Source organism: Enterobacter sp. RCC_40 (assembly GCF_041360735.1).
Lineage (GTDB): Bacteria > Pseudomonadota > Gammaproteobacteria > Enterobacterales > Enterobacteriaceae > Enterobacter > Enterobacter ludwigii.
Genome location: NZ_JBFUPR010000004.1, coordinates 115343 through 171669, shown reverse-complemented (window position 1 = coordinate 171669; position 56327 = coordinate 115343). Strand labels below are relative to the sequence as shown.

Genomic DNA, 56327 nt, shown 5'->3' with positions numbered 1-56327 from the left:
CTGCGAGGTGAATGACGCGCAGGCGCGGCTGTTCCTGCGCCAGCTGCTGCAGCACCTCTGCGGTGTTGTCAGAAGAACCATCGTTGATCGCGATAACTTCGATATGGGGGTAGCGCTGATCCAGCGCGGCGCTAATGGTCTCCCGGGCATTTCTTTCCTCGTTGAAACACGGGATCAGGATTGAAATTAACGGATCGCCGGCTAACGTGGGAGCAGGCGTCTGCTTATCCCATGACCAGTGCCGTTCAAGCTGAAACCAGAAATAGAGCCCCCCGGTTATCCAGAGCACGGACATGAACAGTGGCCAGAAGAAGACAAAATCCAGAATCAGTTCTCCGGTAAAAAGGGCAGCCACGCCCAGAGGCAACCCGAATACCAGGCATAAAATAGAGAATGCGATAATGCGATCAGTCATTGTCAGGGTACCAGTACGAAGAGAATTCAGGCCTGATGCGTGAAATATCAGGTTGGTTGTTGATGAAATCGTCGGGGTAGTAACCATAATTTTTGATGCCGTTCAGCTGGAGTATGCGCATCCACTGCGCCAGACGCGTGTCTGGCACGGCACGTTGAGGTTTCTGCTCCCAGTCCCGGGCCTGTAGCTCGAAAAGGGTTTTATTGAGCGCACTGGGCCGTGCGGCAACGGCGGCGATCAACCGCGTGAGCCAGGCATCGCTTTCCTCTGCCGGAACGGATTCCATCAGCGGCATAGCCATCGGAACCGTCCAGTCGTAGGTCATCAGAAAATCATCCAGATTTTGTGCAAACCACGCTTCGCTCTCGGGCTGCAGGATGGGCAGGGCGAACATATTCCGCGCAGTTTTAATCTGCGGGCCGCGTATGTTTTTTACCGCCTGGCTAAGGCTGCGGGTAAAGCCGATGAGCGTCTGACTTTTAAAGCGACTCCAGGCATGAAGGGCGGCCGGATCGTGTTGCATTGCGGCGATGCTGCGGTTATTCCAGGCGCGCAGGGCATCCGGGCCGGCATCTTCAAAGTCTGTCAGTACCGCATCGTCGTGAAATAAGATCCCATTGAAGCTGGCGTAGCGGGCAAGATCTTCATAGATTTCCGTGACCTGCTGACGAACCTCGGGGTTCCACGGGGAGAGGCGGATGTAGGGGTCGGTAGCCTCGTGCAATTGGCCCGTTTGACGATCCCAGCGCTGTACCCGCGGGAGTGCGGGGGAGAGATCGAAAGAGAGCACCGGCATCCACGCATAGACTTTTACGCCTGCACGGGTTTGCAGCTGCCAGGCGACAAAATTAAACAGATCGGCGCGCACCGGAAGCCGGCTGTTAGGGAAGTAGAGCGCTTTGATCGTGCCATCGCCCAGCGGATCGGAAAACGCCTGCAGGAAAACATGACTGATTTTCATGTCGTAAACCCGCTGGACAAGTTTATTGATGTTGTTGGTTTGCTGGGCCGGATCGGGATCGTAGACATAATCGAGATCGACATGCATGACGCGCACGGGATCGGCCTCCTGAATCTGGCTGACCGTGCTGGCAAAGGATTTGAGCGAGGGATTTCCGGAAATCAAAAGACGCGGAATATTGCCGAGATCGCGCACATCTGCCAGCCCGTCTTCAAGGGTAAAGGCCAGTTGATAACCCTGCTTTCTGGCGATGGCGAGCGATGTGCCGTTCGCGGCGCCATAGGGCCAGACCCAGGCGCGGGGCGCTTTTCCTGTCACCCGGGTAATTTTGTCGGTAACTTTGCGCACGTCATCAGCGATCCGCTGGTTGAACTGCCGATCGGTTTCATAACGCCCCGTCGCTTTATCGTAAAAGCGGTTGGCGATGGCGGGTTCACGGCTTCCCTGTGGGTTAGCCGGTATGCCGTAATGCGAAGCCCAGGTATGCGAGCCAATCTCAACCAGCGGAGACTGGCTTAGCTCCCGCACCATATCCCAGGTTGCAAAGCGCTCGCGGGGCGTCATCAGTCCGCCGAAATTGACCTGCTGATTCGCTGGCGTATCTACCCAACTGCCCACCGGTGCCCACAGCGCAGGGACGTTCCAGGCTTGAAGGAGTGGCCAGACGCGGGTGTAGAAACTGCTGTAGCCATCATCAAAACTGAGTAAATAGGCTCTGGGCGGCAGCGTTTTTTTGCCCTCATGCGCATCCAGAATATCCTGCACGCTAATAGCGTGATAACCGTGATGCACAAGCCAGCCGATCTGCTCGTTTAGGGCGCTGGTACGAACGGACAGGTAGCGCTGATCGGCTGCATCATCTTCAACGTCATGGTAGGCCAGAACCAGAAAATGGTTCTTTGGCCAGGGTTTACTCGCCTCAGGCTGTGGCCGTTCCTGGGGGGACATAAACGAGAGGGCCTGAGCGCAGACGCTCGCGCTGAGGCATAACCAGCCGATAATTATCAGGCTCACAGAAAAACGTTTGTTCAGCATATTCATCCTTAAAAGCGTAAATTCGCATCAAACGTGACGGAGAGATTGCTTTCTCGTTTACCGTCGAAAGGGCGCTTGTCCCAGTTCAGCATCACGCCGCTATCAATGACGTTGTTCCATTGAATGCGCTGCCCGTAACCCAGCAGGGCGATGGCACCAGCAGGCTGATTTTTCTGCCAGTATTCCCCGCCGCCGAGAACGACCTGCTGGCTCCAGAGCGTGTCGTAATGGCGGTACATCTGATGATCGACGGACAGGGCTGCCGTTACGGAGAGATCCCGCTCCGGGTTGTAATAGAGCGTGTCCCGCAGGGTGTTGGTACTCGCTGATATACCCGGTTCGAGATCCAGCGTCAGGGTGGGTGTCTGCCACAGCCGCTCTTTACCCGTAAGGGCGAACTCCTGGCGGCGGTTATGGTCGGAAAAGTGGCTGGCAGAGGCGTTAAACTGGTACTCACGGCGTTCGTTTTGATACCAGCGGACCCAGCCTTCTCCCCGGTTTGCGCTGACGCCATTACGCAGTGCCCGTAAAGGCGTCGTGCGTGAAAGACGTTCGAGGTTTCCACCCACCTGCCAGCTATCGTTCAGGCTGTACGCCGCCGAGAGGCGAGCACCGGGCTTGTTTGCACCGTGATAATGGTTACCGGAGAGTTCTGCTTCGACCAGAAGGTCGCGAGGCCGCCATTCGATGCCGGCAAACAGGTGGCGGCTGCTGCCTTTGCCTTCGTCGAAATTGCCCTGCGCAAATCGGGTTCCACCAAACAGCCGCCAGTTATCCGCGACGGGCGGACCGTAGATCGTGGCATCCCAGCTCAGATCGTGTGTGCCGCTGACGGGGTTATCAGAGTGCAGTCCTTTGCCCGCGTTCAGACGCAGTTCGGACAGATGATGGACGTTTCTGAGCCTGTCCAGACGTCGGGCGCTCCCGTCGACAGGCGCGCGGGCGATAACGTCATCGGCCAGTAAATCCATCTGTCGCCACTCCTGCAGATCCATTGCGACGTAGGCCTGCTGCCGTTCCAGCTCGATATTGGATGGCTCCAGCGTCTCGGCCATTTTGAGCTTTTGCTCCGCCGCCCGCGGCAGACCCCGCGCCTGAAGTAAGGTGGCGTAATCAATCTGTAATCCCTGATTTCCCGGTGCTGACGCAGCCAGACGTTGCGCCAGCTTTTCGGCTTGCGGAAGGGCATTGGTCATCAGCAAATAGTTAAAGGTGAGCGACTGCCCGATGAGCCATTGATCGTTGGGTTGCGGGGTTGGCGAACCGAAATCGTAGCGGGTCCAGGGCGTGTTACGGGTTATCTTCTCAACATACTGGCGAGCGGCCTGATACTGCCCGGTATCCAGCCAGGCGTAGAAAAGCGCATGATCGTCGTCCTGCGGATCCGGCGCATAGTCTGGATAACGTTTGAGAAGCGAGAGGGCGGCATCGGCATTTTTCTCCTCCAGATACGCGGAGATAACCCAGCCAATTGCCCAGGTCGGCACGGGATGCTGAGCCGACGTTAACGCCTGATATTCCCTGATGACCTGTGGATAATCACCGTGGGCGTGAAGCGCGCCAAGCCGATCGACACGGGCCCGGATAACGTCCTCCGCTGCCTGAGGTTCGTTTTGCCAGCGGGACAGCAGCTCGTCATAGCGGTTCAGCGCCGCTTGCGCGAGCTGCAAACGCTCTGTTTCAGTACGGGCAGGCACATCGGCGAGGCGTACCATTTCGGCGGCGGCGTTGAGTGCCAGGCGGCGACGTTGCGCGGGGGGCAGCGTCACCGTTTGTGAAAGCCGCAGGGCAGGCGTGTCGGCCCGGTTGTCTGTTAACGCATCAATCAACTCAGTACGAAGGGCGTCATCCGCTGGCGCACTATTCAACGCGCGGATGTCTGCTAAAAGCCGCTCCTGGTTTTTCCCCAGGCGTGAATAGACATAAGAGAGCATCTGGAGGTGAGCCAGAGAGGGCTTTTCCGCCACCCGTTGCCGGGCTTCCTGCAGAGCCAGTGTATCCATGCGGGCGTCGGCGAGGGTTTTGATGTAGCCGATGCGATAATCGTCGTTATCCGGTGCAAGGTTACACGCCTCCTTCCAGAGCATTAACGCAGGTTGCCACGCCTTTTGGTTTCGCCTTGCCTGAGCAGCAGCAGCCACGCCACGGGCAGGAAGAGGCATATAGACCTTATAACGCAGCCAGACCTGAATAACGTCGTCATCACGACCCGCCCAGGACGCCACCTGCAACCAGTCCGCAACCTGCTCAGGCGTCAGGGCATGTTGCTGCTGATAACGCTGAAGATATTGCAGAAAAGGTGCGTAATTACCGTTACGCGCCTGCTGAATCTGTTGTTCATATACTGATTCTGCTGCCTGAACCAGAAAGGGGAAAAGTAATAACAGAAACAATAAAGCGGGAGTGCGGTAAAAGAATAACGTATTGAAGCGAAGTGATCTTTCCATATCTATTTGCCATTTGTTTATCATAAATCCATTGCATAACACGGCCGCCTTTAAGCACGGGGTTAAAGGCCATAAATGAGAACGTTTAATCTGAATGCAGTTACGTTATGGGGTACTTACTTAAAGGTAATTATGGGTCCTTATGGTCAGGGCTAAGTGGCTGGTAATGTACACCCGATATGTTGGCAGATAAATATGTTGAAAAGCAGGGTGGTTGTTTTGAGATAATTCTGTAATGAGCTGTCCTAAACGATTATTTTGAAATGAGTTTATATTTGTAACTTTATGATTTTATTGGTTTTTATTTATATTGTGACAAATTTGTTTATATTTTTAATGTGCCTTATTGGTGTGAATTAAAGTACTTTCCGGTGCATGTTTGGGAAGTTTCATGACAAAAATTCTTAATATCCATAAAAGTGACTTTTCTGAGATTGTTTTTTACTTATAATTAATGGCAGCCATTGAATGATAGTCTATGGGAAGACGTATCAATGAATGTGCGAATTGAGGGTCAATCAAAGCTAGAATACATTTATCGTTAATATAAAAGCGCTATAAAACGAAGGCGGACTTCTTTCCGAAGGGTCGTTCTTGCTTTAATCTAAAAGGGATGGTTAGTGGCAACTTCAATAGTGTTAGTGACACAGGATCGCTACCTTGTCAGGGGGATGAGGATATTTTTTCCGGATATAATCCTGCTGGACTCCATTGACAGAAAGATATTTGATAACGGCGCAGATGAATATTCTGTATTGATTGATAGCCGTGCACCGCTGCGTTTATATGATTACCTGATACGCCATCCGGCCAGAACGAAAAAAACAATCTGCTGCGTTATGCTCGATATGCGGCATCGCGAGGAGAATCTGCTCAGCATGAAGTTGTTTATGAACACGTCGCTCACGGCACCCGATATGGCGTCGTTATTCAACCTGGTGCTCAACATGAAGGGCAAACGTCTGACAACAAAGTGGCTGCTGAACTTACGGCTGAGCACGCATGAAGCCATTATGCTGCGGTTGCTCAGGGCTGGCATGGCGATGGAAGAGGTGGCACAGGAACTGAATACGTCGATTAAAAGCCTCTACCGTAAACGGACCGCGCTTTCAGAACGGCTGGGGGCAGAGAACTTCAACGAGGCTTGTTTGTTTATCTTTAAAAATAAACTGCTGGATTCGGATGGGAACGATCCCTAGCTTTGCTTTACCCCAAAAGCAAAAACCCGCCACGAGGGCGGGTTTTCTGAAGAGTGGTGCCCGGACTCGGAATCGAACCAAGGACACGGGGATTTTCAATCCCCTGCTCTACCGACTGAGCTATCCGGGCAACGGGGCGCATTAAACCTGATATGCCCTCTGCCGTCAACGAAATTTGTTGTTTTCGTAACGGACTGCACACTCTCTCACCAGTTCGCCGTAAACTTAAGCAAAAAAGTGCGTCCAGAGCGCGGATAGCGGCATTGCAATCAACAACGCGGGCAGCATATTCACCACCGCAAACATCTTTATTCCGCATATCCGCAGCCCTGTCGCCAGCAGCAGCAGGCCACCGACGGCGGTGAAGTCGGCCATCATTGCCGGCGTGGTGAGAGGAAGGATCAGTGTGGCGCAGGTAGCGAGGGCCAGCTGGATAAGCAGCATGGGCACGCAAATCGCGGCGACGGCGATGCCGAGGGTCGTGGCAAAAATGGTGGCCGTGAAGAAATCAAGAAACGCCTTCGCAATCAATATGCTGGGGTCGCCAGTCATGCCTTCCTGCATTGAACCGAAAATGCCTGTGCCGCTGGCGCAAAAAAGAATAATTATCGCGACGTAGTTCTGAATAAACGACTCGTGAGTGCCGTTTTTCGCCTTGCCCGGGTGGGCAATCAGGTTTTTGGCTTTGCTGACCGCATTGTTAATACCCTTTTCCAGATAGCAGAACTCGCCAATGAGCGCGCCGAGCAGGGTAGCAAGCACCATCACCGGCAGGTTGGCGCACTTAATCACCAGCAAAATGCCGATACCTAACGAGGCCAGGCCGAATATTGAGGGCATGGAAGAGCGAATACGCTCCGGCAACCGCTGACTTAATACGGCGCCAAGTACGCCGCCCAGCAATACGGCACCGGCATTGATAAAGGGTCCGATAACCACCGTGAACTCCTGGTAGTTAATCATGGGTATTGCAGGATTATGACACGCCAGGGGCCTGTTAAGCTTAGGTTTAGGCGGGTTAACGCATACTGATTGCTTCTTGCACCTCAAAATAAAAGGTGACATGATTGCGCGAAATTTCTCCTTCCTGTGTACGGAGCCGCCAATGATGATGTTGTCTGTCGCTGCGCGAACGCTCACCCGTATCGATATTATCTACTCCTGTCTCACCGTTCGGTGAGGGTAACTGCACTTATGAAAACCATGAAAATCGCCGTCAGCCGCGAGCTGGTCTCTACTGTGTCTACGCACCGCGAAAAGGTGACGCTGGATAACACTGATTTTACGGATGTGGCGGCAGTCGTCATTACCCCCGCGGAAAGTTGCAGCGGCGTTCTGGCATTGCTTAAACGCACGGGCTTTCAGCTTCCGGTGTTTATTTACTCGCAAGAGCCGTCAGACGTTCCTGATGGCGCAACGGCAGTGATATCAGGTAAAGCTCAGGAGTTTCTGGAACTGGAGACGGCGGCCAGTCGGTATGAAGAGAATCTGTTGCCGCCATTTTTTGACACCCTGAGCCAGTACGTGGCGATGGGCAACAGTACTTTTGCCTGTCCGGGACACCAGCACGGTGCATTTTTTAAAAAACACCCTGCGGGACGGCAGTTCTATGAATTCTTCGGTGAGAACGTATTTCGCGCCGATATGTGCAATGCCGATGTGAAACTGGGCGATCTGCTGATCCACGAAGGCTCCGCCAAGCATGCCCAGAAGTTCGCGGCAAAAGTCTTTAATGCTGATAAAACCTACTTTGTGCTGAACGGCACCTCCGCTGCAAATAAGGTGGTCACCAATGCGCTGCTGACCCGCGGTGACCTGGTGCTGTTCGATCGCAACAACCATAAGTCCAACCACCACGGTGCGCTGATCCAGGCGGGTGCCACGCCGGTTTATCTTGAAGCGGCGCGTAACCCGTTTGGTTTTATTGGCGGGATTGACGCGCAGTGCTTTGACGACGCGTACCTGCGAAATCAGATCCGTGAAGTTGCGCCGGAAAAGGCCATGGAGAAACGCCCGTTTCGTCTGGCGATCATTCAGCTTGGTACCTACGATGGCACGATCTACAACGCCCGTCAGGTGATCGACAAGATCGGCCATCTTTGTGACTACATCCTGTTTGATTCGGCCTGGGTGGGCTACGAGCAGTTTATTCCGATGATGGCGGAAACCTCTCCGCTGTTACTGGATCTGAACGAGAACGATCCGGGCATTTTCGTGACGCAGTCGGTGCATAAACAGCAGGCCGGGTTCTCGCAGACTTCGCAGATCCATAAAAAGGATAATCACATTCGCGGCCAGGCGCGTTTCTGTCCGCACAAGCGCCTCAACAATGCGTTTATGCTCCATGCCTCGACCAGTCCGTTCTATCCGCTGTTCGCGGCTCTTGATGTGAACGCGAAAATCCATGAAGGGGAGAGCGGGCGCCGGCTTTGGGCGGAGTGTGTTGAGCTGGGCATTGAGGCCCGCAAGGCGATCATTGCCAACTGCCATATGATCAAACCGTTTATTCCGCCAATGGTGGCCGGGCGTCCGTGGCAGGATCATCCCACACACGCCATCGCCAGCGAGCGCCGCTTCTTCAGCTTTGAGCCGGGGGCTAAATGGCACGGGTTTGAAGGCTATGCCAGCGAGCAGTATTTCGTCGATCCGTGCAAGCTGCTGCTGACCACGCCGGGTATTGATGCGGAAACCGGGGAATATACCGAGTTTGGCATTCCGGCGACCATTCTTGCGCACTACCTGCGTGAAAACGGCATTGTGCCGGAGAAGTGCGATCTCAACTCGATCCTCTTCCTGCTGACGCCTGCCGAAAGCAGTGAGAAGCTGGCGCAGCTGGTGGCGATGCTGGGTCAGTTTGAACAGCATATTGAAGACGATACGCCGCTTGCTGACGTCCTGCCGACCATCTACCAGAAATACCCGGTACGGTATCGCGATTACACCCTTCGCCAGCTCTGCCAGGAGATGCACGATCTCTACGTGAGCTTTGACGTGAAAGATCTGCAGAAGGCAATGTTCCGTAAAGAGAGTCTGCCAGAACGGGCGATGAATCCGCAGGATGCGAATCAGGCGTATATTCGCGGGAACGTGGAGTTGGTGCGCATCCGTGATGCCGGCGGACGCATTGCCGCCGAGGGCGCGCTGCCGTATCCCCCTGGCGTACTGTGCGTGGTGCCGGGTGAAATCTGGGGTGGGGCGGTACAGCGTTACTTCCTGGCGCTGGAGGAGGGCATCAACCTGCTGCCAGGCTTCTCGCCGGAACTGCAGGGCGTTTACAGCGAAAAGGATCCCGATGGGATTAAGCGACTGTACGGGTATGTTTTGTCATAGTCGCCGTCATCCGTAATCCCGGCCCTCTCCCCAAAGAGAGGGTCAGGGCTCACACCGCACTTCTTTTATACATCCTCCGTGGATGCCCAATCTTTCCGTACAACATCTCTACGCTCAGAAACCCCGCCTCCACGCAGTGCTCCAGATAGCGTCGGGTGGTGGTTTTACTTAATCCTGTCTCCTGCACGACTTCGTCGACGGAAAAACAGTGTGTCGCCTTGTCGTTAAACAACGCCTGTACCCGTGCCAGCGTATTCTCCTCAATGCCTTTGCTGCCGTTATCCAGACGGTAGTTTTTCGCCTGCAGCTGGTAGAGCGAGTCGACGTTCTGCTGGTCGACAATCTTCCAGACCCGCTGTTGTTCGGCAAACTGCACAAAGCGTTCAAGCGACTGGCTGAGGCGTTTCCAGGAGACCGGCTTCAGGATGTAATCAAAAGCGCCATTCCGGATGGCCTGGCTGCAGGTGTCCATGTCGCTGGCAGCAGTAATGAAAATCACCGAACAGTTGGCGCGGGTGAGCATGGGGTCATTGATCAGTGTGATCCCTTTACCGTCCGGCAAATAGTTATCCAGCAGCATAAGCTGCGGCTGCTTGCTTTCAAGCTGGACCTGGGCGGCAGCGAGAGACGAGGCGATCCCTACCAGCCTCAGGCGCGGATGTTTACCGATAAGTTCCGCGTGCAGTTGCGCCAGTTCGTTCTCGTCTTCAACAATCAATACGTCGATAAGTTCATGTTGCATAGTCGGTATCTTCCAGTTGCTGGGCGGGACGCCGGGCGGGAATAAACAGTGAGAAAATGGCGCCGCGCGGGGTGTTATCGGCAATTTCTATCGCGCCGCCAGCCTGCGTAACATAGCTTTCGATCAGATACAGGCCAATCCCGTGATCGCCGCGTGTTTTGGTGGTGATGCCGCGTTCAAATATCCTGTCACGGATCTCCGGTTTGATGCCAACGCCCTGGTCGGCCACTTCGATAATCAGCTCCTGCTCGCTCAGTTTGATCAGCACTTCGACCGGTGCATGGGGGAGCGGTGAGCGCTGCGTTGCTTCGATGGCGTTATCCAGCAGGTTGCCGATGATTGAGATCAGCTCTTCTTCAGCCAGCGACGGGAACGGCCTGTCCAGCCGGCAGGCCGGGTCAAAACTGAGCTCGACCCCTTTCTCCCGCGCGCGGGCGGCTTTACCCAGCAGCAGGCCACACAGGGTCGGGGAGCTGAAGCGGGAAGAGATAAAGTCCAGCAGCTCCTGAGCGTGTTCCGACTGCGCCTGAATATAGCCAATCGCCTCTTCATAGCGGCCCATGTGCAGCAGGCCGGACAGAGTGGTCATGCGGTTCAACTGCTCATGACGCATGATGCGCAGGTTATCGACATAGCGTTTAACCTGGCTGAGCTGGGCGCTAAGCGAGTCAATTTCATTCCGATCGCGGAAAGTGATCACCCAGCCCTGCAGCGAATCCTCAAGCATGATGCGCACCCGGCTGGCAATCACCGTGAGGGTGTTAAAACGGCAAATTTCATCATGGGTATCTTTCGCCAGCATCGTCTGCGTCGAGAAGAACGGGACAGGGTCGATAACCTGGCTAATCAGCTGCCCGCGCAGTTCACGGGCTGGCTGGCTCAGGCCAAGCAGCTTGCGCGCCGCCTGGTTGATCACCTCGATGCGCAGCTCATCATCAATGGCGATCACCCCTTCATAGATAGACTCCATCATCGCCTTTTGCTGGCGCACCAGCAGGCCGATTTCCCGTGGCTCCAGGGAGAAGATCTGCTTCTTGATACTGCGGGTAAAGAACCAGGAGAAGATAAAGAGCGCAATCAACAGCAGCACGGCGGCCAGCAGGATATTGACCACTTTGCTGACGGTAATGGTATCAAGGTAGCTGGTGAGATAACCCACCGAGACAATCCCCACCACTTGCCCCGCATCGTTGAAGATGGGCGCTTTGCTGCGCAGCGAAATACCCAACCCCCCTTTGCGGATGGTGGTGGTGCTTTTTCCCTGCAGGACCTCCTCATTGTCTCCACCGATAAGCGTCTTGCCCACTCTGTCGGCAAAGACCGAATGAAAAAGATGCAGACCTTTATTATCCCCAATCACAATAAAGCTGGCGTCACTGTGAGCGGCAATTTTCTGCATAAAATCATGGATGGCTTTGATATCTTTTTGTTCAACCTCATCACGTAATGAGGGAATAAGTGCGATCTCTTCCGCCTGTATTTTGGCACGTGCGCTCATTTCCTGATAAAGCTGCTTGCCGACATCGACGTAATAATATCCGCCCAGTAACGCAAAAAGTACTGAGAAAAAGGCGACCAGCGAAATAAACAGCTTAATCTGAAACGATACTTTCATAACTATCACGCGAGGTAGCAGCAAAGATTGCCAATATATCATCTTTTTTCGCGCGGATACCCGGTTTGCCGAAAACTTGTGATCCCTTGCACAGCAGGCCCTGTAAAAGAATTTTCCGAATACCCTATGCGCCTGAAGCCGTCTGGAGAAATGTTATTTGATTGTTCGTTTTAGAAAAGAAACCATAAAAACCACGGCAATAAATAAGGCGTAAATCACATTAAATAAAAGAAACCATTAAAACCATAGCTGCCATAAAAACTTCGCTTTTAATATGCCATCCCTCACATAAAGTAAGCCTTTGTGACTCTAAGCTGAACGCACAAAATAACTAAGGGGCTTATTATGAGCACAACTGACGATTCTTTCTCTGTTACCCACGACCCGATTGATATTCAGCGACCATCACTCAAAGAGCGCTGGTGGCATATTATGGATACGTGGAAAATCGGAATTATCCCTCTGCCACTGTTTGTCCTGGCCGGCGCGCTGATTGCCATTGATTGCCTCGGCGGCAAACTGCCCAGCGATATCGTGGTGATGGTCGCCACGCTCGCGTTCTTCGGCTTTGCCTGCGGTGAGTTTGGCAAGCGCCTGCCGATTGTCGGTAAACTCGGTGCGGCGGCGATTTGCGCCACCTTTATTCCTTCGGCACTGGTCTATTACGGTCTGCTGCCGGATGTGGTGGTGGAGTCCACCACGAAGTTCTACAAATCCACCAACATTCTGTATCTCTACATCTGCTGCATCATTGTCGGCAGCATCATGAGCATGAACCGCACCGTGCTGATTCAGGGCTTCCTGCGCATCTTCTTCCCGATGCTCTGCGGCGAAATTGTCGGCATGATTGTTGGCATGGGCGTAGGGATAGCGCTGGGCCTTGAGCCATTCCAGATCTTCTTCTTTATCATTCTGCCGATCATGGCGGGCGGTGTTGGGGAAGGGGCGATCCCGCTCTCCATCGGCTATGCCACCCTGCTGCATATGGACCAGGGCGTGGCGCTCGGTCGCGTTCTGCCTATGGTTATGCTCGGCGGTCTGACGGCAATCATCATCTCCGGCTGCCTCAATCAGCTCGGTAAACGTTACCCGCACCTGACCGGCGAAGGCCAGCTGATGCCTAACCGTGCGAATACCGATGAAACCACCGCACAGCCTGCGTTCTCCGGTAAAGCAGACGTCACCACGATCGCTTCTGGCGCACTGCTGGCCGTTCTGCTCTACATGCTGGGGATGCTCGGCCACAAGCTGATTGGCCTGCCTGCGCCGGTTGGCATGCTGTTTATGGCGGTGCTGGTCAAGCTCTGCAATGGTGCCTCTCCGCGTCTGCTGGAAGGCTCTCAGGTGGTGTATAAATTCTTCCAGACATCAGTAACTTACCCCATTCTCTTCGCCGTGGGCGTGGCCATTACCCCCTGGCATGAACTGGTCGCCGCATTCACGCTGACCAACCTGCTGGTGATTGTCAGCACCGTCTCCGCGCTGGTGGCGACCGGTTTCTTCGTTGGCAAAAAGATTGGCATGCACCCGATTGATGTCGCCATCGTCTCCTGCTGCCAGAGCGGCCAGGGCGGTACCGGTGACGTGGCGATTCTGACTGCAGGCAACCGTATGAGCCTGATGCCCTTCGCCCAGATTGCTACCCGTATTGGCGGCGCGATTAACGTCTCCATCTCTCTGCTGATACTGGGCAACTTCCTCGTTTAAGTTTTCAGGAAAGAACAATGAAACTCGCAAGCTTTTTATACCAGGGAACACGCAGCTACGGCATCGTTCAGGCCGAAGGTGTGATTGATTTAGGTCGCCGTCTCGGCGACCGCTACAGCGACCTCAAAGCGCTGCTGCAGGGCAACGGGCTGGCCGAGGCCACCCGTTATCTCAACGACGCCGTGGATGTCCCTCTGAATGCCATCACCTTCTTACCGGTGATTGAGCAGCCGGAAAAAATCCTCTGCGTGGGCATGAACTACGCCGACAAACGCAAAGAGTTTGACCAGCACAACCCGGCGCCGACGCTGTTTGTCCGCTTCCCGGATTCGCAGACCGGCCACAACGAACCGGTGCTGAAGCCGCGTCACTCCAGTGAATTCGACTACGAAGGAGAGCTGGCGGTCATCATCGGCAAAGCCGGAGAGAACATCAGCCGTGATGAGGCGTTGCGCCATGTGGCGGGTTACAGCTGCTATATGGACGGCTCCGCCCGCGACTGGCAGCACACCTGGTTTACGGCGGGCAAGAACTGGCGTCAGACCGGAGCGTTTGGCCCGTGGATGGCGACGGCTGATGAGATCCCGGACCCGCACCAGTTGGCGATCCGCACCTGGCTTAACGGCCGTATGGTGCAGGAAGACAACACCAGCAGCATGATCCACAAGGTCGCGGAGCTTATCGAATACATCAGCACCTTTACCCGCCTCAGCCCGGGCGATGTGATCATCACCGGCTCCCCTGGCGGCGTGGGCAAAAAGCGCAACCCGCCGCTGTTCATGAAAGAGGGCGATCGCATTGAGGTGGAGATCGAGCATATCGGTCATCTGAGCAATGTGATCATGGAAGCGCCCGCCACCGGGCTTGCGGCAGCACACTGAGTAAAACGGCATGAACAGTCAACCCACTATTGATTTTCGCCACACCCTTGTGGCGAAACACCCGGAACGCTTAAGCCAGATCCGTTACCTGCTGGCAGACAGCGGCCTTGGCCTGGACAACGACATCACGCTGTTTGTCGAAGCCTGGTCCGGCACGCAGCTGGTGGGTTGTGCCGGGCTTGCCGCTAACGTCATCAAGTGCGTGGCGGTAAACGAGCAGCTTCGTGGGGAGAACCTCAGCGCACGGTTGCTGGCAGAGGTGGAAAATGCGGCGCTGGAGCGCGGCCATTTTCACCTCTTCCTCTGCACCCGTCCGTGCAACAAGGAGCGCTTTGGCCGCAGCGGCTTCTGGCCGATTGCCCAGAGCGGGAACAACGCGGTGCTGATGGAGAACACCCCGCAGGGGATCCAGCGCTACTGTCGCGCGCTCAAGTGTCAGCGCAAGGCCGGGAAGAAGATTGGCGCGATCGTGATGAATGCGAATCCGTTTACCCTCGGCCACCGGCATCTGGTCGAGCAGGCCGCGGGGCAGTGCGATGCGCTGCACCTGTTTGTGGTGCGCGAGGATGCCTCGTTCTTCCCGTTCAGCGCCCGGCTAGAGATGGTACGGGCGGGCGTGGCGCATCTGCCGAACGTGATTGTGCATGAAGGATCGCAGTACATCATCTCCCGCGCCACGTTCCCGGCCTACTTCCTGAAAGAGACCGGCAAAGTACAGCAGGCGTGGAGCGAAATCGATGTGCTGATCTTTCGGGACTTCATCGCCCCGGCGCTGGGTATTACGCATCGCTTTATCGGCTCGGAGCCGTTTTGCGATATCACCCGTCAGTACAACCAGACGCTGCACGACCTGCTGGCCTCGCAGATTGACGTGGTGGAAATGCCGCGCATCAAGGTCACCGGCAACGCTATTTCCGCGTCGGAAGTCCGCCGCTTGCTTAAGACACAGCAGTTTTCCCGGATCCGGGAGATTGTCCCGGACTCCACCTTCGCGCACCTCGAAACGCATTACCGTGCGAGTGCGGAAGTCGCATAACTATCAGGAATTTATCATGAAAATTGTAAGGGAGGCGCTGGCCGGTACGCAGGAGTCCAGCGACCTGATGGTAAAAATTGCCCCCGCTCAGGGTGAGCTGGAAATTATCATCCACAGTGAAGTGATTAAGCAGTTTGGCGAACATATTCGCCAGGTCGTTAACGACACATTGCGCGCCATGAACGTGCACCAGGGATTAATTATTGTTGAAGACAAAGGGGCGCTGGACTGTGTGATCCGCGCCCGCCTGCAAAGCGCGCTCCTGCGCGCGGCCGATGAGCCGACACTCAACTGGGGAGCGCTGAAATGAGCAAACTCCGCCGCAGTATGCTGTTCCTGCCGGGCGCAAACGCCGCCATGCTCTCTACGGCATTTATCTACCGCCCGGACTCCATCATGTTTGACCTTGAAGACGCCGTCGCCCTGCGCGAGAAGGATACCGCGCGCATGCTGGTGTTTCATGCCCTGCAGCACCCGATGTATCAGGATATCGAAACCGTGGTGCGCATTAACCCGCTGAGCACGCCGTTTGGCTTGCTGGATCTGGAAGCCGCCGTGCGGGCAGGGGTGGACGTGATTCGATTGCCGAAAACCGACACCCCGGAGGATATCGATGAGCTGGAAGGGCATCTGGCGCGTATCGAGCGTGAATGCGGGCGCGAGCCGGGCTCGACCCGCGTCATGGCGGCTATTGAATCGGCGATTGGAGTGATTAACGCCGTGGCCATTGCCCGCAGTTCTCCGCGCTTAATTGGGATCGCGCTGGCCGCCTTTGACTATGTGATGGACATGCAGACGGAACGCGGGGATGGCACTGAGCTATTTTATGCCCGCTGTGCCGTGCTGCACGCCGCCCGCGCCGCGGGTATCGACGCTTTCGACGTGGTGTGGTCGGACGTTAACGATGAAGCTGGCTTCCTGCGCGAGGTCGATTTGATCCGCAAGATGGGCTTTAACGGTAAATCGCTGATTAACCCACGTCAGATTGATCTGTTACATAACGCCTATGCCCCAACCCAGCAGGAAGTGGATCACGCGAAACGGGTGATTGAAGCGGCAGAAGAGGGGGAGCGTAACGGCCTGGGCGTCGTGTCGCTCAACGGCAAAATGGTCGATGCCCCTATTATTAACCACGCGCAGATGGTGCTGGAACGCGCGGCGGCCTCCGGCGTGCGTCGTTAAGGATTACACAATGAATCAGACAGAACTTCTCCATGTGAATTTCCCCCATCTGCGGGACTTAAAACCGTTTGATACCGCCCACAGCGCAACGCCATGGCTGAACAGCCCTGACGAAAAACACACCCGTAAGCTCTGTGCTTCGGTCGAAGAGGCGGTGTTACGCAGCGGGTTACAGGACGGGATGACCGTCTCCTTCCACCACGCGTTTCGCGAAGGCGACCGGGTGATCAATACCGTCGTGGCACTGCTTGCGCGTATGGGCTTTAAAAACCTGACGCTGGCTTCCAGCTCGCTGATGACCTGTAACGACGCGCTGATCGAACACATCGAAAGCGGCGTTATCACCCGGATTTACACCTCCGGTATGCGGGGCAAGCTGGCGGACGCTATCTCACACGGGTTGATGGCCGAGCCGGTACAAATTCACTCCCACGGCGGGCGCGTGAAGCTGTTGCAGGACGGCGAACTGAATATCGACGTGGCGTTTCTTGGCGTGCCGTGCAGCGATGAATTTGGCAACGCCAACGGCACGCACGGGAAATCGTGCTGCGGCTCGCTTGGCTATGCAATGGTGGATGCGCATTTCGCCCGCAAGGTGGTGCTGCTGACCGAAGCGCTGGTGCCGTTCCCGAATATGCCCGCCAGCCTGGTGCAGGATCAGGTGGATTACATTGTGCAGGTGGAGAGCGTGGGTGACCCGGCGAAAATCAGCGTCGGTGCGGCTCGCGTGACCAGTAATCCGCGTGAGCTGATGATTGCCCGCTACGCGGCGGATGTGATTGAACATTCAGGCTATTTCAAACCCGGTTTTTCCATGCAGACCGGCTCCGGTGCGGCGGCTACCGCCTGTACCCGCTTTATGGAGAAGAAAATGGAGCGCAGCGGCGTGAAGGCGCGCTTCGCGCTCGGGGGCATTACCGGCAGCCTGGTGGATCTGCACGAGAAAGGGCTGATCGAAAAGCTGCTCGATACCCAGTGTTTCGACGGCCAGGCCGCAGCCTCGCTGGCACGAAATCCGAATCATGTGGAGATCTCCACCAACGTTTATGCCAACCCCGGCAGCAAGGCAGCAAGCTGCGACCAGCTTGATGTGGTGATCCTGAGCGCCCTGGAAATTGACGTCGATTTTAACGTCAATGTTATTACCGGCTCTGACGGCGTAATGCGTGGGGCATCCGGCGGACATTGTGATGTGGCCGCGGCGGCGAACCTGACCATCGTGGTCGCCCCCCTGCTGCGTAGCCGTATTCCAACCGTCGTGAAGCGGGTGACCACCCGGCTGACGCCCGGGGAGAGCATCGACGTGCTGGTCACCGATCACGGCATCGCGGTTAACCCGGCACGCCCGGAAATCCGCGAACGACTGCTTGCCGCAGGCCTCAACGTTGTCGATATCAACGCGCTTTTCGAGCGGGCGATATCACTGACCGGCGTACCAAAACCCATTGAGTTTACCGACAAAATCGTCGGTGTGATCCGCTACCGCGACGGCAGCGTTATCGACACCGTTCGACAGGTGAAGGAGTAATGATGACTGTAGCGACACCCGTGCGGGCGGGTGTCAGCCTGGAGGAGCTGCTGGCGGCGAAAGAGCGCCGTGCAGCACGCCAGACTGACTGGCTCACGCACTACCAACAACCGGCGATTTCTCTCACGCTCGTCACCCCCGGGGAGATCAAAGACAGCCTGCGCTATCGCAATACGATGGGCGTGGCATTGCAGATGTGCGACCAGCTGCTGTGGGAAAACCGCTGGCAGGTGCTGGACCGCCAGGTGCTGTGGCTGCCCACCGGGCCAGAAGCAATCTGGTGCGTGGCGCATCCGGCGGCGGAAATCAAAGCGCACTGTACGGATCTGGAGCAGACTCACCCACTCGGCAGGCTGTGGGATTTGGATGTGATCTGCCCGGTACAGGGGCATGTGGGGCGCCAGTCTTTAGGGACACATCTCCGGCGCTGTCTGGTATGTGATGAGCCTGCCCACGCCTGTTCTCGTTCGCGTAAGCATCCTGTAGAGCAGGTGGTGGCTCGCGTGGAGAAGATGATCGATGACTGGTTTGCTCGCGACTAACCCGCAGCCATGCGATGTGCCAGGGCTTGCCGAAGAGGCGTTATGGCAGGAGCTGGCGTTGACGCCAAAGCCGGGTCTGGTGGATAAGCTCAACAACGGTGCACACCGCGATATGGACCATGCGCTGTTTGCCCGCAGTATTGCGGCTATCACCCCGTGGTTTGCGCGCTTTGCAGAGCTGGGTCATACCCATGCGGATAAACCCGCGGCGGAACAAATACGGATCATTCGCCCGATGGGCATTGCCTGTGAACAGGCAATGTACGCTGCAACGTGCGGGGTGAACACGCATAAAGGCGGCATTTTTGCCCTCGGTTTGCTGTGCTTTGCCGCCGGACGTGTGAAACACGCCACGGCTGAGAGCCTCTGTAGTGAGGTGAGTCACCTCTGTCGCGGGCTGGTAGCGCGTGAGCTGGCAGCACGCAGTGGACAGGCGACGGCAGGGGAGCGGCAGTTTCAGCAGTATGGGTTAACCGGCGCACGGGGCGAAGCGGAAAGCGGTTTTGCTACGGTGCGTGCAGCGCTGGCGCAATGGAACGGGCACGCGCTGCATGACCTGCTGCTGCGCCTGATGGCGATGAATCAGGACAGTAACCTGGTGTCGCGCGGCGGTATGGAAGGGCTGCGTTATGTGCAGGGGTATGCGCGGGCATTACTGACGCGTGGCTGGGATCGTGATGCATTAATACAGATGGACAATGCGCTCATTGAACGGAATTTAAGCCCGGGCGGCAGTGCGGATTTATTGTCGGTAGGATGGGTGCTGGCGAAATTACCCCTCTCCTGAAAGGAGAGGGGATAATCATTAATGCGCGATAGGCTGCGCAGCGTGCGGTTCGCGTACGTGCTTGTACTTGAACAGTGCGATAAACGCGAAGAACAGTACCAATGAGTACGCGGCGAAGATAAGCCACACGGGCTGCCAGTTGGTGATGCCGTTAGTGGTGTACATCTCAACCACTTTACCGCTCACCACACCGCCCAGAATACAGCCGAAGCCGTTGGTCATCATCAGGAACATACCCTGAGCACTGGCGCGAATTTCAGGTTTCACCTCTTTTTCCACAAACACCGAACCAGAGATGTTGAAGAAGTCGAAGGCGCAGCCGTAAACAATCATCGACAGAACCAGCAGCACGGTACCGAACGGGCTTGGGTCGCCGTAGGCAAACAGACCGAAGCGCAACATCCATGCAGCGATACTGATCAGCATGACGTTCTTGATGCCGTAGCGGCTCAGGAAGAACGGGATGGTCAGGATGAACAGCGTCTCAGAGATCTGAGAGATGGACATCATCACTGACGCATGTTCAACGATAAAGCTGCCAGAGAACAGCGGGTTATTGTCGAAGCTGTGCAGGAAGGTGTTGCCGAACATGTTGGTGATCTGCAGTTCCGCACCCAGCAGCATGGAGAAGATAAAGAAGATCGCCATGCGTTTGTTTTTAAACAGCGCAAAGGCGTCCAGACCGAGCATGGTGCTCCAGCTCTGGTTTTTCTGCTGGTTAGACACCGGAATATGCGGCAGGGTCAGGGTGAACAGCGCCAGCACCACGGAGAGTGCCGCCCCGATGTAGAGCTGCATATGGCTCAGTTCGAAGCCTGCGAAGCTCACGCCCCACATTGCCATGATAAAGCCGATGGTGCCCCAGATACGGATTGGTGGGAAATCGGTGACGATTTCCATACCGGCAGATTTCAGGCGGTAGTAGGAGATGGTGTTGATCAGGCCAAGCGTTGGCATGTAGGCCAGCGAGTTAAACAGGATCACCATGAACATCGCCCCCGGCGTGGTGACCTGGGCTGCCATAAACAGCGTCCCCGCACCCACCAGATGGCAAAGCATGTACAGCCATTTCGCACTTAACCATTTATCCGCCACGATCCCCAGCAGCGTTGGCATAAAGACAGCCGCAATGCCGAGCGAGCTGTAGACGGCACCGATAGACGCACCATCGAACTTGAGCGTCACAAACATATAGGAGCCGAGTGTAGTCAGCCAGCTACCCCACAGGCAGAACTGCAGAAACGACAATATTTTAAGCTGCAGCTTAAGGTTCATGTTACTTTCCTCACAAGTGAGCGGGAGATATGTTGTTATAGGAACATTCAGGGTTGTTATTTGATGCAATTCTATCAGCAGGCGAGGTTATGTTTTGTTACCTCCCGCAAAAAAATGCAATCCACATTAATTTGCAGTTTGGATTGTGATGCAAATAACATTTTCGTATGGATGGGAGCGGGGAAGGTGCGGTCTGATGCCCTCACCCTGGCCCTCTCCCACAGGAAGAGGGCAGGGTAAAGGGTTTAGCGTCGACGGTAGTTTTTTTGCGCCGTGTTCACTTTATACAGATAACGACGCGATTCCGCAGACGGGTGTCGGGTGGTGAGCGTGGAATAGACATCCCCCGGCGCCATACTGTTGATGATATTCGCCGCCTGCACTTTGTCACTCGAGAAGACGCGCAGGACGCTGCCCGCCCCGCCGTTATACGCGGTGATCACCGCATAGCGACGTGATGTCGGGTTATCAATTCCCCCCAGGTAGACATTGTTGAGCATCGCCAGGTAGGCGGTACCGGTATCAATGTTGCTTTGCGGATCGAACAGATAACTGCGGCTCGGCGTACCGGATTTCCCCTGAGCGCGGAAGACGTCTTTACCTGCGCTGTGTTGCACGACCTGCATCAGTCCCAGCGCGTCGGAACGGCTTACCGCGTACGGGTTAAACGACGATTCGGTCTGCATGATCGCCAGGATCAGCGACTCATCCACGCCGTACTTACGCGAGGCCTGACGCACCATGCCAATGTACTTATGCGCACGTTTGTCGAGGTGGTTCGGCACGAGGTTAATGGTGACGCTGTAGATGATCTTCAGGCCGTTAGAGCGGCTTTTCAGACGCGTCTGCAGCAGATAATCGGCAAATTTTGTGGCACGCCCTTCCCAGCGAATGGCCTGTCCGGTCTGATCGACAACCTGGCCGTACAGGAACGGTTCTTTGGAGATGGTGATGTCATCGGCGTCGGAGTAGAGATCGATTGAGCCTGGATCATCACCCATCAGTAAGGTTTTCACGATCGCCTGACGTAACCGTGCGGCAGGTTCGGTGCCTGCGATGGTTTCAACCGTGATAGTCCCCTCATCAAAGTTGATGTGGCTACGGGTCTGATAGGCGTCGGTGTACTTAACGTAGTCCTTAGGTCCGGCAATAAGAACTTCGTTAAATCCCCATATATTTTCGATGTTATGGGCAAACTGCCCCATCAAAATGTCAAAACCGTTGGTGTCCTTTATCCAGGCTTCGTTGTAATCATCGCCTTTTTTGGAAGAACAAGAGACAAGCAACGGCGCAACAAGGGCTAGCGCTAAAAATTTTTTCATCATTCCGGGAGTGCGTGTTGTGTTTGCTTGTACGGCGGAGTTGCCCCCGCACGCTGTTATTTTTCCGGCGGCGTATAGCCTTCGATGTGGACGTCTTTGCCTTCGAACAGGAAGTTCACCATCTCCTGCTCAAGCAGTTTGCGGTGCTCCGGGTTCATCATGCTGAGTTTCTTCTCGTTGATCAGCATGGTCTGTTTTTTCTGCCACTGTCCCCAGGCTTCTTTGGAAATTTCGTTATAGATGCGCTTACCCAGTTCGCCCGGATAAAGCTGGAAATCCTGGCCTTCAGCGTCACGCTGCAGGAAAGTACAAAAAATAGTTCTGGCCATACTCATTCCTCTGTTGGTGGCTGATGCTAAACCATTGCACCGGCACGTAATTGCTGTAACAGGCGCTCCACGGGAGCCGCCAGCCCGACTGATGGCGGTTGCGCTAAGTTATACCAGAGAGCCGTTCCTTCATCCATGCAGGCGGTGATTGAGGACACGGGAAGCCACATCGGTACGATATCCAGATGGAAATGGCTAAAGGTATGACGAAACGCGGTCAGCTGCGTCAGGTTATCGGCAGCGATGCCGCGCTGTTTAAGCCATTCCCGTAACAATTCTTCATCTTCAAACTGTGGGAAGCAGTATAGACCACCCCACAGGCCGCTCGGCGGCCGCTGCGCCAGAAAGACCCCATCGCCATGCTGCATCAACAGCATGTAGCCGGTGCGCTCTGGCAGCGTCTGCTTTGGCTTTTTGCCCGGATACTGCGCCCATGCGTGGTTCGCATAAGCCACGCAGAGATTATTAACCGGGCAAAGTTCGCATTTCGGTTTTGATCGCGTGCAGACCATGGCCCCCAGGTCCATCATCGCCTGGTTAAAGCGCTCCACGCCTTTTGCCGGGGTAACCGCTTCGCTGATCTCCCACAGCCGTTTTTCGACCTCTTTTTTTCCCGGCCAGCCGTCAACGGCATAGCATCGTGCGAGGACGCGCTTCACGTTGCCGTCGAGGATCGGGAAATGCTTGCCTAAAGACAGGGAGAGGATCGCGCCTGCGGTTGAACGTCCGACGCCGGGCAAATCGGCCATTTCATCGAAGGTTTCCGGAAATGTGCCGTGGTGTCGGGTCGCCACCTGCTGCGCGGCTTTATACAAATTGCGCGCACGGGCGTAGTAACCGAGACCGGTCCACAGGTGCAGCACCTCGTCTAATGGCGCATTGGCCAGGTCGGTCACCGTTGGGAAACGTGCCATAAAGCGCTCGAAGTAAGGAATCACCGTGGCGACCTGCGTTTGTTGCAACATCACTTCGGAGAGCCATACTTTGTAAGGCGTTTTTTCAATTTGCCAGGGCAGGGTTTTACGCCCGTATTTGTCGTACCAGTCCAGCACCTGGGCTGAAAATTGAGAGGCTTGCATGGTCATCGATTCGCATAATCAGGGACGCCGATTGCAGCACAGCGTCAATCTGCTGTAAACCGGATCTTTCCCATGCTTGCATAGAAGCCTTAACTTTGGATAATGCCCGTTTCCCGAACATTCTCACAAGCAGACAACTCTTTTATGAAAAACGACGTCATTTCACCGGAATTTGATGAAAACGGTCGCCCGCTGCGCCGTATTCGCAGCTTTGTCCGCCGTCAGGGTCGCCTGACCAAAGGGCAGCAACATGCGCTGGACAACTACTGGCCGGTGATGGGCGTTGAGTTCAGCGAGCAGCCTCTGGACTTTACCGAGCTGTTTGGTCGCGACGCGCCGGTAACACTGGAGATTGGCTTCGGTATGGGGTCTTCACTGGTTACCATGGCCCACGCGCGCCCGGAGCAAAATTTCCTCGGCATTGAGGTGCACTCACCAGGCGTAGGCGCATGTCTGGCAACGGCTCATGAAGAGGGCGTTGAGAACCTGCGCGTTATGTGTCACGACGCGGTTGAAGTGCTGCACAAAATGATTCCTGACAATTCTTTGACCATGGTTCAGCTCTTTTTCCCTGACCCGTGGCACAAAGCACGGCATAATAAACGCCGTATCGTTCAGGCGCCGTTTGCTGAGCTGGTAAAAAGTAAGCTGAAACTGGGCGGTGTCTTCCATATGGCGACCGACTGGGAACCTTATGCGGAACATATGCTGGAAGTCATGTCGTCTCTGGACGGGTATAAAAACCAGTCTGCAAGCAACGACTATGTACCGCGTCCGGATTCACGTCCGGTGACAAAATTTGAACAGCGTGGCCATCGTCTTGGTCACGGCGTATGGGACTTAATGTTCGAGAGGGTGAAATAATGGCAAAGAATCGTAGCCGTCGTCTGCGTAAAAAAATGCACATCGAAGAATTCCAGGAAGTGGGCTTCTCCGTTGCGTGGCGTTTCCCGGAAGGCACCAGCGTAGACCAGATCGATCAGGACGTAGATGCGTTCATTAATGAAGTGATCGAGCCAAACAAGCTGGCCTTTGATGGTAGCGGTTACCTGGCATGGGAAGGTCTGATCTGCACCCAGCAAGTCGGTAAATGCACCGAAGAACATCAGGCGCTTGTGCGCAAATGGCTTGAAGACCACAAACTGGAAGATGTCCGCGTCAGCGAACTTTTTGACGTTTGGTGGGACTAATTAAGCAGTAAGGGGCCAGCATTAGCTGGCCCATTTTGTCTGAGGGAGTGTTTAAGATGCGCAAAACGTTGCTGGCTGTTGCCTTAATGGCAACCGGATTCACCGCTCATGCGGAGTATAAATGTAGCGTCACCCCGCGTGATGACGTGGTGTTAAGCCCGCAAACCGTACAGGTCAAAGGCGAGAACGGTCATCTGGTGATTACGCCGGACGGGAACGTCACATTTAACGGTAAACAGTACAACCTGACCCCCGCTCAGCGTGAGCAGGCGAAAGACTACCAGGCCGATTTGCGTACCGCGCTGCCGTGGATTGATGAAGGTGCCCTGACGCGCGTAGAGAAGAGCCGCGTCGCGCTGGATAAGATCATCACCAAAGAGGTGGGAGAGAGCAGTAACATGCGCACCCGCCTGACGAAGCTCGACAAACAGCTGAAAGAGCAGATGAACCGCATTATTGAGCATCGCGCCGACGGCCTGACGTTCCATTACAAGGCAATCGATCAGGTTCGTGCCGACGGTCAGCAGCTGGTGAACCAGGCAATGGGTGGCATCCTGCAGGACAGTATTAACGAGATGGGGGCTAAAGCGGTGCTGAAAGGCGGCGGTAACCCACTGCAGGGCGTGCTCGGTAGTTTGGGTGGGCTGCAGACCTCGATTCAGAACGAGTGGAAGAACCAGGAAGACGATTTCCAGCAGTTCGGCAAAGACGTCTGTAAACGCGTGGTGTCGCTGGAAGATAGCCGCAAGGCGCTGGTGGGAACGCTGAAGTAATTTCCCCTCACCCTAACCCTCTCCCCAAAGGGGCGAGGGGATGGTTTGCGCCCTCTCCCTTTCAGGGAGAGGGCCGGGGTGAGGGTTGCAGCATTTGCAGTGTTTCAAGGATCTTTTCTAACACCGCTTCTTCGTTATTCCAGAGTTCGTTGTTCCAAAATCGAATGACATACCAGCCTTTCTCGTTAAGCCAGCACGTTCTTTGACGATCGTATTCCTGCTTTTCATCATGTTGCCCGCCATCCAGTTCAATAGCCAGATGAGCCGCACAGCAGGCGAAATCCAGAATGTAGTGATCTACAGGATGTTGTCGACGAAATTTATAATTTTCGAAGCGGCGGCTGCGCAGTAGATACCAAAGCCGTCTTTCTTCTTTTGTCAGCTCCCGTCTGAGCTGTTTTGCATCAGTACGAGTAATATCCATCCCCACACTCTGCCAGCCTTTCCCTCAGCCGGCAGAATGGGGTGCAAAATCCTGAATCAGCCTTCAGGAATCTTCTGCGAGGAACAACTCAAGGAGGGAGTTTAAAAACAGTTTGCCGTGCTCGGTGATCTGCCAGTAATCCTCACACTCGGTGAGATATCCCTGCGCCAGCGCCTCGTCAATCTGCGGACGAATCGTGGCTTCCGGCAATCCAGTATAACGCGCAAACTCCGCACGTGGTGCGGGTTCCAGCAAGCGGAAGCGGTTCATAAAGAACTCAAACGGTTTATCCGCCGCCTCAACATCATGCTGACGTTCAAGGTAGCGGCCTTCCATGTAACCACGCGGATGACGCGTTTTGGCGGTACGCAGGATGCGCCCGTCAGGGAAGGTCACTTTACCGTGCGCGCCACAGCCAATCCCCAGATAATCACCAAAGCGCCAGTAGTTCAGGTTGTGCTGACACTGGTAACCCGGCTTCGCGTATGCGGAGGTTTCGTACTGCTGATAACCTGCTGCGGTCAAAAGCTGATGACCTTGCTCAAAGATATCCCACAGGGCGTCATCATCCGGCAGCACCGGCGGACGGGAACCAAACAGCGTGTTTGGCTCAATAGTCAACTGATACCAGGAGAGATGCGGTGGGTTAAGCGCGATCGCCTGACGCAGATCGTCCAGCGCTTCCTCCAGCGACTGGTCCGGCAGGCCGTGCATCAAATCCAGGTTAAAGCTGCGCAGGCCTAAGCCAGTGGCCAGGTTTGCCGCGCGCTTTGCCTCTTCCGGGCCGTGAATGCGTCCCAGACGTTTCAGCTTCGGCTCGCTAAAGCTCTGGACACCGATCGAGATGCGGTTTACGCCTGCACGTTGATAATCGACAAAACGGTCGGCTTCAACGGTGCCGGGGTTGGCTTCCATTGTTATTTCAGCATCCGCGGCCAGGTTCAGGCGCGCACGCACGCCGTCCAGCAGCGTTTGCATCGCCGGGCCAGAAAGCAGGCTCGGCGTACCGCCACCAATGAAAATGGTCTTAACTTCACGTCCCTGTGCGTAAGGTACATCGGCATCGAGGTCGGCCAGCAGATGCGCAACGTAGTCATCATGCGGCACTTCACCTTTCAGCGCGTGCGAGTTGAAATCGCAGTACGGGCATTTCTGCACGCACCACGGGATGTGAATATAAAGACTCAGAGGCGGCAAATTAGCCATTACGCAGTGCTTCCAGTAACAGTTTCAGGGCGCGTCCACGGTGGGAAATCGCGCTTTTCTCTTCGCGGGACAGTTCCGCAGCGGTTTTGCCCTCAGACGGGACAAAGAAAATCGGGTCGTAGCCAAAGCCACCACTGCCTGCCGCTTCACGGGTAATCACACCCGGCCAGCTGCCGTGGCAGACGACTGGCGTAGGGTCTTCGGCATGACGCAGATAGACCAGTACGCAGTGGAACTGAGCCTGGCGTTTATCATCTGGCACGTCTTTCAGCGCGACAAGCAGCTTTTCCAGATTCTGCTGGTCGGTGGCATCGACGCCAGAATAGCGTGCGGAGTAGATACCCGGCGCACCGCCAAGGGCATCTACCGCCAGACCGGAGTCGTCGGCAATCGCGGGCAAACCGGTAATCTGTGCGGCATGGCGCGCTTTCAGGATCGCGTTTTCGATAAACGTCAGCCCTGTCTCTTCGGCGGAATCCACACCCAGTTCGGTCTGTGCAACGACATCCAGTCCAAAATCATTTAATAGCGAGGCCAGCTCGCGCACTTTACCGGCGTTACCGGTAGCGAGAACAACTTTCTGCATGGTTTAATCCTGCTCTGTCAGCGCCGCGACTTCCGTCGGGATAGATTGCGGGTTGAGAATTTTTACCTGTTTATGCCGCCCAAGTTCACCTTTCTCGATGATCACCTGGCTTTTGGCGACACGAAACTGTTTTGCCAGATATTTGGTCAGATGCGCATTCGCCTGGCCATCAACCGGTGGGGCAGTGATGGCGACTTTTAGCTCGTCGCCATGCAGTCCAACAATACTGTCACGGCTGGCTTTCGGCTGAATATACAGCCGTAAAACCAGCCCGTCAGCGCAGGTGCTCACTGCACTCATAGCGCCATCCACAGCCCCGGCAGCAGCATATCGCCCGTGGACTGTAACAGCTCAGCGATCCCCATATTCACGACGTACAGCAGCAGAACCAGGATCATCGGAGAGAAATCGATGCCGCCCATAGACGGAAGCAGGTTACGGATTGGACGCAGCAGCGGTTCAGCCAGCTGAATTAACGCGTACTCCACCGGACTACGGCCCTGGCTTACCCAGCTCATGATCGCCATGACCAGCAGCACCCAGAAGATCAGCAGACCGACGGTTTTTATCAGGATCAGAACGGCGGCAATCCAGATTATCGGCTGGAAGGTGATAACCATAAACAGCACAATCGCTTTGATCACGCTCAGAATAAACGCGACCAGCAGAGAAGCACTGTCAATGGGACCCATCGCCGGAATGACGCGACGCAGCGGTCCTACGATAGGTTGCGTGATTTTCACGACAAACTGCGAGAACGGATTGTAAAAATCACAGCGGGCCCACTGCATCCAGACGCGCAGTAACAGCGCCATCGTATACAGCTCAATGACCGTTGAAAGCAGGAAAGTCAACGTCTTCATGGCGTTCCTCAGGTTTCCTTATTATTGGGTGTAATCGCGCGCACCGAAAATTGCCGTGCCGATGCGCACCATAGTGCTGCCTGCCGCGATGGCGGCTTCCATATCATCCGACATGCCCAGAGAAAGCGTGTCTACCGTTTCATAGCGCGCTTTAAGCGCCTCAAATGCTACAGCCATTTGCTGTGCCACGGCAAACTGCCTTTCATAACTTGACTCCGGTGCCGGGATGGCCATTAACCCGCGCAGGGTTAAGCGCGGCAGTGCCGCGACGTCTGCTGCCAGCGCATCCAGTTCTTCCAGCGCAATACCGGACTTGCTGTTTTCGTCACTGATGTTGACCTGAATCAGCACATTCAGCGGCGGTAACGCTTCAGGGCGCTGGTCGTTCAGGCGCGAAGCAATACGCAAACGGTCAATGGTATGGCACCAGTCGAAATGTTCAGCGACCAGACGGCTTTTGTTCGACTGCAAGGGGCCAATAAAGTGCCATTGCAGATCCGTCTTCCCCTGTTCCTGGAAGAAGCGAATTTTATCCACGCCCTCCTGCACGTAGTTTTCACCAAACGCATGCTGACCCGCCTCAATCGCATCTGCGATGGCGCTCGCAGGCTTGGTTTTACTCACTGCAAGTAACGTAATTTCTTCTGAAGCACGGCCGCAACGTGTTGCTGCAGCTGAGATTTTGTCCCGGACCTGTGCCAGGTTGTGCGCAATGTCGTTCATTTTCCGAGGAGTATTGTATGGATGTGGAAGAAATTGTGGCCCTTAGTGTAAAGCATAATGTCTCCGATCTACACCTGTGCAGTGATTCGCCACCGCGCTGGCGCAGATCAGGTCGTCTTGAACCCGCGCCGTTTCCGCCTCCCGAAGTCGATACGCTATTAAAAGCGTGGCTCAACGATGAGCAGCAGGGAACGTGGTGGGCGAACGGGCAGGTGGATTTTGCCGTTACCCTGGCGGGCAATCAGCGCCTGCGCGGAAGCGCGTTTAAACAGACAAGCGGCGTCTCAATGACGCTGCGGCTGTTGCCCGGGGTCTGCCCGCAACTCTCCGTGTTGGGGGTGCCCCGGGTTGTTCCTGAGCTGTTATCCAGTGACAACGGGCTAATTCTGGTCACCGGGGCAACCGGCAGCGGTAAGTCCACTACGCTGGCAGCGATGGTGGATTTTCTTAATCACCATACTGACGGGCATATTCTGACGCTCGAAGACCCGGTGGAGTTTCTGTACCAGAGCGAACGGTGCCTGATCCAGCAGCGCGAGATTGGCCAACACAGCCCGTCATTTGCCGACGCGCTGCGCGGGGCGTTACGCCAGGATCCTGATGTCATACTGCTGGGTGAGCTGCGCGACAGTGAAACAATCCGCCTCGCGCTGACGGCGGCAGAAACCGGACATCTGGTGCTCGCGACACTGCATACCCGCGGGGCAGCGCAGGCGATTGAGCGGCTGGTCGATACGTTTCCGGCGCAGGAGAAAGATCCGGTGCGCAATCAGCTGGCCGGCAGCCTGCGGGCGGTGCTGGCGCAAAAGCTCCTCCCCGATGCGCAGGGCGGGCGCGTGGCGCTTTATGAGCTGCTGGTGAATACTCCGGCGGCGGCGAATCTCATTCGCGAAGGAAAAACGTGGCAATTGCCCGGTATTATTCAAACCGGCCAGCAGTCGGGGATGCAGAACTTTGACCAGAGCCTGGCTGAAAGACGGGCGCAGGGGCAACTCCAGGCCCCGGCGCTCAATAACCCTGTTCGAAATAGCTTTCGAGAATGATGACAGCAGACGCGGAGTCAACGCTGCCTTTGTTGAGAGCCCTGAAACCGCCGTGTTCAAAAAGACCTGCGCGTGCTTCAACGGTGCTCAGACGCTCGTCGTGGAGCTTCACGGAGACGCCAAAGCGGCCATGGATTTTATTGGCGAACTTACGCGCTCGGGCGGTAAGCGGTTGTTCAGTGCCATCCATGTTCAGCGGTAACCCAACGATGACGTCATCCGGCTGCCACTCTTTTAGCAGGCGCTCGATGAGGTTCCAGTCCGGTGTGCCGTCACTGGCCTTCAGGGCCGTGAGTGGACGTGCGGTACCCGTGATTCGCTGACCCACGGCGACGCCTATGCTTTTGGTGCCAAAATCGAAGGCCAGAAGTGTTCCGCTCATCAGGCATGCCCCGCTACGCCAGGCATAGTCAGGATATCAATGCCGATCAGTTTTGCGGCGTCACGCCAGCGATCGGCAATAGGGGTTTTAAACAGAATGTTCATGTCCGCAGGCGCGGTCAGCCAGGCGTTATCGAGGATCTCTTGCTCAAGCTGGCCTTTCTCCCAGGAGGAGTAGCCCAGCGCCACCAGCACTTCCGACGGCTGCTCAGCGGTACCCAGCGTTTCGAGTACGTCGCGAGAGGTCGTAATGACGGTGTTGTCAGAGATGCGAATACTGGAAGAGAAGACCGGCGGCGTATGCAGGATAAAACCGCGATCCTCTGCGAGTGGCCCGCCCAGCATCACCGGTTTATCAAGCCTGATTTCCGGCAGACGCTCTTCAGCCGAAATTTTCAGCTTGTCCAGAATCCCTTCAACCTGCAGGTTTTCCAGCGGTTTGTTGATGATAATGCCCATCGCGCCGTCTTCATTGTATTCACAAATATAAACCACAGCGCGGCGAAAAATCGGATCCTGGAGAGCAGGCATGGCAATAAGAAAGTGATGCTGTAAATTCATTGTCAGAGGTACTGTTTCCTGGTTTAAAAAGCGACAGCCCCAGTATGCGGACAAACCGGGGTGCTGTCACTAATAGTATTGAAAGGTTATTTCTGTAAACGTTTCTCGATGGCGTCCATCAGCATTCCGGTGATCGAAATCGGGAATTCCGCTTCGATTTCACGAATACAGGTTGGGCTGGTCACGTTCACTTCGGTCAGACGATCGCCGATGATATCCAGGCCGACAAAAATCAGGCCCTTGGCTTTCAGTGTCGGGCCAACGCGGCGGGCAATTTCCCAGTCGCTTTCACTTAACGGGCGCGGCTCACCGCGACCACCTGCCGCGAGGTTACCGCGGGTTTCGCCGCCCTGCGGGATACGCGCGAGGCAATACGGCACCGGTTCACCATCCACCACCAGAACGCGTTTATCGCCATCTTTAATGGCCGGGAGGTAGTTTTGTGCCATGCAGTAACGCGTGCCCAGCTCGGTCAGCGTTTCGGCAATCACCCCAATATTCGGGTCGCTCTCCTTCACGCGGAAAATAGATGCGCCACCCATGCCGTCCAGCGGTTTCATGATGATGTCGCCGTGTTTCTGCCAGAACGCTTTCAGCTGTGCCTTGTTGCGGGTCACCAGCGTTTCAGGCGTCAGGTCAGAGAACCATGCAGTGTAGAGCTTCTCGTTACAGTCGCGCAGGCTCTGCGGTTTGTTGACGATCAGCGTTCCTTTCTCTTCCGCGCGCTCAAGGATATAGGTGCAGTAGATGTATTCGGTGTCGAACGGAGGATCTTTACGCATCAGAATGACATTGAGGTCGGCAAGGGCAATATCCTGCTCGGTGCCGAATTCATACCATTTGTCGTAATTCTGCTCGACGTTAACGATGCGGGTGCGTGCGCGGGCTTCACCGTTGATCAGGTAAAGATCGTTCATCTCCATGTAGTGGAGTTCATAGCCGCGACGCTGCGCTTCCAGCAGCATCGCGAAGCTGGAATCTTTCTTGATGTTAATGTTTGCGATGGGATCCATCACGATGCCGAGCTTGATCATTTTCATCTCCGTTAAAAGCCTGAGGGCTCAGGCTTAGCGTTAACCCAGATCGCCAAAACGCACCTGTAGCGCGGTAATGGCTGTGAGTGCCGTTGTCTCAGTACGCAGAACGCGAGGTCCCAACAGAATATCAGTAAACTGGTAACGCGCCGTCATGGCAATTTCGTCAGCGGACAAGCCGCCTTCCGGACCAATCAGCAGGCGAACACGTTCAACGGGTAGCGGCAGCGTATTGATGCTGGCGCTGGCGCGTGGATGGAGATTGAGCTTCAGCCCGCTTTCCTCTTCAGCACACCAGTCCTCCAGATCCATCGCCGGGCGGATCTCCGGAATACGGTTGCGGCCACTCTGTTCACAGGCAGCAATGGCAATTTTCTGCCACTGCTGGATCTTTTTATTCAGACGTTCCGCATCCAGTTTAACGCCACAGCGCTCAGAAAAAAGTGGCGTAATGAGGCTTACACCCAGTTCAATGGATTTCTGGATGGTGAATTCCATCTTTTCTCCGCGCGACATCACCTGTCCCAGGTGTATGTGCAGCGGAGATTCACGGTCATCCACTTCGCCGCGCAATATCGTTACATGCACGCTTTTTTTATCAGCACGCGTAATTTCCGCGTCGAAAACCTGATTAGAACCATCAAACAGCTGAATAGCTTGTCCTGCTCCCATGCGCAGTACGCGACCAACATGGTTGGCGGCATCGTCAGAGAGGGCAATTTCGCGGCCGACGGTAATCAGCTCAGGGTGGTAGATGCGAGGAATGCGCATAGTCAGAAATTCCATATGTCATGCGGTGTAAGCGAATTGCCGCTAGTGTAGGTTAGCTCTTTTGCGCCTGGCAAGCCCGCTGGACGTAAGGGTTGTGATTACCCTGAACTTTCGCGATGCGCTCGTCACGCTGGCATTCCCATTCCGTCACCGGATATTGCTTGTCCCACGCGTTGAACAGCTGCGTCTGCTGGCGGGAAAGGTTGAGGTCGTAACGGTCACGCATATAGAAATAGGTGCGGGCGATACTGCCGCGCGCGCGGGCCGGGGGCTCAGCGACTTTCTCTTTAAAATCAACTTTCATGCCGCACTGGCCGTACTGACCCTCTCCGCCGTTCCACTGGCTGTACATAAAGTTGCCGCGATCGCCATTCACCTCGCCAACCGCGGGTTGCAGGTTGTGCATATCGCTTTCCATCTGGCGATAGACCGGATCTTTGGCGCAATTTTTACGACCGCCATCCTGCCAGCACTGACGCTGGTGGCCAAACTGCCATGCCGGCACCACGTGTTCCCACTCGATGCGGCTGGCGCGGTTTTCATTCTTACGCACTTTATAGCCGCAGGATTCGAGATCAACGATCCCTTTTTTACCCTGCCAGTTAATCTTACAGCCGCAATAAAAATCACCGGGAACATCCGCGTTGACCTTCACGCCCGCCGCTTTTGCCTGGGAGAAACTGTTAATACCGTCGGCCAGAGCCTGGCCGGAGAGTGCTGTCGCCAGAAAAGCGACCGCGAGAGAAAAATTACGGGACATCTTACACTCCGTGTCAAAACGAGCCCGCAACGTAACGAATGTTGTTCCTGTATGCAATCAGTCAGATCAGGAAAGTTCCTGAAAGTTCAGTTGGTTATTCCGCGACCAGCGGTTCACCACATTTGACGCAACGGTAGGTGGCCTCGCCGCGCACCACGCGATTATGACGGCGAACGGTAAGTTGATGCTGCTGACACTGGCAGCGGTAGGGGAAGGTATTGCGGCGTACCGACTCAAGTTCAAACTGATGGGTTCTGCGTGCCGGAACGCCCAGCACGGCTTCCATCATCCACTTCCACTCTTTGCCGTGGGGTGCCACGCGGCCAAAGTGTTTCCATACCAGCAGGTGCGCCAGCTCGTGCGGCACCACTTCCTCAATAAACGCCTGCTGATTTTCCAGCATCAGCACCGGGTTCAGACGGATCTCATAGGATTCGAGCCATGCCGTGCCCGCCGCCGTGCCACGCTGTTGGTAGACGAGTTTCGGCTCAGGGTAATTCCGGCCGAGTTTCAGGTTGGCCTGGGCGAGTTTTTCCCGCAGGCTGCGCATAACGGCTTGCTGAAGGGCGATGGGGAGACGGGGTGCTTTCATAGGGGCAGAGCATAAAGCGCGAAGCGGGGAGGTGCAAGAGGCACCTCCCGCCAGAGAATTAGTCGTGTGCGCCAATCTCGCGCAGTGGACGACCTTTCATCAGGTTACGTTCAATATGTTCCAGTGACACGTGTTTGGTTTCAGGAACCAGCCACAGCGTCAGAACAATAAAGAAGATGTTCAGGCCGGAGTAGACCCAGAAGGTGTTCGCGTTGCCCAGCGTATTGAGCATGGTCAGGAACGTCGCACCGACAATCATGTTGGCAATCCAGTTGGTCGCGGTGGAGCAGGTGATACCGAAATCACGCCCTTTCAGCGGCTGGATTTCAGAGCACAGCACCCAAATCAGCGGACCGGCGCTCATCGCAAACCCGACGATAAACATCAGCAGCATGCCCACTGCGAAATACTGGGCGGTTGGAGAGTGAATCCCCACGTGCATCATCGTGCCGAGAACCCCCATACCGGCGGCCATCACCAGGAAGCCCAGCGTCAGGGTTGGCTTACGGCCCCAGCGGTCCACCAGACCGATAGCGATAAAGGTCGCCAGAACGTTAGTCAACCCAACGATGACGGTCCCCCACATCTGCTCGGTGGTATTGGTATACCCCGCCAGTTCAAAGATTTTTGGTGCGTAGTACATGATGACGTTCATCCCGGTGAACTGCTGCATCACCTGCAGGAGCACGCCCAGGAATACCGCACGACGGAAGTTGCTGTTCTCTTTAAACAGCGCCCAGCCTGACTGTTTTACCTTCAGGCTCTCGCGGATCTCTTCCAGTTCGTTTTTGGCTTCCGCGCTGGTATCGCGCAGTCGCAGCAGCACGCGCTCGGCATCGACGAAACGACGCTTCGCTGCAAACCAGCGTGGGCTGTCCGGCAGGAAGAAAACGCCAATCAGCAGCAGAATGGCAGGGATAATGATCACGCCAAGCATCCAGCGCCATGCGCCGCTGTAGCTGAACGCGGTATCGGAAAGGTAAGCCCCGAGGATGCCGATGGTGATCATCAGCTGGTACATCGAAATCATGCTGCCACGGATTTTCTCGGGTGCGATTTCAGAGAGATAGAGTGGGGCGGTATACGACGCCACACCCACGGCCAGGCCAAGCAGCACGCGAGAAAGCAGCAATACCTCAACGTTTGGAGCCGCTGCTGAGAAGAGCGAACCGGCAACAAACAGGATTGCACCGATCATCAGGCTCTTTTTGCGGCCCAGCCTGAAAGAGAGCCAGCCGCTGCCCACTGCACCCACGGCCGCACCAAACATCATGGAGCTTACTACCCACTCCTGGGTGTGAGCGCTTATCTGGAACTCTTCAGTGATAAAGGGTAACGCACCGGCAATCACGCCAATGTCCAGGCCAAAAAGTAATCCTGCCAGGGCGGCGAGGAAGCAGACGAAAAATGTCATCGCCTTATTGGACGTACGCCCCTGTTTTTTATTGTCAGGCATTATGCCCTCCAGTTGGGTTATCAGTTTTATCGATGTTAAGGGTAAGTGAGCAACCCGGATAAATATGTGAGATAAATCACATTGGTGTAATCGGTTACACTGGTGTGCAACCGTAAATAAAATTAAAGCTTTGAAAATATAGAGGTAAATTAGTTGATGCGCATCGCGTTTGAATGAATTTCAGACTTAACTGAAAGGAAATGTAACAGCATAAGACATGCGATCATGCAAAGAGATTATTCTGAAAGCGAGGTATATCGGGTGGGGTGTAATCGGTTTCACGCAAAGCGCAGTGTCAGGCTATCTGGCTGACAAAAGCAAAAGGCCAGCACGGGGCTGGCCTTTTTAACATTCGCTGTCAGTCGATTATTTCAGACCGGCAGCTTCACGCAGCAGAGCGGCTTTGTCGGTTTTTTCCCATGGGAAATGTTCACGACCAAAGTGACCGTATGCAGCGGTTTCTTTGTAGATTGGGTGCAGCAGATCCAGCATCTGAATCAGACCGTATGGGCGCAGGTCGAAGAACTCGCGCACCAGCAGTGTCAGTTGCTCGGATGGCACTTTCTCGGTACCAAAGGTTTCAACCATGATGGAGGTCGGTTCAGCCACGCCGATAGCGTAGGAAACCTGAATCTCACAGCGGTCAGCCAGGCCAGCAGCAACGATGTTTTTCGCAACATAACGCGCAGCGTACGCAGCAGAACGGTCAACTTTAGACGGGTCTTTACCGGAGAAGGCACCGCCACCGTGACGTGCCATGCCGCCGTAGGTATCAACGATGATTTTACGGCCGGTCAGACCGCAGTCACCCATTGGGCCGCCGATAACAAAGCGTCCGGTTGGGTTGATGAAGTATTTGGTTGCGGAGCTCAGCCATTCAGTTGGCAGAACCGGCTTGATGATCTCTTCCATCACTGCTTCCTGCAGGGATTTCTGGTCGATCTCTTCGGAATGCTGAGTAGACAGAACGACCGCGTCAATACCGACGATTTTGCCGTCGTCGTACTGGAAGGTCACCTGGCTTTTCGCATCAGGACGCAGCCACGGCAGGGTGCCATTCTTGCGCACTTCAGCCTGACGCTGCACCAGACGGTGTGCGTAGGTCACTGGCGCTGGCATCAGCACGTCAGTTTCGTTGGTTGCATAACCAAACATCAGGCCCTGGTCGCCCGCGCCCTGTTCCAGCGGATCGGCACGGTCAACGCCCTGGTTGATGTCCGGAGACTGTTTGCCAATTGCGCTCAGTACCGCACAAGAGTTGGCATCAAAGCCCATATCAGAATGGACATAACCGATCTCACGAACCGTGTTACGGGTGATCTCTTCGATATCCACCCATGCGCTGGTGGTGATCTCACCGCCAACCAGAACCATGCCGGTTTTGACGTAGGTTTCACACGCGACGCGCGCTTTTGGATCCTGCGTCAGGATCGCATCAAGCACCGCATCGGAGATTTGGTCAGCAATTTTATCTGGATGTCCTTCTGATACGGACTCGGACGTAAACAGGTGTTTTGCCATGTTTTATTTCACCTAAAAGGAATTTGTTTAGCTCAAGCTGCTGTGTGGGATAGCCAAAGGAGATAATTCTACCAAGGCCTGCAGGTTAATGACACTGGCAGTCTGAGTGTTAATCAGTATGGATGGATTAACATCTGGATGGCTATTTTAGGTCAGTTCTTCGCCCGATTTCCAGTTTTTTTTGACTAACCTCTCACTGAGTTGAATTCGCTGCTGGAAATTTTTCCTGACGGCGCTGGCAACCCGCGCATTTATCTTTTGCAATTTACCCCTGTTCTCGGTATAAAACGCGGCGCGCGGCTCATACCAATAAGCGCTCGATGAACTCATCGTGTCGCCACTTCCAGCCGGGTTAAGCAGTGAACTTTTAGCTTTGGCTTGTGGTCCGTTTCAGCAGGAGCGGCCGTGGAGGTGATACGAGATAATGAACCAGTGTTTTCCGCTAATTCAGCGCAGCCGTTCTGGCGCGTATTTGATTCCCGCAACCCGCATTTCTAATCTGCAAACCTGCCGATGTTATACCCATCTCGGGGCTTCTCAGGATTCCAGGGCCGGTCACGCTTTGTGAAAACTGAACAAGGGCGCTCTTGTTAAGACAAGAGTTTTCTCGTGGTTTCGCCGAACGTTGTCATAATTAAGTTCGGACACGTGTTTACAATGATATGAATATGAAACCGGTCGCACGGTCTGGTTTTCAGCATAGTCTGCTGGGAAATGGATCCGTTTATGGGTTGTTATCGCCGTATAACGCTGCGATAGTAGTCAACTGTTTTACACTTAATACAAAGAGTTGAGGTTCGCTATGTCTGACGACATGTCTTCGCTTTCGCCTTCGTCAGCGGGCGAACAGGGTGTACTACGTTCCATGCAGGAGGTTGCGATGAGCTCCCAGGAAGCCAGCAAGATGCTGCGCACTTACAATATTGCCTGGTGGGGCAATAACTACTACGACGTCAACGAACTGGGCCATATCAGCGTTTGCCCGGATCCTGACGTTCCTGAAGCGCGCGTGGATCTCGCCAAACTGGTGAAAGCACGCGAGGCGCAGGGCCAGCGTTTGCCTGCACTGTTCTGCTTCCCGCAGATCCTGCAACATCGTCTGCGTTCCATTAACGCCGCGTTTAAACGCGCGCGTGAATCTTACGGCTATAAAGGCGATTACTTCCTGGTTTACCCTATCAAGGTGAACCAGCACCGCCGCGTGATTGAATCCCTGATCCACTCCGGTGAACCGCTGGGCCTGGAAGCGGGTTCCAAAGCGGAGCTGATGGCCGTGCTGGCACATGCTGGCATGACCCGTTCGGTGATCGTCTGTAACGGTTATAAAGACCGTGAATACATTCGTCTGGCGCTGATTGGCGAAAAGATGGGCCACAAGGTCTATCTGGTAATCGAGAAGATGACAGAGATCGCTATCGTGCTGGAAGAGGCGGAGCGACTGAACGTTATCCCGCGTCTGGGCGTGCGTGCGCGTCTGGCGTCGCAGGGTTCCGGTAAATGGCAGTCCTCAGGCGGCGAAAAATCCAAATTTGGTCTCGCGGCGACCCAGGTTCTGCAGCTGGTTGAGATTCTGCGTGAGCGTGGTCGTCTGGACAGCATTCAGCTGTTGCACTTCCACCTCGGCTCGCAGATGGCCAACATTCGCGACATCGCCACCGGCGTACGCGAATCAGCACGTTTTTACGTTGAGCTGCACAAGCTTGGCGTAAACATTCAGTGCTTCGACGTGGGCGGTGGTCTGGGCGTGGATTATGAAGGTACCCGCTCGCAGTCCGACTGCTCCGTGAACTACGGCCTGAACGAATATGCCAATAACATCATCTGGGCGATTGGCGATGCCTGTGAAGAGCACGGCCTGCCGCACCCAACGGTGATCACCGAGTCTGGTCGCGCGGTTACCGCACACCACACCGTGCTGGTATCGAACATTATCGGCGTTGAACGCAGTGAAATTTCCGAGGTAACCCCACCGGCTGAGGACGCGCCTCGTGCGCTGCAAAGCATGTGGGAGACCTGGCAGGAGATGCACGAGCCGGGTACCCGCCGTTCGCTGCGCGAGTGGCTGCACGACAGCCAGATGGATCTGCATGATATTCATGTGGGGTATTCATCGGGCACGTTCAGCCTGCAGGAACGCGCATGGGCAGAGCAGCTTTATCTGAACATGTGCCACGACGTACAGCAGCAGCTGGACCCGAGCAACCGTGCTCACCGTCCGATTATTGACGAACTGCAGGAGCGCATGGCGGACAAAATGTACGTCAACTTCTCGCTGTTCCAGTCGATGCCGGATGCCTGGGGTATCGATCAGCTGTTCCCGGTTCTGCCGCTGGAAGGGCTGAACCACGCCCCGGAACGTCGTGCGGTGCTGCTGGACATCACCTGCGACTCTGACGGTGCTATCGATCACTACGTCGACGGCGACGGTATCGCGACCACGATGCCTATGCCAGAGTACGATCCGGAGAACCCGCCGATGCTGGGCTTCTTCATGGTCGGTGCCTATCAGGAGATCCTCGGCAACATGCATAACCTGTTCGGTGACACCGAAGCGGTTGACGTGTTTGTCTTCCCTGACGGCAGCGTAGAAGTTGAGCTGTCCGACGAAGGGGACACCGTGGCGGACATGCTCGAATACGTTCAGCTGGATCCGAAAAAGCTGCTGACCCAGTTCCGTGACCAGGTGAAGAATACCGGTCTGGACGACGCGCTGCAGCAGCAGTTCCTGGAAGAGTTTGAAGCGGGTCTTTACGGATACACCTATCTGGAAGACGAGTAAGTAAACCTGCCTCTCTCTGTTGGAGAGGGGCGGCGTGAGGGCAAGGGGCAATACCCTCGCCTATACTCACTTGAACCCGTATGAATTAGCGGCGATAATTCGCCCCAATAAGCGATTTACAAATCAATCCCTTCCTCGTCGGGTTTAACGACGCGGAGGGGATTTTTTTTCATCTGTTTTTAATGTATCGACTTTAAAGAGGTCAGGACATGAGCACTTTAGGCCATCAGTACGATAACTCTCTGGTATCTAACGCGTTTGGTTTTTTACGTCTCCCGATGAACTTCCAGCCGTACGACAGTGACGCTGACTGGGTGATCACCGGCGTGCCGTTTGATATGGCCACGTCAGGCCGTGCTGGTGGCCGTCATGGTCCGGCAGCTATTCGTCAGGTCTCCACTAACCTGGCCTGGGAGCACAACCGCTTCCCGTGGAACTTCGACATGCGCGAGCGCCTGAACGTGGTTGACTGCGGTGACCTGGTGTACGCCTTTGGCGACGCGCGCGAGATGAGTGAAAAACTGCAGGCCCATGCCGAAAAACTGCTGGCTGCCGGTAAACGCATGCTCTCCTTCGGAGGTGACCACTTCGTCACGCTGCCGCTGCTGCGTGCTCACGCGAAGCACTTCGGTAAGATGGCGCTGGTGCATTTTGATGCCCATACCGACACCTACGCGAACGGCTGTGAATTCGACCATGGCACCATGTTCTTCACCGCGCCAAACGAAGGTCTGATCGATCCAAACCACTCTGTGCAGATTGGTATTCGTACCGAGTTTGATAAAGATAATGGCTTCACCGTGCTGGATGCCGGCCAGGTGAACGATCGCGGCGTGGATGACATCATCGCTCAGGTAAAACAGATTGTCGGCGATATGCCGGTTTACCTGACCTTCGATATCGACTGCCTGGATCCGGCGTTTGCCCCGGGCACCGGCACGCCGGTGATCGGCGGCCTGACCTCTGACCGCGCCATCAAACTGGTGCGCGGCCTGAAGGATCTGAACATCGTGGGTATGGACGTGGTGGAAGTGGCTCCGGCTTACGACCAGTCAGAGATCACTGCTCTGGCAGCGGCCACCCTCGCGCTGGAAATGCTCTACATCCAGGCCGCGAAAAAAGGCGAATAAGCCTTACGCCCGGATTGCTGCTGCGCGACGCATGCGCAGCAGCAACATGCCTCCTGCCAGCAGGGTGATAACCTGCGAGACGACCAGCACCGAAAACCCTGAGCTGACTGAACCCACCGATTTCATCACCATCCCCATCAGCAGCGGAATAAACGCCGCGCAAATATTCCCAATCCCGTTGATGATCCCGTAGGCACTGCCAACGGCTTCCCGCGCCGCATGATGCTGGATAACCGCCGGAATGGCTGCCCCCTGAAGTCCCCAGAAAATATTGGCAGAGAGCATAAACAGCGCCAGCCAGCCGGGCTGGTGGCTCAGCATCAGCATGACGACGGAACTCGCCGTTAAGATCCCGCCCACCACAAACAGCAGCGGTGCCTGGTCCGGGCGCATTTTATCGAGCAGCACACCGCCCAGAAACTTTGAGCCAAGACTCAGCAGGAAGGGGATAGCCGCGAGAAAGCCGGTCGCGTGCAGGGAGAAGTGGTGTTCATCGCGCAGCCAGGCCGGAAGCCAGGCGCTGCTGCCCCAGAGATAACTCAGCGTGGCGATTTCAACCAGCAGGATCCAGCCCAGAAGCGGCGTCTGCCAGGCAAGCGTAAAGGTCTGCACAAACCCGGACGTTCGGCGCTTTTCCGTATGTTGAGGGGCCGGCAGGAAACGCCAGATTAACCCTCCACCCAGCGCCAGATTGATCGCCGCGAGGGCATAAAATGAGCCCGCCCAGCCAAGGTGTGCCATCAGCCAGGTGATCAGCGGAAAGCCTACCGCCAGCCCCAGTGAAACGCCCAGCGCGGTAACGGCGTTGGGCTTACCAATCTCCCCGGCGCTAAAGTTATCGCTGATAAAGCGTGTTTTCAGTGAAAAGAGTGGGCCTTCGGCAATGCCTAAAATCAGGCGGGCGATGAGCATGCCCATCAGCGACCCCAGCAGTGGCGAGATGGCGCAAACCACGGCCCATATCGCAATGCTGGTTAACAATCCCTGTCGATAATGTAATTTGCTTTCGATAACTGGGGTCAATAGTAAAGCGGAAAAACCATAACCCAGCAAAAAGCAGGTCATGAGCATTCCTTGTAACATTCTGTTTTCATTTAGCTGAAAATGTTCGGCAAATTCAGGATTTAAAATCATCACCGAGATATTTACGCGGTCAACGTAGGAAATAATAATGAGCACCAGAAGTGCCACCGTGCCTTGCCATCTTGCCGTCATTTAATCCGCCTTAATCGTGCTGTCTGTTTATATTTTTTATGAACGTTATTGTCACGTAACTAAAATGGTTCACCTGTGAAACTCATTGTTTTAATGGGATAAATTAAATTAAAGTTTCACAGGTGAAACACCATAGGTATGCGCGTATATAATTTTTAAGGAATAAAAAGAAAAGAAGTCAATCTCTATTTTAAAAAATAAAAGATCATCAAAAAAATGTATTCATTCACGCCTGAATAATGAAAATTTCATATCGCTGCATTTTTTCGTGATCGCTTGCACACTTAGCTAATTAAACCTCGACTGATTAACAAATTCGTCACATTCGCGCTTGACGAAACATTCATCGCTTTTATATTGACCGTATTAAATAAGAAACAGAGTTTCATATATGAAACAAAAGCCTGGAGGATCGTGATGAGCTGGATAGGCGTATGTGACGCAGAACAAGTACAGGAAGATTTCCCTTTTAGCGGTAACGTCGAGGGCAAAGAGATCGGCGTTTATTTGATTGATGGCGAATATTACGCACTGGAAGACGTATGCCCGCACGCTTACGCGCTGCTGAGTCAGGGTTTCGTCGAGGACGGTAAAGTGGAATGTCCGCTGCATGAGGCGGTTTTCGATGTCAAAACCGGACAGTGCCTGCACGGCCCCGGCGGACGTAACCTCAATCGTTACCCGGTTCGGGTATTTGAAAACCAGATCCAGATTACCTTCGTCGAGGAGACAGTGGCATGAGCGAAAGTCTGAACTTCAACCCGGCGCTGCCGGAAAGCCGTCAGTTTACCCCTCCGGCTGAGGGCGGTAACGGCGCCATCCATAAGCCCGGTGATTACCAGAACCTGATCTGGCAGACCCGCAGCCGCGTACCGGAAAACTGGGAAATCACGCTTATCTCCACGCTGGAAGACCTTTTCGAACAGGGGGCTGAAACCGTGCCGGAACTGGTCAACGGGCTGAACGCTGTACGTATGCACGATCAGCAGGGCGAGCCATGGAGCGATGCCAGCTTCCAGGCTTTCTTACAGGTTAACGGCTACTGAGGGCAATGCGATGACGACTACCGTACAAAACTATCTTGATAAAGGTCTGCGCGGCCTCTGGTACCCGGTGCTGGCGAGCTGGGAAGTTCAGTCTGCGCCCGTGGGGATCACCCGTCTGGGCGAACAGATTGTGGTCTGGCGCAACAAAGATGGCCAGGTGCAGGCGCTGGAAGATCGCTGTCCGCACCGTGGCGCGCGTCTGTCGATGGGCTGGAATCTGGGCGATCGTATCGCCTGCTGGTATCACGGCGTGGAAGTGGCGGGCAACGGCGAAGTGAAGGATGTGCCTGCGGTGGACAAATGTCCGCTGGTCGGCCAGCAGTGTGTGCGCAGCTACAACGTGCAGGAAGTGCACGGGGCCATCTTCCTTTGGTTTGGCGTTACCGCCGATCAGCAACCCGACGAACTGAGCTTCCCGGACGAACTGGCTGACACCGACGCCTACAGCAATTTTCTCTGCACCGCCGCGTGGAAATGCAATTACCAGTACGCACTGGAAAACGTGATGGACCCGATGCACGGCACCTATCTGCACTCTTCGTCGCACTCCATGGCGGAAGGGGATCGCAAAGCGGATATGGTTCTGCAGCCGACGAAAACCGGGTTTATCTTCGAGAAAAAAGGCCAGAGCGGCGTCAACTTCGACTGGGTTGAGCTGGGCAACAGCGGCACCTACTGGATGCGTTTGTCCATTCCTTATAAGAAGCGTTTCGGGCCGGGCGGTCACTTCTTCATTGTTGGCATGGTGGTGCCGGAAGATAACGATAACTGCCGCGTCTTCTTCTGGCGTATCCGCCGCGTGCAGGGCTGGCAGCGCGATATGTGGCGTTTCATGTACCGTAACCGTCTGGAAAAACTGCACTGGGAAGTCCTTGAGCAGGACCGCGTGGTGCTGGAGAGCATGGCGCCAGATGCACGGGAACATGAATACCTTTACCAGCATGATGTGGGCCTTTCGCGCCTGCGCCGCATGATGCAAAAAGCGGCGAAAGAGCAGCTGGCGGCGCGTGAAGCTCAGCAGGGAGCCGCCTGATGAATGGGCTGCTGAACGGGAAACGCATCGTGGTGACCGGTGCCGCGCGTGGGCTGGGCTTTCATTTCGCGAAAGCCTGCGCAGAGCAGGGCGCGGCGGTGGTGATGTGCGACATCCTTCAGGGCGAGCTGGCTGAAAGCGCGCATGGCTTAAGTGAGAAGGGCTATGCGATTGAATCACACGTTATCGATCTGGCCGATCCGCTCTCCATTTCGCGGGTGTTCAGCACCATTGGCGAACAGGGACCGATCGACGGTCTGGTCAATAACGCAGCGATGGCGACCGGGGTCGGCGGCAAGGACATGCTTGATTACGATCCGGATCTGTGGGACCGGGTGATGAGCGTTAACGTTAAAGGCACCTGGCTGGTTACCCGGGATGCGGTACCGCTGCTGCGCGAAGGGGCAGCTATTGTCAATGTGGCTTCCGATACCGCGCTGTGGGGCGCGCCGCGCCTGATGGCCTACGTGGCCAGCAAGGGCGCCGTGATTGCCATGACCCGTTCAATGGCACGTGAGCTGGGTGAAAAACGCATTCGTATTAACGCCATCGCCCCGGGCTTAACCCGCGTCGAAGCGACGGAATATGTTCCTGCAGAGCGGCATCAGCTTTACGAAAACGGCCGGGCGCTCACCGGGGCGCAGCAGCCGGAAGACGTCACCGGCAGCGTGGTCTGGCTGTTAAGCGATCTGTCGCGGTTTATCACCGGACAGCTGATTCCGGTCAACGGCGGTTTTGTCTTTAACTGAGGTAAAGCAAATATGGCAAGCGATCACGAAGTGAAGTACCTGGTGCCCGGGCTGGAGCGAGGCTTACAGCTGCTGCTGGCCTTTGGCGAGCAGCACCGTGAACTGACCTTTGCCGAGCTGCACAGGCTGGTCGATATGCCGAAAGCCACCGCCTACCGCGTGGTACAAACGCTGGAATACATGGGTTTTCTGGAGCGCAACACGCGAACCAATACCTTCTCGCTTGGCATGAACGTCCTGCGTCTGGGCTTTGAATACATCGCCTCACTGGATGTGGCGCAGGTCGGTCAGCCGGTCATCGAGCAGCTGCGTGACGTCAGCCAGTGCAGCAGTCATCTGGCGATCCGCGACGGGCGCGACATCATCTATATCGCCCGCGTCAGCGCCGCCGGTTCTCGCATCAATCAGGTGAGCATTGGTACCCGTTTGCCGGTGCACTGCACGTCGCTGGGGCGCATGCTGCTGACCGATATTTCGCGAGCCGATTTCGAACAGCTGTTCCCGCACGAGCGTCTGCCGGGCAACACGCCGGGCCAGATCCACGACCGTGAAGCGTTGTGGCAGATGGTGCAGCAGGACAAAGCACGCGGCTATGTGATCGGCGAATCCTTCTTCCGTCATGGCATCTCCTCCATCGTTTATCCGGTGTATGACCGCAGCGGAAGGGTGGCAGCCGTGGTGAGCATTCTGGTGCCTTCGGAGGAGATCCCGCAGACCGATCGCGAGCGCCTGCAAAACGATGTCCGCATGGCGGCGGATAAAATTTCTGGCTTCTTAGGGTATTTGTCACAGGCCAGTTAAATCATCAGGTTAACGCCAGGCGCTTCATTGCGTCGGGCATGTTTTACGCCCAATCTGGGCCAGACGAGGCAACGAACGATGTGTATAACCGGAATTGAAAAGCTGGAATTTGGCGTCGAGAACCTGACGCACTGCGCAAAATTTATGCGTGATTTTGGCCTGACGGGCGATGCCAGCGGCCAGCGTTTTACTACCCTGAGCGGCGCGCGCGTGGAGCTTAATCCTGTCGACAGCCCTGACCTGCCGCCAGCGTTTGAAGCAGGAAATACGTTGCGCCGGATGACCTGGGCAGTCGCCACCCGGGACGATCTGGAGGCGCTGCGCCCGAAGCTTGAGAAGCAGCCCGGTTTTCGTGAGGTGGGCGACGCGCTGGAGTGCCGCGATCCGAACGGCATGACCTTACGCGTACAGGTCAGCCATCAGGTGCCGGTGGAGCTGAACGTCGAGCCGATTAACCAGTGGGGCGATGCCCGCCGTATCGACACGCCAAGCCCGGTCTACGATCGCGCCCAGCCTATTAACGTGGGCCACGTGGTGTTCTTCGTGGAGGAGCTGGCGGCGGTGGAGACGTTCTACCGTGAGGTGCTTGGGTTCCAGGTGTCTGACCGCTACATCAACCGTGCGGTGTTCCTGCGCTGTGGCGTGCGCGGCGGGCATCACAACTTGTTCCTTCTTCAGCTGCCTAACCGTAAGCGGGGTTTGAACCACGTGGCCTTTACCGTACGCGACATTCACGAGGTGATCGGTGGTGGGATAGCGATGAACAAAAACGCCTGGAGCACCTTTATTGGCCCGGGGCGTCATCCGGTCTCCTCGGCCTATTTCTGGTACGTCAACAGCCCAACTGGCGGGGCGTTTGAATACTACACCAACGATGATTACCTCACCGAAAACTGGCAGCCGCGCGAGCTGGAACATTCGCTGGTGTCGTTCACCGAGTGGGCGGTTGAGGGTGGGATTGACCACGACACGCGCCGTCAGCAGAAAAAGCCGGAGGCGGTATGACCTCACGCATTGTCATTATTGGCGGCGGTCAGGCAGGTGGCTGGGCGGCGAAAACCCTGCGTGACGAAGGCTTCGACGGCGAGATTTGCGTCGTGGCGGAAGAGGCGTGGGATTTCTACGAACGCCCGCCGCTGTCCAAGGCTGCGTTACTGGAGCCGGACGCGCCGCTACCGCGTCTCTTTCCTGAAGCGGCGCAACAGGCATTGGACCTGACATGGTGCCGGCCGGTGCGCGCGGAATCTCTCGATCGTCACGCCAAAACGGTGCGCTTAAGCAACGGTGAATACCTTAGTTACAACATTCTTTTAATCGCTACCGGTGGTCGGGCGCGTCTGCCGGGCGACGCGTGGGCGGCCCACCCGCAGGTCTATACCCTGCGCCACTGGCAGGACGCACAGCGGCTGAAGGCGCGCCTGGCAGAGAGTCAAAACCTGGCGATTATCGGCGGAGGCTGGATTGGCCTGGAGATTGCGGCCTCCGCGCGTAAATGTGGCGTCGCCGTGACGCTGTTTGAGCAGCAGCCCGCGCTGTGCATGCGTTCGGTGAGCGCCGAGGTATCGCAGCAGCTGGAAACACTTCACCGCGAACAGGGCGTGGATATCCGCACCGGCTGCGGAGCGCTGGAGCTGGAAGATAACAATGGTCTGCCGGTCATTCACTGTGACGGCAAGCGTGAAACCTTTGATGCCGTGGTCGTCGGGATCGGTGTTGATCTCAATCTGGAGCTGGCGCGCGATGCGGGTCTGCAGACTGAGCGCGGGATCGTGGTGGACGCTCAGGGGCGAACGTCGGATCCGTTTATTTTTGCTGCCGGTGATGTGGCCCAGCACCATCACTATGGGCTGTGCATTCAGTCGTGGGCCTTTGCCCAGAATCAGGCGGTTGCCACGGCAAAGGCGATGCTCAATCCCGATGCCCCCGGCTATGACGACGCGCCGTGGCTGTGGTCGGATCAATACCAGCACAACATTCAGATCCTCGGTATTCCGCAGGCCGGCTGCACAACCCTTGCCCGGGATAATGCGCTGTTTTTCTCACTGGATGAAAACGGACGGCTGACCCAGCTGGTGGCGTTCAACGATGCGCGTACCGTCAAGCTGGCGAAGCGCTGGATGGCTGCCGGAAGGGATCTGTCCGCGGTGCCGCTGGCTGACCCGACTTTTTCACTGATGTCATTGCGATAGCTAACCCGCACCCGTAGGGGGAGACATGACCACATTTGAGACTAACACCGCGCCGGTTGAGGCAAGCGGTGAGGGCACCCGCACGCCGGAAAAAGCGGTGCGCTGGGCCATCCCGCTGTCATTGCTGGCCTGCGTGCTGCTGGCATTTTTCGACAAAATCAGCATTGCGGCGCTCTTTTCCGACAGCCATTTCCAGCAGGCGATGGGCATAGATTTTGACACCACGCGCCTCGGCATTCTGATGAGCGCCTTCCTGCTGAGCTACGGCTTCTCATCGGTCTTTTTAAGCGGACTGGGGGACAAGATTGCACCGCTTCGCCTGCTCACCGGCATGATGGTGGTGTGGTGCGTGCTGATGGTAGCCATGGGGTTTACCCATAACTACACGATCATGATCGTCCTGCGCATTTTGCTGGGCGTGGCAGAAGGGCCGCTGTTTCCGCTGGCGTTTGCCATTGTGCGGCATAACTTCCCGCAGCATCTGCAGGCGCGAGCCACCATGTTGTGGCTGCTGGGTACCCCGGTAGGCGCGGCGATTGGTTTCCCTCTCTCTATCTGGCTGCTGAATGCCTTCGGCTGGCAGAGCACCTTCTTTGTGATGGCGATGCTCACCGTGCCGGTGCTGGTGTTCGTGCGCATCGGTCTGCGCGGGATCCGTCTGGGTGCCAAACCGGCTGCGGATCGCGAATCACAAGATGAACGACGTGCCGCGCGGCGCGAGCTGTTTGTCAGCCCGCACTTCTGGATTATCTGCATCTTTAACATCGCGTTTCTCACCTACCTGTGGGGAATCAATGGCTGGCTGCCGGGTTACCTGATTAAAGGGAAAGGCATTCATCTTGAACACGCGGGCTGGCTGTCGTCGATGCCGTTTATTGCCATGCTGGCGGGTGAGGTGATTGGCGCATGGCTTTCTGACCGGGTCGATAAACGCGCGGTGGCCTGCTTTATCTCGATGGCTGGCGCGGGATTAGGCCTGACGGCGGTCATGCATCTTGATACCCCGCTGGCCGTTATCGCGGCGATGAGCTTTAGCACCTTTATGTGGGGCACCGGTGCGCCGAACATTTTCGCACTGCTGGCGAAGGCGACCCATCCCCGGGTGAGCGCGACGGCGGGCGGTATTTTCAACGGGCTGGGAAACTTTGCGGGCGCGCTGTCGCCGGCGGTGATGGGCGCGTTGATCGCCTTCACCCACAGCATGGATTCCGGGCTGATTTTTCTGGCGGTGATGGCGGCGGTGGGCTGCGTCCTGTTACTGCCGCTGCTGAGACGTTACTGAGGAGAGTGTCATGACTGATTCAACCGTAACTGCAAAACCAGGCATTAAACCTGATCATCTGACCATGGAAGAGTGGGTCGAGTCGCGTATTGCGCGCTTTGAAGGGCGTAAATATGACTGGAACGCGCTGAAGTTCCAGGCCGATTTCGATCCTAAATACCGCCGTGCGCAGATGCGCTACATCGGTACCGGGGCAACGGGCGTGGCAAGCGATACCAATACCGTGCCGGCTGAGCACTTTACCTTCTCCACCATGGTGCTGCCGTCGAAGTGCGAGGGACCATTGCATCTGCATGACGACGTGGAAGAGGTGTTCTTCATGCTTAAAGGGCAGATCACGCTGATGATCCAGGACGGCGATCACTACACCGAAACCGTGCTGCGCGAACGCGATCTGATCTCCGTTCCGCCGGGCATCTATCGCGGTCTGTTCAATCATGGTGAAGAAGAGGCGCTGATGTGCGTGATGCTCGGCACCAACAAGCCGGAAATCCCGACCTATCCGGCCGATCACCCGCTGTCGAAAGTGAAGCGGAACTAAGGGGGCGCGATGACGGGCTTTCGTGAACAGGGAAGCGGCATCCCGCTGATGCTGCTCCACGGCATCAGCTCCGGCGCTGCCTCCTGGCATAAACAGATGGCGCTGAACGGTTTTCGCGTGCTGGCGTGGGACATGCCCGGTTATGGCGAAAGCCCGATGCTGGCGGTTGAGCGCGCCAACGCGGGGGATTACGCCGACGCGCTGGCGGCCATGTTGGACCGCGCGGGCGTCTGGCAGGTCGTTCTGGTCGGGCATTCGCTTGGGGCCCTGGTGGCAAGCGCCTTTGCGGCGAAGTATCCCGAACGCGTGCTGCATCTGGTGCTGGCCGATGCCGCGCAGGGTTACGGCCAGGCCGAGCCGGCGCAGCGCGAGCAGGTCTGGCGTAACCGGGAGCAGCAGATGGCGCTTGGGGGCGAGATCCTGGCGCAAACCCGGGCCGCTAAATTATTACGCCCGGGCGCGCGTGAGGACGATATTGCCACCGTTGCGGCGGGCATGCGCAAACTGCGCCCGGAAGGCTACCTTGCTGCCGCATGGATGCTGGCACATGACGATATTCACGGCTGGCTGAAGCGTTACGCCGGTGACTTTGAAGTCTGGTGCGGCGAGCAGGACGCCATTACCCAGCCTGAGCTGGTTCAGGGGCTGGCGCTACGTTACGGCATGCCGTTTACCGCGATTCCCCTGGCCGGGCACGCCAGCTATCTCGATAACGACGCGTTTTTTAATCAACAGCTTTTACGTATCAACGAAGAGGTGCGCGATGAATGCACAAATTGACGGGCGCGTAGCGGTAGTCACCGGCGGTTCTTCTGGCATTGGTTTTGAAACACTGCGCTTGCTGCTGGGCGAGGGGGCAAAAGTGGCGTTCTGTGGCCGCGACCCGGACCGGCTTGCCAGCGCGCATGCGTCGCTGCAAAACGAATTCCCTGATGGCGAGATTTTCTCTCACCGCTGCGACGTGCTGGATGCAGACCAGGTTCAGACCTTTGCCCAGGCCGTTAAGTCCCGCTTTGGCGGGACAGACTTGCTGATTAATAACGCCGGACAGGGGTATGTGGCGCACTTCAATGACACCCCGCGCGAGGCCTGGCTGCATGAAGCCGAACTGAAACTGTTTGGGGTGATTAACCCCGTACAGGCTTTTCAGCTGCAGCTGGAGCAATCGGATATTGCCTCCATTACCTGCGTGAACTCGCTGCTGGCGCTGCAGCCAGAGGAACACATGATTGCCACCTCCGCAGCACGTGCCGCGCTGCTCAATATGACGCTCACGCTCTCGAAAGAGCTGGTGAGTAAGGGTATCCGCGTGAATTCCATTTTGCTTGGCATGGTGGAATCCGGCCAGTGGCGGCGTCGCTTTGAGAACCGGGCGGATAAAAGTCAGAGTTGGCCGCAGTGGACGGCGGATATCGCCCGCAAACGCGGCATTCCGATGGCGCGTCTCGGTAAGCCGCAGGAGCCTGCGCAGGCTCTGCTGTTCCTCGCGTCGCCGCTGGCTTCGTTTACCACCGGTGCGGCGCTGGACGTTTCCGGCGGCTTCTGCCGTCATCTGTAAGGACACATCATGAAAAAAATCATGTTAATCGGCTACGGTGCCATGGCGCAGGCGGTCATTGAGCGCCTGCCCGAGCAGGTTGCCATCGGCTGGATCGTGGCGCGCGAGACGCATCATGCTGCTATCCGCCAGCAGTTTGGCGATGCGGTGGTGGCACTGACCTCGCCCGCATTATGTACGGATACTCCCGATCTGGTGCTGGAATGTGCCAGCCAGCAGGCGGTAGCGCAGTACGGGGAAGCGATTTTACGCCGTGGATGGCATCTGGCGGTGATCTCCACCGGCGCGCTGGCAGACAGCGCGCTGGAACAGCGTCTGCTTAACGCAGGCGGAAAGCTGACGCTGCTCTCCGGGGCGGTGGCGGGCATTGATGGCCTGGCGGCGGCAAAAGAGGGCGGGCTTGAGAAGGTGACCTACCAGTCGCGTAAAAGCCCGGCCAGCTGGCGCGGCAGCTATGCCGAGCAGCTTATCGATCTTAACGCCGTGTCCGAGGCGCAGATCTTCTTTGAAGGCAGCGCACGCGAAGCGGCACGACTGTTTCCGGCCAACGCCAACGTGGCGGCGACCGTGGCACTTGGCGGCGTGGGGATGGATGACACCCGCGTGCAACTGATGGTCGACCCGGCCACTCAACGCAATACCCACACGCTGCACGTCGAAGGGATGTTTGGCGAGTTCCATCTGGAGCTGAGCGGGCTACCGCTTGCCAGCAACCCCAAAACCTCCACCCTGGCGGCACTCAGCGCGGTTCGCGCCTGCCGTGAACTGACGCAGCGCTGAGGAGCGACGATGGACGATCTTAACATTTTCATTGGCGGCAACTGGCGGCGTGGCGGCGGTAACCTGATGCAGAGCCATTTCCCGGCAGACGGTGCGGTAAACGCCACGCTCCACGCGGCAAGCCTGGACGATCTGCAGGAGGCGATCGACGCCGGAGAGCGCGCGTGGCGCGATCCTGCCTGGCGTAACAGCCTGCCGCATGTGCGAGCGAAGATCCTGCATAAGGTGGCAGATCTGATCGAAACCCGCGTCGACGAACTGGCCCGCATGCAGAGTCGCGACAACGGTAAACCGCTGGCGGAAGCGCGGGGGCTGGTGATGAGCGCGGCAGGCACGGCGCGTTATTTTGCCGCCGCCTGCGAGCTGCTGGAAGGTGAACTGCCGACACCACGCCAGCCTGATGTGCTTACCCTCAGCCGATATGAACCGCTCGGCGTGGTGGCAGCTATCACGCCCTGGAATTCCCCCATTGCCAGCGAAATGCAGAAAGTGGCGCCGGCCATTGCTGCCGGTAACGCGGTGGTTCTCAAACCAGCCGAAGCCACCCCGCTGATGGCGCTGGAGCTGGCGCGTATTTTTGAGCAGGCAGGCTTACCCGCCGGGCTGCTGAGCGTGCTGCCGGGCAAAGGCTCGGTGATTGGCGATGCGCTGGCGCGTCACCCGAAAGTGCGAAAAATCTCCTTTACCGGTGGCACCACCACGGGCCGTCATCTGGCGCACGTGGCGGCGGAAAAATTGATCCCGGCCTCGCTGGAACTGGGCGGTAAATCCCCGACCATCGTGCTGGAGGATGCCGACGTTGAGCTGGCTGCGCGCGGGATCTGCTACGGCATTTTCAGCTCGGCAGGTCAGGCCTGTATTGCCGGTTCGCGGCTCTTTATCCATGAGCGCCTTTACGCCCCACTGATGGCGAGGCTGCTCGAGTTAACGCGCGGCCTGCGGGTCGGGCATCCCTTTACCGACGGCATCCATGTGGGACCGCTGATTAACGACGCGCACCGCAAGAGCGTGCAGGCTTACGTTGAACTGGCAAAGCGTGAAGGGGGCCGCGTGCTGTGTGGCGGGGAGATCTCTGCCGATCCACTGCTGGCAAACGGCAGTTACTTCCAGCCCACCATCATCGAAGGCCTGACCAACAGCGCGCGCGCCTGTCAGGAGGAGATCTTCGGCCCGGTGCTGGTGGCGATGCCCTTTAGCGATGAAGCCGCGTTGATCCGTGAGGCGAATGACTCCGTTTATGGCCTTGCCGCCGGGATCTGGACGCGGGATACCGGGCGCGCCCTGCGCCTGAGCGAGCAGCTTGAAGCGGGCACGGTGTGGATAAACACCTACAAAGTGTTTGCAATTTCGACCCCGTTCGGGGGCTTTAAAGAGAGCGGTCTGGGCCGCGAAAAGGGCATTCAGGGGCTGAAAGCCTGGATGCAGCAAAAGAGCATTTATCTGGCGACGGGTAACAGCGTCAACCACTGGTGCGACTGAGAAAGGGTGAGTAATGAGCGAAATGATAACCGTCGGCGACGCCATCGCCAGAACGCTGGAGCAGTATCAGGTTGAGGCCATCTACGGCGTCATCTCCATCCACAATTTACCCATCGCCGATGCGGTAGGGCAGCGCGGGAATATTCGCTTTGTACCCGCACGTGGCGAAGCGGGGTCGGTCACCATGGCCGATGCCCACGGCCGTTTTTCCGGGCTCGGTGTGGCGCTGACCAGTACCGGCGCCGGGGCGGGTAACGCCGTCGGCGCGCTGGTGGAAGCCATGAATGCCTGTACGCCGCTGCTGCACATCACCGGTCAGGTGGAAAAAGCCTGGCTGGATGCCGACACCGGCTTTATCCACGAAACCCGCGACCAGCTGACCTTCCTGAAGGCCAGCTCAAAACGGGCATACCGCATCAGCAACGCAAACCAGGCGATAGCGATCCTTCACAAGGCCATTCAGGAGGCGCAAACTCCGCCGTGCGGGCCGGTTTCCGTGGAGATCCCGATTGATATTCAGGGGGCGAAAATCCCCGTGTCGCTGATCACCGCTCCGGTGAAACCCACGTCGGTTTCCGCAGTTGATACGACAGTGGTCGACACGCTGTGGGCGCAGCTTAAACAGGCCAGACAGCCGCTGCTGTGGCTGGGGGGCGGAGCACTTGGTAGCGCTGATGCGGTAAAAAAACTGGCGGATGCGGGAGTGACGGTTATCTCCAGCACCCACGCGCGCGGCGTGCTGCCGGACAGCCATCGCGCCAGCCTGCGGGCGTTTCATAACTCGCCGTCAGTTGAGGCGTTGATCGCCCAGTGCGACTTTACGCTGGTCGCCGGCTCACGTCTGCGCAGCAACGAAACCCGCTCGTGGACGCTTGAATTACCGCATCCCCGCGTCCAGATTGATATCGACCCCGCGGCGGCGAGCCGCAACTATCTGATGGACACAACCCTTGTGGCGGACTGCGCGGCGCTGTTAACCGCGCTGGCAGCTAAAGCGCAGGGGCGTGAATGGGGCGATGCACAGTGGGATACACAGGTGCAGCATGCGCTGGCGAAAGCCGTTGCGGGACTGCGTGAGCAGTGCGGTGCTTATGCGAAGCTCAACGACGCCATTGAGAACGCGCTGCCGCAAGATGGCCTGCTGGTTCGTGATATCACCGTTTCCGGAAGCCTGTGGGGGAGCCGTTTGTTCCGCGCCAACGGACCGCTGATGAACATTCACTCGCTGGCAGGCGCCATCGGCATGGGGCTACCGATGGCGATTGGCACGGCGATTGCCAACCCGCAACGCAAAGTGGTGGGGCTGGTGGGCGATGGTGGCGTAAGCCTGAATCTGGGCGAGATGGCAACGCTGGCGCAGGAGAAGGCCAACGTGACGCTGCTGGTGATGAATGACGGCGGTTACGGCGTCATGCGCGGCATTCAGGATAAGTATTTCGGCGGGCGTCAGTATTATAACGAGCTGCATACCCCGGACTTTACGCAGCTGGCGCATGCGATGGGGTTACAGGCGTGGAGCGTCGAACGGGCGGAGGATTTTGACGCGGTGATGACCGAAGCGCTTGCCATGCCAGGACCGTCGGTAGTGGAAGTGCGGATGGGACAGATTGGCGCGCTGAAGTTTGCCGGGCCGCCGCAGAAGACGTTGTACTAAGCGTGTTTACCCTCACTTCCGCCCTCTCCCTTAGGGAGAAGGGCGGGTGAGGGGCTTAATCAGAACACGTTAAACGGGTATTCCACGTACGCGCGGATCTCATCCCCGCCCACGTTATAGTCGCTGGCGTTGCTGGACACGCGCAGGACGGAGTAACGGAGTTTCAGTTTCAGATCTTTAGCCGGGCCGTCCTGCACCTGATACTGGATCTGGTTAAACCACTCATGCTCTTTACCGTTGCTGGTTTCAGAGGTCTTGATGTTGTCGCCACGCACGTAAGCTGTGGTCCAGCTCAGGCCCGGTAAACCCAGACCGCCGAAGTCCAGTGCGTAAGAAGCCTGCCATGAGCGCTCATCTTCGCCGTTGAAATCAGACCAGTAAGAGTTCGCCAGCCAGATGGTATTGCCGCCGTCACCTACGCCACCCTGATCGCGATAGCTGCCATAGTGATAGCCGGTGCTGCCGCTGCTCTGCTGATACGCCACCTTGAAGGTATGAATATCCCAGATGTAGCTTGCCGCCAGGCTCCAGATGCTATTGCTGCGTCCGGTATCAAGGCTGTCTGCGTAGCGCTGATCCAGGCGTGAGTTATAGCCGTTGAAATCGAGCACCAGCTGTTGCCCGGTGCTGAACGGCTGTTTGAAGTTCATTCCCAGGTACTGCTTGTTCATCACCTCTTCCACATGAGAGGCATACAGCGCACCGCTGAACTGGTCGTTGAACTGGTAGCTCGCACCGCCGAAGGAGAGGCTCTTCAGGCCGCTGTCGTGGCGGTCGTCACTTTTGCGCTGCTCA

The 56327-nt window shown here is 56.3% G+C and carries 58 protein-coding genes and 1 tRNA gene (2 of these 59 running past the window's edge); 31 read left to right on the top strand and 28 right to left on the bottom strand.

Going from position 1 to position 56327, the window contains the following annotated elements:
- The 3 genes in view from pgaC to pgaA are tightly spaced (at most 8 nt apart) and all read right to left on the bottom strand, a layout consistent with a single transcriptional unit that may run on beyond the window.
- Positions 1 to 415, bottom strand: the 5' portion of a protein-coding gene (gene pgaC / locus AB6731_RS15430; protein WP_041162851.1) for a poly-beta-1,6-N-acetyl-D-glucosamine synthase. It extends 917 nt beyond the left edge of the window; the window shows 415 of its 1332 coding nt (coding positions 1-415); its start codon is at positions 413 to 415; the stop codon falls past the left edge of the window.
- On the bottom strand, positions 408 to 2411 hold the full coding sequence (pgaB, locus tag AB6731_RS15425) for a poly-beta-1,6-N-acetyl-D-glucosamine N-deacetylase PgaB (RefSeq protein ID WP_371006530.1): 2004 nt from the start codon (positions 2409 to 2411) through the stop codon (positions 408 to 410). Before pgaB ends, pgaC begins: the two co-directional genes overlap by 8 nt.
- Positions 2412 to 2419: 8 nt before the next feature.
- Complete coding sequence (gene pgaA, locus AB6731_RS15420; RefSeq protein ID WP_371006529.1) at positions 2420 to 4858, bottom strand: poly-beta-1,6 N-acetyl-D-glucosamine export porin PgaA; 2439 nt, start codon at positions 4856 to 4858, stop codon at positions 2420 to 2422.
- Between the two features lie 671 nt (positions 4859 to 5529).
- Between pgaA and AB6731_RS15415 the strand changes: the two genes are divergently transcribed.
- Complete coding sequence (locus AB6731_RS15415) at positions 5530 to 6057, top strand: LuxR C-terminal-related transcriptional regulator (protein ID WP_044857798.1); 528 nt, start codon at positions 5530 to 5532, stop codon at positions 6055 to 6057.
- A 54-nt stretch (positions 6058 to 6111) separates the two neighbouring features.
- Here AB6731_RS15415 and AB6731_RS15410 read toward each other — a convergent pair.
- Positions 6112 to 6187, bottom strand: a tRNA-Phe gene (locus AB6731_RS15410).
- A 95-nt stretch (positions 6188 to 6282) separates the two neighbouring features.
- Complete coding sequence (locus AB6731_RS15405; protein ID WP_025203244.1) at positions 6283 to 6996, bottom strand: DUF554 domain-containing protein; 714 nt, start codon at positions 6994 to 6996, stop codon at positions 6283 to 6285.
- 255 nt (positions 6997 to 7251) lie between these two features.
- Between AB6731_RS15405 and AB6731_RS15400 the strand changes: the two genes are divergently transcribed.
- Positions 7252 to 9387, top strand: coding sequence for an ornithine decarboxylase (locus AB6731_RS15400; protein WP_032680307.1), 2136 nt, complete (start codon positions 7252 to 7254; stop codon positions 9385 to 9387).
- 49 nt (positions 9388 to 9436) lie between these two features.
- On the opposite strand, the gene AB6731_RS15395 is transcribed toward AB6731_RS15400, so the two are convergent.
- Together AB6731_RS15395 and AB6731_RS15390 are read right to left on the bottom strand one after the other, a co-directional pair.
- Entirely contained in the window at positions 9437 to 10129 is a 693-nt protein-coding gene (locus AB6731_RS15395; protein WP_014171591.1) for a response regulator, read from the bottom strand.
- A complete protein-coding gene (locus AB6731_RS15390) occupies positions 10119 to 11744 on the bottom strand; it encodes a sensor histidine kinase (protein ID WP_025203246.1) in 1626 nt (541 codons plus the stop codon). The genes AB6731_RS15395 and AB6731_RS15390 overlap by 11 nt, the downstream gene beginning before the upstream one ends.
- 345 nt (positions 11745 to 12089) lie before the next feature.
- Between AB6731_RS15390 and AB6731_RS15385 the strand changes: the two genes are divergently transcribed.
- From AB6731_RS15385 to citG, 8 genes are read left to right on the top strand one after another with little or no spacing between them, the layout of a single operon-like run.
- Positions 12090 to 13451, top strand: a complete 1362-nt coding sequence (locus AB6731_RS15385; RefSeq protein WP_014171589.1) for a 2-hydroxycarboxylate transporter family protein — start codon at positions 12090 to 12092, stop codon at positions 13449 to 13451.
- A 17-nt stretch (positions 13452 to 13468) separates the two neighbouring features.
- Positions 13469 to 14332: a fumarylacetoacetate hydrolase family protein gene (locus AB6731_RS15380; protein WP_014171588.1), complete on the top strand. Its 864-nt coding sequence runs from the start codon at positions 13469 to 13471 to the stop codon at positions 14330 to 14332.
- Between the two features lie 10 nt (positions 14333 to 14342).
- Entirely contained in the window at positions 14343 to 15368 is a 1026-nt protein-coding gene (gene citC, locus AB6731_RS15375; RefSeq protein ID WP_014171587.1) for a [citrate (pro-3S)-lyase] ligase, read from the top strand.
- A gap of 16 nt (positions 15369 to 15384) precedes the next feature.
- Positions 15385 to 15678 (top strand): citrate lyase acyl carrier protein, encoded by a 294-nt coding sequence (gene citD / locus AB6731_RS15370; RefSeq protein WP_020883681.1) that lies wholly within the window; start codon positions 15385 to 15387, stop codon positions 15676 to 15678.
- The gene (citE, locus tag AB6731_RS15365; RefSeq protein WP_014171585.1) at positions 15675 to 16550 is read left to right on the top strand and encodes a citrate (pro-3S)-lyase subunit beta; all 876 of its coding nucleotides are present in this window, start codon (positions 15675 to 15677) and stop codon (positions 16548 to 16550) included. The genes citD and citE overlap by 4 nt, the downstream gene beginning before the upstream one ends.
- 10 nt (positions 16551 to 16560) lie before the next feature.
- Positions 16561 to 18078 (top strand): citrate lyase subunit alpha, encoded by a 1518-nt coding sequence (gene citF / locus AB6731_RS15360; protein ID WP_371006528.1) that lies wholly within the window; start codon positions 16561 to 16563, stop codon positions 18076 to 18078.
- A gap of 2 nt (positions 18079 to 18080) precedes the next feature.
- Positions 18081 to 18620: a citrate lyase holo-[acyl-carrier protein] synthase gene (gene citX, locus AB6731_RS15355; RefSeq protein WP_371006585.1), complete on the top strand. Its 540-nt coding sequence runs from the start codon at positions 18081 to 18083 to the stop codon at positions 18618 to 18620.
- A complete protein-coding gene (gene citG / locus AB6731_RS15350; protein WP_020883684.1) occupies positions 18598 to 19407 on the top strand; it encodes a triphosphoribosyl-dephospho-CoA synthase CitG in 810 nt (269 codons plus the stop codon). The genes citX and citG overlap by 23 nt, the downstream gene beginning before the upstream one ends.
- 18 nt (positions 19408 to 19425) lie before the next feature.
- On the opposite strand, the gene AB6731_RS15345 is transcribed toward citG, so the two are convergent.
- The 4 genes from AB6731_RS15345 to mutY form a co-directional block, all read right to left on the bottom strand.
- Positions 19426 to 20682, bottom strand: coding sequence for a nucleoside permease (locus AB6731_RS15345; RefSeq protein WP_020883685.1), 1257 nt, complete (start codon positions 20680 to 20682; stop codon positions 19426 to 19428).
- Positions 20683 to 20927: 245 nt separating this feature from the next.
- Entirely contained in the window at positions 20928 to 22004 is a 1077-nt protein-coding gene (mltC, locus tag AB6731_RS15340) for a membrane-bound lytic murein transglycosylase MltC (RefSeq protein ID WP_025203253.1), read from the bottom strand.
- Positions 22005 to 22060: 56 nt separating this feature from the next.
- Entirely contained in the window at positions 22061 to 22333 is a 273-nt protein-coding gene (locus AB6731_RS15335; protein ID WP_013098674.1) for an oxidative damage protection protein, read from the bottom strand.
- 26 nt (positions 22334 to 22359) lie between these two features.
- A complete protein-coding gene (gene mutY / locus AB6731_RS15330) occupies positions 22360 to 23412 on the bottom strand; it encodes an A/G-specific adenine glycosylase (protein WP_371006527.1) in 1053 nt (350 codons plus the stop codon).
- A 144-nt stretch (positions 23413 to 23556) separates the two neighbouring features.
- Between mutY and trmB the strand changes: the two genes are divergently transcribed.
- Genes trmB through AB6731_RS15315 form a run of 3 tightly spaced genes read left to right on the top strand, consistent with a single transcriptional unit; the run spans position 23557 to position 25375 of the window.
- On the top strand, positions 23557 to 24276 hold the full coding sequence (trmB, locus tag AB6731_RS15325; RefSeq protein ID WP_020883687.1) for a tRNA (guanosine(46)-N7)-methyltransferase TrmB: 720 nt from the start codon (positions 23557 to 23559) through the stop codon (positions 24274 to 24276).
- Positions 24276 to 24602, top strand: a complete 327-nt coding sequence (locus AB6731_RS15320; protein ID WP_032678951.1) for a YggL family protein — start codon at positions 24276 to 24278, stop codon at positions 24600 to 24602. The genes trmB and AB6731_RS15320 overlap by 1 nt, the downstream gene beginning before the upstream one ends.
- Before the next feature lie 56 nt (positions 24603 to 24658).
- The gene (locus AB6731_RS15315) at positions 24659 to 25375 is read left to right on the top strand and encodes a DUF2884 domain-containing protein (protein WP_040018846.1); all 717 of its coding nucleotides are present in this window, start codon (positions 24659 to 24661) and stop codon (positions 25373 to 25375) included.
- Positions 25376 to 25436: 61 nt separating this feature from the next.
- Here AB6731_RS15315 and AB6731_RS15310 read toward each other — a convergent pair whose 3' ends face one another.
- From AB6731_RS15310 to AB6731_RS15285, 6 genes are all read right to left on the bottom strand, one after another.
- Positions 25437 to 25799 (bottom strand): endonuclease domain-containing protein, encoded by a 363-nt coding sequence (locus AB6731_RS15310; protein WP_328704182.1) that lies wholly within the window; start codon positions 25797 to 25799, stop codon positions 25437 to 25439.
- A gap of 63 nt (positions 25800 to 25862) precedes the next feature.
- On the bottom strand, positions 25863 to 27005 hold the full coding sequence (gene hemW, locus AB6731_RS15305) for a radical SAM family heme chaperone HemW (RefSeq protein WP_014171573.1): 1143 nt from the start codon (positions 27003 to 27005) through the stop codon (positions 25863 to 25865).
- Positions 26998 to 27591, bottom strand: a complete 594-nt coding sequence (locus AB6731_RS15300) for an XTP/dITP diphosphatase (RefSeq protein WP_014171572.1) — start codon at positions 27589 to 27591, stop codon at positions 26998 to 27000. Before AB6731_RS15300 ends, hemW begins: the two co-directional genes overlap by 8 nt.
- A 3-nt stretch (positions 27592 to 27594) precedes the next feature.
- Positions 27595 to 27891: a DUF167 family protein YggU gene (gene yggU / locus AB6731_RS15295; protein ID WP_014885193.1), complete on the bottom strand. Its 297-nt coding sequence runs from the start codon at positions 27889 to 27891 to the stop codon at positions 27595 to 27597.
- Positions 27888 to 28454, bottom strand: coding sequence for a YggT family protein (locus tag AB6731_RS15290; protein WP_014171570.1), 567 nt, complete (start codon positions 28452 to 28454; stop codon positions 27888 to 27890). Before AB6731_RS15290 ends, yggU begins: the two co-directional genes overlap by 4 nt.
- A 21-nt stretch (positions 28455 to 28475) precedes the next feature.
- Entirely contained in the window at positions 28476 to 29177 is a 702-nt protein-coding gene (locus AB6731_RS15285; protein WP_014171569.1) for a YggS family pyridoxal phosphate-dependent enzyme, read from the bottom strand.
- Between the two features lie 17 nt (positions 29178 to 29194).
- On the opposite strand from AB6731_RS15285, the gene AB6731_RS15280 reads away from it, so the two are divergent.
- A complete protein-coding gene (locus AB6731_RS15280; protein ID WP_214580503.1) occupies positions 29195 to 30220 on the top strand; it encodes a type IV pilus twitching motility protein PilT in 1026 nt (341 codons plus the stop codon).
- Here the strand turns inward: AB6731_RS15280 and ruvX are convergent.
- From ruvX to AB6731_RS15235, 9 genes are all read right to left on the bottom strand, one after another.
- Positions 30186 to 30602 carry a Holliday junction resolvase RuvX gene (gene ruvX / locus AB6731_RS15275; RefSeq protein WP_014171567.1) on the bottom strand — a complete coding sequence of 139 codons (417 nt, stop codon included), beginning with the start codon at positions 30600 to 30602 and terminating at the stop codon, positions 30186 to 30188. The two genes, AB6731_RS15280 and ruvX, sit on opposite strands and share 35 nt — an antisense overlap.
- Positions 30602 to 31162 carry a YqgE/AlgH family protein gene (locus AB6731_RS15270; RefSeq protein WP_020883695.1) on the bottom strand — a complete coding sequence of 187 codons (561 nt, stop codon included), beginning with the start codon at positions 31160 to 31162 and terminating at the stop codon, positions 30602 to 30604. Before AB6731_RS15270 ends, ruvX begins: the two co-directional genes overlap by 1 nt.
- An 86-nt stretch (positions 31163 to 31248) precedes the next feature.
- A complete protein-coding gene (gshB, locus tag AB6731_RS15265; RefSeq protein WP_020883696.1) occupies positions 31249 to 32196 on the bottom strand; it encodes a glutathione synthase in 948 nt (315 codons plus the stop codon).
- A 39-nt stretch (positions 32197 to 32235) separates the two neighbouring features.
- Entirely contained in the window at positions 32236 to 32967 is a 732-nt protein-coding gene (gene rsmE / locus AB6731_RS15260; protein ID WP_020883697.1) for a 16S rRNA (uracil(1498)-N(3))-methyltransferase, read from the bottom strand.
- A gap of 52 nt (positions 32968 to 33019) precedes the next feature.
- Positions 33020 to 33727, bottom strand: coding sequence for a deoxyribonuclease I (endA, locus tag AB6731_RS15255; RefSeq protein WP_232947204.1), 708 nt, complete (start codon positions 33725 to 33727; stop codon positions 33020 to 33022).
- Between the two features lie 94 nt (positions 33728 to 33821).
- Positions 33822 to 34319 (bottom strand): SprT family zinc-dependent metalloprotease, encoded by a 498-nt coding sequence (locus tag AB6731_RS15250; RefSeq protein ID WP_032670169.1) that lies wholly within the window; start codon positions 34317 to 34319, stop codon positions 33822 to 33824.
- 58 nt (positions 34320 to 34377) lie between these two features.
- Entirely contained in the window at positions 34378 to 35775 is a 1398-nt protein-coding gene (gene galP / locus AB6731_RS15245; protein WP_014171560.1) for a galactose/proton symporter, read from the bottom strand.
- Positions 35776 to 36141: 366 nt separating this feature from the next.
- Positions 36142 to 37296, bottom strand: coding sequence for a methionine adenosyltransferase (metK, locus tag AB6731_RS15240; protein ID WP_014171559.1), 1155 nt, complete (start codon positions 37294 to 37296; stop codon positions 36142 to 36144).
- 147 nt (positions 37297 to 37443) lie between these two features.
- Complete coding sequence (locus AB6731_RS15235) at positions 37444 to 37626, bottom strand: hypothetical protein (RefSeq protein ID WP_025203262.1); 183 nt, start codon at positions 37624 to 37626, stop codon at positions 37444 to 37446.
- A gap of 332 nt (positions 37627 to 37958) precedes the next feature.
- Between AB6731_RS15235 and yqgB the strand changes: the two genes are divergently transcribed.
- The 3 genes from yqgB (at position 37959) to speB (ending at position 41205) form a co-directional block, all read left to right on the top strand.
- Positions 37959 to 38090, top strand: a complete 132-nt coding sequence (gene yqgB, locus AB6731_RS15230; RefSeq protein ID WP_071605459.1) for an acid stress response protein YqgB — start codon at positions 37959 to 37961, stop codon at positions 38088 to 38090.
- A gap of 8 nt (positions 38091 to 38098) precedes the next feature.
- Positions 38099 to 40075 carry a biosynthetic arginine decarboxylase gene (speA, locus tag AB6731_RS15225; protein ID WP_020883700.1) on the top strand — a complete coding sequence of 659 codons (1977 nt, stop codon included), beginning with the start codon at positions 38099 to 38101 and terminating at the stop codon, positions 40073 to 40075.
- Positions 40076 to 40284: 209 nt separating this feature from the next.
- Positions 40285 to 41205, top strand: coding sequence for an agmatinase (speB, locus tag AB6731_RS15220; RefSeq protein WP_014071686.1), 921 nt, complete (start codon positions 40285 to 40287; stop codon positions 41203 to 41205).
- 3 nt (positions 41206 to 41208) lie between these two features.
- On the opposite strand, the gene AB6731_RS15215 is transcribed toward speB, so the two are convergent.
- A complete protein-coding gene (locus tag AB6731_RS15215) occupies positions 41209 to 42420 on the bottom strand; it encodes an MFS transporter (protein WP_050737281.1) in 1212 nt (403 codons plus the stop codon).
- Positions 42421 to 42837: 417 nt separating this feature from the next.
- Here AB6731_RS15215 and AB6731_RS15210 point away from each other — a divergent pair, with 417 nt between their 5' ends.
- From AB6731_RS15210 to AB6731_RS15145, 14 genes are all read left to right on the top strand, one after another.
- Positions 42838 to 43161, top strand: a complete 324-nt coding sequence (locus AB6731_RS15210) for a non-heme iron oxygenase ferredoxin subunit (RefSeq protein WP_013098654.1) — start codon at positions 42838 to 42840, stop codon at positions 43159 to 43161.
- Complete coding sequence (locus AB6731_RS15205) at positions 43158 to 43466, top strand: recombinase-like helix-turn-helix domain-containing protein (RefSeq protein WP_014171555.1); 309 nt, start codon at positions 43158 to 43160, stop codon at positions 43464 to 43466. Before AB6731_RS15210 ends, AB6731_RS15205 begins: the two co-directional genes overlap by 4 nt.
- 10 nt (positions 43467 to 43476) lie before the next feature.
- Positions 43477 to 44499: an aromatic ring-hydroxylating dioxygenase subunit alpha gene (locus AB6731_RS15200; protein ID WP_020883703.1), complete on the top strand. Its 1023-nt coding sequence runs from the start codon at positions 43477 to 43479 to the stop codon at positions 44497 to 44499.
- A complete protein-coding gene (locus AB6731_RS15195; protein ID WP_063156838.1) occupies positions 44499 to 45248 on the top strand; it encodes an SDR family oxidoreductase in 750 nt (249 codons plus the stop codon). The genes AB6731_RS15200 and AB6731_RS15195 overlap by 1 nt, the downstream gene beginning before the upstream one ends.
- A 12-nt stretch (positions 45249 to 45260) precedes the next feature.
- Positions 45261 to 46049: an IclR family transcriptional regulator gene (locus tag AB6731_RS15190; RefSeq protein ID WP_020883705.1), complete on the top strand. Its 789-nt coding sequence runs from the start codon at positions 45261 to 45263 to the stop codon at positions 46047 to 46049.
- A gap of 78 nt (positions 46050 to 46127) precedes the next feature.
- On the top strand, positions 46128 to 47054 hold the full coding sequence (locus AB6731_RS15185; protein ID WP_040018853.1) for a VOC family protein: 927 nt from the start codon (positions 46128 to 46130) through the stop codon (positions 47052 to 47054).
- Complete coding sequence (locus AB6731_RS15180) at positions 47051 to 48238, top strand: NAD(P)/FAD-dependent oxidoreductase (protein ID WP_371006525.1); 1188 nt, start codon at positions 47051 to 47053, stop codon at positions 48236 to 48238. Before AB6731_RS15185 ends, AB6731_RS15180 begins: the two co-directional genes overlap by 4 nt.
- 25 nt (positions 48239 to 48263) lie before the next feature.
- Positions 48264 to 49520: an MFS transporter gene (locus tag AB6731_RS15175; RefSeq protein ID WP_032678941.1), complete on the top strand. Its 1257-nt coding sequence runs from the start codon at positions 48264 to 48266 to the stop codon at positions 49518 to 49520.
- A gap of 10 nt (positions 49521 to 49530) precedes the next feature.
- Positions 49531 to 50061, top strand: a complete 531-nt coding sequence (locus AB6731_RS15170; RefSeq protein WP_014171547.1) for a cupin domain-containing protein — start codon at positions 49531 to 49533, stop codon at positions 50059 to 50061.
- Between the two features lie 9 nt (positions 50062 to 50070).
- Positions 50071 to 50841, top strand: a complete 771-nt coding sequence (locus AB6731_RS15165; RefSeq protein WP_025203266.1) for an alpha/beta fold hydrolase — start codon at positions 50071 to 50073, stop codon at positions 50839 to 50841.
- Positions 50825 to 51619, top strand: coding sequence for an SDR family oxidoreductase (locus AB6731_RS15160; RefSeq protein WP_032678938.1), 795 nt, complete (start codon positions 50825 to 50827; stop codon positions 51617 to 51619). The genes AB6731_RS15165 and AB6731_RS15160 overlap by 17 nt, the downstream gene beginning before the upstream one ends.
- Positions 51620 to 51628: 9 nt before the next feature.
- On the top strand, positions 51629 to 52399 hold the full coding sequence (locus tag AB6731_RS15155; RefSeq protein WP_020883712.1) for an aspartate dehydrogenase: 771 nt from the start codon (positions 51629 to 51631) through the stop codon (positions 52397 to 52399).
- Positions 52400 to 52408: 9 nt separating this feature from the next.
- A complete protein-coding gene (locus tag AB6731_RS15150) occupies positions 52409 to 53878 on the top strand; it encodes an aldehyde dehydrogenase (protein ID WP_371006524.1) in 1470 nt (489 codons plus the stop codon).
- 13 nt (positions 53879 to 53891) lie between these two features.
- A complete protein-coding gene (locus tag AB6731_RS15145) occupies positions 53892 to 55532 on the top strand; it encodes a thiamine pyrophosphate-binding protein (RefSeq protein ID WP_059306195.1) in 1641 nt (546 codons plus the stop codon).
- 59 nt (positions 55533 to 55591) lie between these two features.
- On the opposite strand, the gene AB6731_RS15140 is transcribed toward AB6731_RS15145, so the two are convergent.
- Positions 55592 to 56327: the 3' portion of an OprD family outer membrane porin gene (locus AB6731_RS15140; protein ID WP_020883713.1), read on the bottom strand. 533 nt of this gene lie beyond the right edge of the window; 736 of the gene's 1269 nt are visible here — the last part of the coding sequence; its start codon lies beyond the right edge, outside the window; it ends in the stop codon at positions 55592 to 55594.

Coding starts and splice junctions, on each gene's coding strand:
- AB6731_RS15400 (WP_032680307.1), top strand. CDS start 7,252: ATGAAAACCATGAAAATCGCCGTCAGCCGCGAGCTGGTCTCTACTGTG.
- AB6731_RS15145 (WP_059306195.1), top strand. CDS start 53,892: ATGAGCGAAATGATAACCGTCGGCGACGCCATCGCCAGAACGCTGGAG.
- AB6731_RS15195 (WP_063156838.1), top strand. CDS start 44,499: ATGAATGGGCTGCTGAACGGGAAACGCATCGTGGTGACCGGTGCCGCG.
- ruvX (WP_014171567.1), bottom strand. CDS start 30,602: ATGAGCGGAACACTTCTGGCCTTCGATTTTGGCACCAAAAGCATAGGC.
- AB6731_RS15160 (WP_032678938.1), top strand. CDS start 50,825: ATGAATGCACAAATTGACGGGCGCGTAGCGGTAGTCACCGGCGGTTCT.
- AB6731_RS15315 (WP_040018846.1), top strand. CDS start 24,659: ATGCGCAAAACGTTGCTGGCTGTTGCCTTAATGGCAACCGGATTCACC.
- AB6731_RS15395 (WP_014171591.1), bottom strand. CDS start 10,129: ATGCAACATGAACTTATCGACGTATTGATTGTTGAAGACGAGAACGAA.
- AB6731_RS15170 (WP_014171547.1), top strand. CDS start 49,531: ATGACTGATTCAACCGTAACTGCAAAACCAGGCATTAAACCTGATCAT.
- speA (WP_020883700.1), top strand. CDS start 38,099: ATGTCTGACGACATGTCTTCGCTTTCGCCTTCGTCAGCGGGCGAACAG.
- AB6731_RS15165 (WP_025203266.1), top strand. CDS start 50,071: ATGACGGGCTTTCGTGAACAGGGAAGCGGCATCCCGCTGATGCTGCTC.
- citG (WP_020883684.1), top strand. CDS start 18,598: ATGACTGGTTTGCTCGCGACTAACCCGCAGCCATGCGATGTGCCAGGG.
- AB6731_RS15235 (WP_025203262.1), bottom strand. CDS start 37,626: ATGAGTTCATCGAGCGCTTATTGGTATGAGCCGCGCGCCGCGTTTTAT.
- AB6731_RS15380 (WP_014171588.1), top strand. CDS start 13,469: ATGAAACTCGCAAGCTTTTTATACCAGGGAACACGCAGCTACGGCATC.
- AB6731_RS15150 (WP_371006524.1), top strand. CDS start 52,409: ATGGACGATCTTAACATTTTCATTGGCGGCAACTGGCGGCGTGGCGGC.
- gshB (WP_020883696.1), bottom strand. CDS start 32,196: ATGATCAAGCTCGGCATCGTGATGGATCCCATCGCAAACATTAACATC.
- galP (WP_014171560.1), bottom strand. CDS start 35,775: ATGCCTGACAATAAAAAACAGGGGCGTACGTCCAATAAGGCGATGACA.
- AB6731_RS15300 (WP_014171572.1), bottom strand. CDS start 27,591: ATGCAGAAAGTTGTTCTCGCTACCGGTAACGCCGGTAAAGTGCGCGAG.
- AB6731_RS15335 (WP_013098674.1), bottom strand. CDS start 22,333: ATGGCCAGAACTATTTTTTGTACTTTCCTGCAGCGTGACGCTGAAGGC.
- citD (WP_020883681.1), top strand. CDS start 15,385: ATGAAAATTGTAAGGGAGGCGCTGGCCGGTACGCAGGAGTCCAGCGAC.
- AB6731_RS15180 (WP_371006525.1), top strand. CDS start 47,051: ATGACCTCACGCATTGTCATTATTGGCGGCGGTCAGGCAGGTGGCTGG.
- AB6731_RS15215 (WP_050737281.1), bottom strand. CDS start 42,420: ATGACGGCAAGATGGCAAGGCACGGTGGCACTTCTGGTGCTCATTATT.
- AB6731_RS15290 (WP_014171570.1), bottom strand. CDS start 28,454: ATGAAGACGTTGACTTTCCTGCTTTCAACGGTCATTGAGCTGTATACG.
- AB6731_RS15385 (WP_014171589.1), top strand. CDS start 12,090: ATGAGCACAACTGACGATTCTTTCTCTGTTACCCACGACCCGATTGAT.
- metK (WP_014171559.1), bottom strand. CDS start 37,296: ATGGCAAAACACCTGTTTACGTCCGAGTCCGTATCAGAAGGACATCCA.
- AB6731_RS15205 (WP_014171555.1), top strand. CDS start 43,158: ATGAGCGAAAGTCTGAACTTCAACCCGGCGCTGCCGGAAAGCCGTCAG.
- mutY (WP_371006527.1), bottom strand. CDS start 23,412: ATGCAAGCCTCTCAATTTTCAGCCCAGGTGCTGGACTGGTACGACAAA.
- AB6731_RS15310 (WP_328704182.1), bottom strand. CDS start 25,799: ATGGATATTACTCGTACTGATGCAAAACAGCTCAGACGGGAGCTGACA.
- AB6731_RS15250 (WP_032670169.1), bottom strand. CDS start 34,319: ATGAAAGCACCCCGTCTCCCCATCGCCCTTCAGCAAGCCGTTATGCGC.
- trmB (WP_020883687.1), top strand. CDS start 23,557: ATGAAAAACGACGTCATTTCACCGGAATTTGATGAAAACGGTCGCCCG.
- pgaB (WP_371006530.1), bottom strand. CDS start 2,411: ATGCTGAACAAACGTTTTTCTGTGAGCCTGATAATTATCGGCTGGTTA.
- citE (WP_014171585.1), top strand. CDS start 15,675: ATGAGCAAACTCCGCCGCAGTATGCTGTTCCTGCCGGGCGCAAACGCC.
- endA (WP_232947204.1), bottom strand. CDS start 33,727: ATGTCCCGTAATTTTTCTCTCGCGGTCGCTTTTCTGGCGACAGCACTC.
- rsmE (WP_020883697.1), bottom strand. CDS start 32,967: ATGCGCATTCCTCGCATCTACCACCCTGAGCTGATTACCGTCGGCCGC.
- AB6731_RS15320 (WP_032678951.1), top strand. CDS start 24,276: ATGGCAAAGAATCGTAGCCGTCGTCTGCGTAAAAAAATGCACATCGAA.
- AB6731_RS15270 (WP_020883695.1), bottom strand. CDS start 31,162: ATGAATTTACAGCATCACTTTCTTATTGCCATGCCTGCTCTCCAGGAT.
- AB6731_RS15155 (WP_020883712.1), top strand. CDS start 51,629: ATGAAAAAAATCATGTTAATCGGCTACGGTGCCATGGCGCAGGCGGTC.
- AB6731_RS15280 (WP_214580503.1), top strand. CDS start 29,195: ATGGATGTGGAAGAAATTGTGGCCCTTAGTGTAAAGCATAATGTCTCC.
- AB6731_RS15185 (WP_040018853.1), top strand. CDS start 46,128: ATGTGTATAACCGGAATTGAAAAGCTGGAATTTGGCGTCGAGAACCTG.
- citF (WP_371006528.1), top strand. CDS start 16,561: ATGAATCAGACAGAACTTCTCCATGTGAATTTCCCCCATCTGCGGGAC.
- yqgB (WP_071605459.1), top strand. CDS start 37,959: ATGAATATGAAACCGGTCGCACGGTCTGGTTTTCAGCATAGTCTGCTG.
- AB6731_RS15200 (WP_020883703.1), top strand. CDS start 43,477: ATGACGACTACCGTACAAAACTATCTTGATAAAGGTCTGCGCGGCCTC.
- pgaA (WP_371006529.1), bottom strand. CDS start 4,858: ATGGAAAGATCACTTCGCTTCAATACGTTATTCTTTTACCGCACTCCC.
- AB6731_RS15345 (WP_020883685.1), bottom strand. CDS start 20,682: ATGAACCTTAAGCTGCAGCTTAAAATATTGTCGTTTCTGCAGTTCTGC.
- AB6731_RS15415 (WP_044857798.1), top strand. CDS start 5,530: ATGAGGATATTTTTTCCGGATATAATCCTGCTGGACTCCATTGACAGA.
- citX (WP_371006585.1), top strand. CDS start 18,081: ATGACTGTAGCGACACCCGTGCGGGCGGGTGTCAGCCTGGAGGAGCTG.
- yggU (WP_014885193.1), bottom strand. CDS start 27,891: ATGAGTGCAGTGAGCACCTGCGCTGACGGGCTGGTTTTACGGCTGTAT.
- AB6731_RS15190 (WP_020883705.1), top strand. CDS start 45,261: ATGGCAAGCGATCACGAAGTGAAGTACCTGGTGCCCGGGCTGGAGCGA.
- mltC (WP_025203253.1), bottom strand. CDS start 22,004: ATGAAAAAATTTTTAGCGCTAGCCCTTGTTGCGCCGTTGCTTGTCTCT.
- AB6731_RS15210 (WP_013098654.1), top strand. CDS start 42,838: ATGAGCTGGATAGGCGTATGTGACGCAGAACAAGTACAGGAAGATTTC.
- AB6731_RS15175 (WP_032678941.1), top strand. CDS start 48,264: ATGACCACATTTGAGACTAACACCGCGCCGGTTGAGGCAAGCGGTGAG.
- speB (WP_014071686.1), top strand. CDS start 40,285: ATGAGCACTTTAGGCCATCAGTACGATAACTCTCTGGTATCTAACGCG.
- citC (WP_014171587.1), top strand. CDS start 14,343: ATGAACAGTCAACCCACTATTGATTTTCGCCACACCCTTGTGGCGAAA.
- hemW (WP_014171573.1), bottom strand. CDS start 27,005: ATGGCTAATTTGCCGCCTCTGAGTCTTTATATTCACATCCCGTGGTGC.
- AB6731_RS15390 (WP_025203246.1), bottom strand. CDS start 11,744: ATGAAAGTATCGTTTCAGATTAAGCTGTTTATTTCGCTGGTCGCCTTT.
- AB6731_RS15285 (WP_014171569.1), bottom strand. CDS start 29,177: ATGAACGACATTGCGCACAACCTGGCACAGGTCCGGGACAAAATCTCA.